The sequence below is a fragment of the Streptomyces sp. NPDC006197 genome, assembly GCF_040613865.1.
Lineage (GTDB): Bacteria > Actinomycetota > Actinomycetes > Streptomycetales > Streptomycetaceae > Streptomyces.
This window is the reverse complement of sequence record NZ_JBEXSZ010000003.1, coordinates 57,672-114,029: the sequence shown is the minus strand read 5'-3', so window position 1 is coordinate 114,029 and position 56,358 is coordinate 57,672. Positions and strand designations below refer to the sequence as shown.

The following is a 56,358-nucleotide window of genomic DNA, read 5'->3' as shown; positions in this document are numbered from 1 at the left end:
CCTCGCTGACCCGGGTCACCCGGGTGGCGAGGATCTCGGGCGTCTCGTAGTCGTGGGCGGCGAGGAGGTGCGCCTCCAGGGCCTGGTAGCGGGTCTCGGTGGTCTTGAACACCACCTCCCACTCCTCGGAGGTCTCGATCGCGCCCCGCCAGTGGAAGACGGAGGTGACGGGCCCCGAGATCTGCGCGCAGGCGGCGAGCCGGGCCTCGACGGCACCGCGCGCCAGGGCGTCGGCCTTGGCGCGCGCGTCGGTGGTGGTGCGGACGGTGACGATCACGTCTCCACCGTACGGGCGAACTGGGCGGCGTGCAGCCGGGCGTAGGCCCCGTCGGCGGCGAGGAGTTCCTCGTGGGTGCCCTGCTCGGCGATCGAGCCGCCCTCCATGACCAGGATCGTGTCGGCGTCCCGGATCGTGGAGAGCCGGTGGGCGACGACGAAGCTGGTGCGGCCCGCGCGCAGGGAGGTCATGGCCTGCTGGACGAGGAGCTCGGTGCGGGTGTCGACGGAGCTGGTGGCCTCGTCGAGGACGAGGATCACCGGATCGGAGAGGAAGGCGCGGGCGAGGGTGACCAGCTGCTTCTCGCCGGCGCTGAGGCCGCCGCCGTCCTCGTCGAGGACGGTGTCGTACCCGGCGGGCAGGGTGCGGACGAAGCGGTCGGCGTGGGCGGCGCGCGCCGCCTCCTCGACCTCGGCCCGGGTCACCGGGCGCGTGGCGCCGTACGCGATGTTGTCCGCGATGGTGCCGCCGAAGAGCCAGGTGTCCTGGAGGACCATGCCGGTGGCGGAGCGCAGCTCCTCCCTGGTCATGGCGGCGGTGTCGACGCCGTCGAGGGTGATCCGGCCGGCCGTCACCTCGTGGAAGCGCATGAGCAGGTTGACCAGGGTCGTCTTGCCGGCGCCGGTGGGGCCGACGATCGCGACCGTCCGGCCCGGCTCCACCGTGAGCGAGAGGTCCTCGATGAGCGGCCTGCCGTCCTCGTAGCGGAAGGCGACCTTCTCGAAGGAGACCCGGCCGCGCAGCTCGGCGGGCCTGCGGGGCGTGGTGGGCTCCGGGGACTCCTCCTCGGCGTCGAGGAGGTCGAAGACCCGCTCGGCGGAGGCCACTCCGGACTGGAGGAGGTTGGCCATGGCGGCGACCTGGGTGATGGGGCCGTTGAAATCGTACGAGTACTGGATGAAGGCCTGCACGTCGCCGACGGAGAGGGTGCCGCTCGCCACCCTCAGTCCGCCGACGACGGCGATGGCGACGTAGTTGAGGTTGCCGACGAAGGTCAGGGCGGGCTGGATGAAGCCGGAGACGAACTGGGCGCGGAAGCTCGCCCGGTAGAGCTCCTCGCCGAGCTCGTCGAAGCGGCGCACGGCCTCGGCGCGGCGGCCGAAGGCGACGACCTCGGTGTGGCCGGTGATCATCTCCTCGACGTGACTGCCGAGCCGGCCGGTGACGGCCCACTGCTTCACGAACTGGGGTTGGGCGCGCTTGCCGACGAAGGCGGCGACGGCGACCGAGACGGGCACGGTGGCGAGGGCGACGAGGGCGAGCACCGGGGAGATCCAGAACATCATCAGGAGGACGCCGGCCAGGGTGAGCAGGGCTCGCGTCATCTGGCTGAAGGCCTGCTGGAGGGTCTGGGTGATGTTGTCGATGTCGTTGGTGGTGCGGGAGAGGACCTCGCCGCGCGGCTGCCCGTCGAGGTAGGCGAGGGGCAGCCTGGCCAGTTTGTGCTGGGCCCGTTCGCGGAGCCGGTGCCCGGCCCGCTGGACGACGGTGGTGGCGATCCGCAGCTGGACCCAGGTGAGGGCGGACGAGCCGGTGACGACGGCGACGGACAGGGCGAGGATCCGGCCGACGGCCGCGAAGTCGATGCCTGTGGGACCGGTGGCTCCGGTGATCACGAGATCGGTGGCGCGGCCGAGGAGGAGGGGGCCGAGGACGGAGAGGGAGACGGCGGCGGCGCCGGCGGCGAGGACGGCGAGCAGCCGGGCCCGGTCGGGGGCGAGGGTGCGCAGCAGGCGGAGGCCGGAGGAGCGGAAGGAGAGGGAGCGTTCGAGGGAGGGGGTGGCGAGGCCGGGGCCGCGCTGGGGCGGGGGGCCGGTGCGGACGGGGGCCTTCGCGGGGCTCGGGGCGCGGGTCGCGGTCGCCGTGCTCATGCGGCTTCCTCCTCGGTGAGCTGGGAGAGGACGATCTCCCGGTAGGTGGGGTTGTCCCGCATGAGGGACGTGTGGGTGCCGGTGCCGACGGTCCGGCCCCGGTCGAGGACGACGATCCGGTCGGCGTGACGGATGGTGGAGACGCGCTGGGCAACGATGACGACGGTCGCGTCGGCGGTCTCCTCGCGCAGGGCGGTGCGGAGCCGGGCGTCGGTGCGGGGGTCGAGGGCGGAGAAGGAGTCGTCGAAGAGGTAGAGGCGGGGGCGGGCGACGAGCACGCGGGCGATGGCGAGGCGCTGGCGCTGGCCGCCGGAGAAGTTGGCGCCGCCCTGGGAGACGGGGGCGTCGAGACCGTGTTCCAGTTTCCGTACGAAGTCGGCGGCCTGGGCGACCTCCAGGGCGTGCCAGAGTTCCTCGTCGGTGGCGTCGGGCTTGCCGTACCGCAGGTTGGTGGCCACCGTGCCGGAGAACAGGTACGGCTTCTGGGGGACGAGTCCGACGGTCTTGGCCATCAGGGCGGGGTCGAGCTTCCGCACGTCGACGCCGTCGACGAGGACCTCGCCGCCGGTGGCGTCGAAGAGCCGGGGCACGAGGCCGAGCAGCGTCGACTTGCCACTGCCCGTGGAGCCGATGATCGCGGTGGTCTCACCGGGCCGGGCGACCAGCGCCACGTCCTTCAGCACCGACTCCTCCGCGCCCGGATACCGGAAGCCGACGCCGTCGAGGTCGAGGCGACCGGGGCCGGTCGGGATCCGGACGGGGTGGGCGGGCGGGACGACGGAGGGGCGGGTGTCGAGGACCTCGCGGACGCGCTCGGCCCCGGATTCGGCGCGGGGCATGTGCATGAGGAGGAAGAGGACCATCATCACGGACATGGAGGTCTGGAGGAGGTAGCCCAGGAAGGCGACGAGGCCGCCCGGCTGAAGGGCTCCGGCGTCGATGCGGTGGGCGCCGACGTACACCAGGGCGACGGTCGTCAGCTGCCAGACGATCAGGACCGTGGGGAACATGAGGGCCTGGAGCCGACCGGCGCGAAGGCCGACGGTGAGGAGGTCGTCGTTGGCGGCGGCGAAGCGCTCCCGCTCGTGCCGGTCGCGGACGAAGGCGCGGACGACCCGGACGCCGGTGATCTGCTCGCGCAGGACGCGGCCCGCGCGGTCGACGCGCTCCTGCATGCCGCGGAAGAGGGGCCGCATGCGCAGGACGACGGTGCCGACGGCGCCGGTCATCACGGGTACGAAGAGGAGCAGGACGAGCGCGAGCGGGACGTCCTGGCGCAGGGCCATGACGAGTCCGCCGGCGCAGAGGAGGGGGGCGGCGACCAGCATGGTGAGGACGAGGACGGTGAACGTCTGGATCTGCTGGACGTCGTTGGTGGTCCGGGTGATGAGGGAGGCGGCGCCGAAGCGGCCGCGCTCCCGGGCGGAGAAGTCCTGGACGCGGCGGAAGACCTCGGAGCGCAGGTCGCGGGTGACGCCCATGGCGATCCTGGCGCCGGTGTAGGTGGCGGCGGCGGCCGCGGCGGCCTGGAGAAGGGTGACGGCGATCATGGCGGCGCCGCCGCGGAGGACGCGGCCGGTGTCGCCGCGCAGGACGCCCTCGTCGATGACGCCGGCGTTGAGGGTGGGCAGGGCGAGGGAGGCGAGGGTCTGGACGAGCTGGAGGGCGACGAGGAGCAGGAGGAGGGGCCCGTACGGCCGGAGGCGGGGGACGAGCAGTCGGAACAGCATGCCGAGGATCGTGGTACCTCAAGTTTGGTTGAGGTCAAGCGCCGCAGGTCCCGCGCCCCGCCGAGTACCGCACGTCCGCCGAGTGCCACACGTCCCGCCAGGTGCCGCACGTCCCGCGCCCCGCGTCCCGCCAAGTACCGCGTCCTTCAAGCCGGTCGAGGTCGAACACCGTCCGTTCGCCGTACGGTGAGGGCATGACGACTCCTCCCCCGCACATCGAGGTCGACGGCACCCCGGCGGCCGATCCGCAGCTCCTCGCCGCCCTCATGAGCGGTTACGGCCACTTCACGGCGATGCAGGTGCGGGACGGGTGCGTGAAGGGCCTCGACCTGCACCTCGACCGCCTCGACCGTTCGACCCGCGAGCTCTTCGGCCGGGAGCTGGAGGGCAAACGGGTGCGCGAGCTCGTCGCCGGGGCGCTCACGAACGCCGGGCGGCGGGACGCCTCGGTCCGGGTGTACGTGTACCCCGGCGTCCGCACCGTCGTGACCGTCGCCGACCCCGCCCCGGACGGCCCCGGCGCCCCGCAGCGCCTGACCGCCGTCGACTACTGGCGGCCCGCTCCGCACATCAAGCACCTGGGCGGCTTCGGCCAGAGCTTCCACGGCGACGCGGCCCGCCGGGCCGGTTACGACGAGGCCCTGCTGACCTCTCCGTACGGCGAGATCGCCGAGGGTGCGGTCACCAACATCGCCTTCTGGGACGGCACTTCGGTGGTCTGGCCGTCGGCGCCCTGCCTCACCGGCATCACCATGGCCCTCCTGGAGCGGCACCTGGAGTCGGTCCGGCGACCGGTCGCCCTGGCCGACCTCCCGGGCTACCGGGCCGCGTTCGTGACCAACTCCCGGACGATCGCTCCCGTGACGGCGATCGACGAGGTGACGTTCGCGGTGGACGAGGAGCTGATGGGGCGGGTGTTCGACGCGTACGGCCTCGTGGAGTGGGACAGGCTGTAGAGGAACGACACCGGGGGGATACGGACATGGTCGCGAGGTACGTCGTCTCGCCGCGCGGGGGCCGCCGGGCCCACCCCGACATCGCGTCGGCGCTCCGTGCGGCGGCCGCCCGGGGGCGGCCGGCGCTGATCGAGATCGCGCCCGGGCGGTACGAGGAGGCGCTCACCGTCCGGGGCGAGGTGCGGCTGGTCGCGGCCGAGGGCCCGGGCTCCGTCGTGGTCGGCCGGCCCCGGGGCGCGGCCCTGGACACGTACGGACAGGTCCACGTCCAGGGTCTCGTCCTGACCGGCCGCGACGCCGACGTCGTCGGCTGCCACACGGGCACGCTGACCCTGGAGCACACGGAGGTCCGGGCGCCGGGCGCGGTCGCCGTGCACGCGCGTCCGCGCACCTCCGTCACCCTGCGCGAGAGCGTGGTCCTGCACGGCCGCACGGTCTTCACGGGCGCGGCCGGTCTGGTCGAGCGGTGCCGGTTCACCGACGCCGCCGACAACGCGATCGCCGTGCTGGAGGGTTCCCGCGTGGTGGTCCGGGGCAGCCGGATCGAGGGCAGCCGCATCCACGGCCTGCGCGTCTGCGAGGCGCACGCGGAGGTCATCGGCTGCGAGCTGACCGGCACCGGGAACGCGGCCCTCGTGGCGGACACCCGGGCGGAGCTCGCCGTGACGGAGTGCGCGATCACCGCCGTACACGCGGAGGGCGTCCTGTTCATCGAACAGTCCCGGGGTTCCGTGGACCGCACGCGGGTCAGCGACGCCCTGCACGGGATCGTCTCGAAGAGCGGCGCCGACCCGGTGGTGCGCGGCAGCGTGTTCACCGGGTGCCGCGACACCGGCGTCAACGTCCAGGCGCAGGGCCTGGGCCGGTTCGAGGACTGCCAGGTCCTCGACGCGCGCAACGTCGCGGTGTTCTCGACGACGGGAGGGGCGCCCGAGCTCCGTGACTGCCGCGTCACGGGAGGGAACGTCGGCATCGCCGTCACCGACGGTGCCAGGGGCCGCTTCACGCGCGTCCGGATCGAGGACCTGACGAACTCCGCGCTGCGGGTCCTGGACGGGTCCGCGGGCGTGTTCGAGGACGTCCGGGTGGACCGTTGCACGCTGGGCCTGGACACGAACGGGGACGGCGGCACGACGGCCGACCTCACCGGGGTGGTGTTCCGTGACTTCGAGACCGCCGTGACCGCCCTCGGCCGGTCCCGGGTCACGCTCAGGGACGTGACGGCCGAGCGGGGGGCCGTGGGCTTCGGCGCCGGCGAGGAGGCGCGGGTGCTCGTGCACGACAGCACGGTCACGGCGGTGAGCATCAGCGGGGCCGCCGCGTTCGGCAAGGGGCGGCTCCTCGCGCGGAACCTCACCGTGAAGGGGTCCGCGGGAACCGGCCTGACCGGGAGCGAGTCCGGCTACCTGGACGTCGCGAACAGCGAGTTCACCGACTGCGCGAGCGCGGGCGCCGCCTTCGCCGACCAGAGCGCCGGCCGCCTGGTGGACTGCTCCGTGAACGGGACGGGGGGACCCGCCGTCCTGCACAACGGCCGCGTCGAGATCGTCTCGCTGCAGTCGTCGCTGCCGGTCGTCCGCGAGACCGTCCGCACGGTCGACCAGACCTCGACGGTCATCAACTACATCGGTCCGGTGTTCCACAGGGACGTCCACGACTCCCAGTTCGCCTGGAACAACGACCACGTCACCCAGAACCAGCAGACCGAAGGAGACGATCCCTCCCGATGAGCGACCAGCAGAACACCCCGCGCGACGACGGACCGGTCTTCAACGGCGCCGTCTCGCACTCCCAGTTCGCCTGGAACAACGAGACCGTCACCCAGAACCAGCAGAGCAACGGCATCGTCGCACCGGGGTACGAGACGCTCGCCGAGCGGGTGAACGAACTCCTCCGGGAGCTCCCCCGGGCCGGCCTCGCCGAGCAGGACCGCCAGGACACCCAGCAGGCGGCCGAGGAGGTCCTGGCCGAGATCACCGGGCCGGAGCCCGTCGAGGCGGGCAGGGTGCGCCGCGCGCTCGCCACCCTGCGGGGCGCCCTCGCGCCGGTCGCGACGGGGGTCGTGGCCGGGACGACGGCGGGGGCGCAGCAGTGGGCCGTGACGGCGATCGGCGGGCTGACCGGTATCGGATAGGCCGGGGACCGGCCCGCGGAGCCTGCCCGGGGTCCTGCTCGGGGCGCTCACCCGTTCGGCACGGGCCGTCAGCTGACGACCCGTAAACCGGCCTGACCTGCGAAAACGTCCGAAATCCAGGCGACACACCGTATCGGACGGAGCAATCCTGATGCCTCATCAGGAGGCGGGGCGCGTGACATGCCCCTTATCTCGGTCTCAGAAGGTCCGGCTCCGGGATGTCCCTCCCGGCAGGACCAGCCGGCATGACCGCTCGCGCGCCCCGGAGGACCCCCATGCGCACCACTGCCCGCCTGCTCACCGGTACCGCGCTGGCGGTCGCCGCGATCGGGGCGTTCGCCGCCCCCGCGGCGTATGCGAACGACGACAGCTGGAGCTCGAACAGCGAGAGCTGGAACTCGACCGGCTCGACGGGCTCGACCGGCTCGACCGGCGAGAACTGGAACTCGGGCGGCGGCGGCCACGAGTCGCTGGAGATCTCCCCGTCGTCCGCGTCCCCGGGCGAGACCGTCACCGTGAACACGCTCGCCTGCGGCAAGCACGGGCACGGCGTGGGTGACGCGAACTCGCTCGGCGCGGGCGAGTTCCAGCTGAAGCCGAGCACGCACAAGGAGGTCGTGGTCGGACGGTTCACGGTGCCGGAGCACGTCAAGGCCGGTTCCTACGGGATCAGCGTGGCCTGCGACAACGGCAAGACCGCCCGGGGCGACCTGTGGGTCAAGCACCGGAGTCCGAGCGGCCACGTCCAGACCGGTGTCGGGGGCAGCGTCGGCCCCGACACCGCCCAGGTCACGGCGGGCGCGGCGGTGCTGGCCGCGGCTGCCGTCGGCGGTGTCTGGCTCCTGCGGCGCCGGGCGAGCGGCGCACAGGGCCACTGAGACCACCGCCTGTCCTGCCCCCGTCGCGCGCCCGCACACGGCCCGGCGGGGGCAGGGCCACACCCCACGAAGCGCGACCGAGGGAACCCAGGTGAGCAACAGGAGCAAGGGCTGGGGCATAGCCGCGGCCGCCTGCGTCGGGATCTGGCTCGTCCACAACGGCTCGGAGAACGTCACCCCGCCCGTACCGTCGGCCGCGCAGGCCTTCGCCGCCGGGCCCAGCGTGCACACCGACGCCGCCGCCGACCCGCTGCCGCCCTCGGTGCCGGTCCGGCTCCGGATCCCCGAGACCGACGTGGACGCCCCGATGACCCGGCTCGGCCTCACGGCGGACGGCGCGCTCGACGTGCCGCCGGCCTCGGACCGGAACCTGGCCGGCTGGTACGAGGACGGCACCACGCCCGGTGCCAAGGGCACCGCGATCGTCGCGGGCCACGTCGACAACGCCGACGGGCCCGCCGTCTTCTACACCCTGGGCGCGCTCAGGAAGGGCCACCGGATCGAGGTGGTCCGGCAGGACGGGCGGACCGCCGTCTTCACGGTCGACGCGATCGAGGTGTACGACAACAAGCACTTCCCGGACCGCAAGGTGTACGACGAGGCCGACCGGGCCGAGATCAGGGCCGCCGCGGCCGTTCGGACGGACATGAGGTCTCCCAAGCGTCACCAAGGGCGCGGCGGACCCATAGGGGCCTTGCCCCCTCCGAGCGTCACGGGAGAACTCTCGCGACCCGAGTCCCGGACGTAAACTGAAGGCAACCCGCGTCGTGCCCGGCAGGAGCCCGACGGAAGGGGTCGCCGTGACCACATGGCCCATATCCCGCGGGCCCGGAGCGACGGTCTGGACACCCGAGACGGTCACAGCCGAGCCGTACAACGCTCAGACACCGTCGGCCGCGCTTGCCGAGCCCGTCACACCCGTGGGTGCCCTCTTCGTGCGCGATCACTTCGGCATCCCGCGGACGACACCCCGCCGGTGGCGGCTACGGCTCCGCGGAGCCGTGGCCGAGCCGCTCGACATCGGCTACGACGAGCTGCTCACGATGGAGCACCGAGAGTTCGACGTCGTCATGGAATGCGCGGGGAACGGTCGCAGCCAGATGTCACCCCGACCGCCAGGTCTGCCATGGGGGCAGAGGGCCGTCGGATGCGCGCACTTCGCAGGGGTGCCCTTCCAGCGCCTTGCCACCCGGGCCCGGATCGACCGGGCAGCCGTGGAGATCGTCTTCGCCGGAGCCGACTCCGGCACCGTGCACGGCCGCCGGGCGGCCTTCGAACGGAGCCTCCCGCTCGCCGTGGCCCTCCATCCGGACACCCTCCTCGCCACGCACATGAACGGCGAGCCGCTCGCCCCCGAGCACGGGGCGCCGGTCCGGCTCGTGGTCCCCGGGTGGTACGCGGTCGCCGACGTGAAGTGGCTGGTCGAGGCGCGGGCCGTGAGGGAGCCCTTCAGAGGGGTCTTCCAGGTCGAGGAGTACGTCTATCGCGCGTCGCGCGGCACCCTCGGCGATCCTGTGACGACCGTACGGGTCAAGTCCTTCATCACCACCCCCGAACCGGACTCGGCGGTCCGCCGTGGCCACGAGATCCCGGTACGGGGCCGGGCCTGGTCGGGCGGCGGGGTTCCCGTGCGGCAGGTCGAGGTACGGGCCGCGTACGGGGACGTGGACGGTGTCAGCAGTGAGGACGGCACCGGGGGCGAAGGCCCTTCCGACGGCGAGGAGTGGCACGACGCCGTGCTGGAGCCGCCTTCCGGGCCGTACGCCTGGACCGACTGGTCGTACCGGTGGACGCCCCGTCGGCCCGGTCCGTACCGGCTCCTGGCCCGCGCGACCGACGAGCACGGCGACATCCAGCCGCCTCGGGCGCCCTGGAACGCCGGCGGCTACGGCTGCAACCCCGTGGCGTATGTCGAGGTGGTCGTCGTGTGAGGGGTTCGGAGACGGTATGAGCGAGATCGAGGTCATGACCACCGCGTCGCTCGGTGACACCAGTTATCTCCTCGTCAGCGGCGACGAGGCCGCGCTGGTCGACCCGCAGCGGGACAGCTGGGGGCTGATGGAGTCCTGCACCTCCAGGGGCGTGCGGATCCGGTACGTCCTGGAGACGCACGTGCACAACGACTACGTCTCCGGTGCTCTGGAGGTCCGCGCGGCGACCGGCGCCACGGTGGCGGGCCCGGCCCGCGCCGTGTACGCGTTCGATCATCTGCGGCTGGCGGACGAGGACGAGATCTCCTTCGGCGACGTGACCGTGCGGGCGATGGAGACGCCCGGGCACACCGTCGAGCACACCTCGTATCTCGTCTTCGACGACATACGGCAGGCGCCGACGGCCGTCTTCACCGGAGGCAGCCTCCTCGTCGGCTCTGCCGGCCGCACCGATCTGTCCGGCGCGGACCGCACGGAGGAGCTCGCAAGGGCGCAGTTCCGTTCGCTTCGACGACTGGCCCTGCTGCCGGACGCCACACGGGTTCTGCCGACGCACGGAGCGGGCAGCTCCTGCGCGGCCGGGCCGGCGTCGGGGGCCAGGACGACCGTCATGGGCGCCGAGCGGCGTACCAACCCCGCCCTGACCGCCCGGGACGAGGAGGAGTTCGTCAGCGGGCGGATGGCGGACCTGCCGCCGTACCCCGCCTACTACCGATACATGGCGGGGATCAACCGGTCCGGGCCGGACGTACTCGGCGGCCCGCCCGCGCTCCGGCCGCTCACGCCGGCCATGGTGGAAGGTCTGGTCGGGGGCGGCGCCCAGATCGTCGACGGTCGCGAGCGCAGAACGTTCGCCGCCGCCCATCTGCCCGGCTCGCTCTGCGACGAGCTGGACGAACGCTTCGCGAGCCTGGTCGGCGAGGTCGTACCGTTCGGTACGCGCCTGGTCCTTGTACTGCCGGAGCCCGCCGAAGAGGCGGCCGACGAGGCGGTGATCCAGCTGCTGCGGATCGGATACGAGAACGTCGCGGGGTATCTGTCGGGCGGTACGGACGCCTGGGCCGCCGCCGGCCGCCCGCTACGTGCCTTCCGTACCGCAGACGCGTCCGAACTGGCCGGGCACACTACCGAGAGGCGGGCGCTCGACGTACGCCCGGAGCGCCCCGAGGGCGGAATTCCGGGCACGCTCGCCGTTCCTCTCGCCGAACTGCCCGGCAAACTGGGCGAGATGCCCCGGGACCGGGAGATATGGACGGTCTGCGGGAGCGGCCGCCGGGCCACCATCGCGGCGAGTCTCCTCGATCGGGTGGGCATCTCCGTGACGGCGGTGGTCAGGGGTGGCGTGCGGGACCTGATGGCACATGAGTGATGGGGGAGGAAGGACAAGACCATGGGTGGCAACGGCTACGCGCATCCGGAGACACTGGTGGACACCGAGTGGCTGGCCGCACACGTCGACGACCCGGCAGTGCGCGTCATCGACGTGGACGAGGACACCACCGCGTACGAGCAGGGCCACATCCCGGGCTCCGTGGGCTGGAACTGGACCAAGGACCTGCACACCGCCGTGGGCCGGGACTACCTGGACCGCGACGCGCTCGGGCGGCTCCTTGCCGAGGCCGGCGTCGACCACGACACCACCGTGATCCTGTACGGAGGCAACAACAACTGGTTCGCCGCGTATGCCTACTGGATCCTGCGGCTGCGCGGCTTCGACAAGGTGAAGCTGCTCGACGGCGGCCGGAAGAAGTGGGAGCTGGAGAGCCGCGGGATGACGCGGCTGGTCACGGAACACGAGCGCACCGACTTCACGGTGACGGGCGAGAAGAACCCGCAGTTCCGCGCGCTGCGCGGCGAAGTGCTGGAGAGCGTGGGTTCCGCGGTGCGCATGGTCGACGTCCGGTCCCCGGAGGAGTACCGGGGCGAGAAGCTGGCGCCCCCTCACCTGCCGCAGGAGCAGGCGCAGGTGCCCGGCCACATTCCGGGCGCGGCCAATGTCCCCTGGTCGCAGGCGGCCAACGACGACGGCACGTTCAAGTCTGCCGGCGAACTGAAGGCGCTCTACGCGGGGAAGGGCATCACCTCCGACCGTGAGGTCATCGCCTACTGCCGAATCGGGGAGCGCTCCTCGCACACCTGGTTCGCGCTCCACGAACTGCTCGGCTACCCGGACGTCAGGAACTACGACGGCTCCTGGACCGAGTACGGCTCGTTGGTGCGGGCTCCTGTCGAGATGGGGTGACGTGGACGGGGCCCCGGCCGCGCGCGTGGTCCAGCGGCGCAGCAGGGGTGCCGGGCCGAACCACCGGGGCCGCGGGGCCGTGGAGTCGGCCTGCCCGAGCGGAGGCCGCCCCGCCGAGGCTCATGCCGTGCGGGGCGGGCGCCCGCCTGACCTGATCAAACGTCACTGCCACGCGTGAGTCGTCCTTCGGCCGCTGCCCTGCCCGAAGGGCGGCGCGCCTTGCGGCGGCCGTGGTGGCCGGATGCCACGCCGGCCGCGACCAGGATCGGGACCGTGCCCGGACGGGATCGGCGGCTGCTGTGCCACCACCGTTCTGCGCTCCTCGGGCTCCGTCGCCCGTCGGGGCATGCATCATCGAAGGTGGGGAGACCATCGGCACCATCGACGAGGAGTGGCGATGAGGTTGTCGTTCCTTGAGCCCCTCTACGCAGAGCCGGGCCCGTACGTCTCCGTGTACCTGGACACCTCCCGGAACATCGAGCATCCCGAGCGGGCGATCGCGCTGCGCTGGCGGCGGCTGCGCGAGAGCCTGTCCCGTCAGGGCGCGGACCGGGGGCTGCTGAACGTACTGGAGGAGGTGGTCGGCACCGACACCGAGGTGCCCGGGGTGCACGGGCAGACCCTCTTCGCCGCCCACGGCATGCTCGTCCTGAACGGGGAACTTCCCTGGCCACCCGAGCGCGACTCCGCGCGCTACAGCACCCTGCCGGACGCGATGCCCCTCGTCACCCAGCACGTTCCGGAGATCCCTTACATGGCCGTGGTCGTCCACTACGGTGGCCTGCCGACCGCCGAGACCCACGGCTGGGTGACGCTGGAGGCGGAGACCGGCACCTGGCCCGTGTCCATCGTCACCCCGGGTGAGCGGCTGCACCGCAGGGTCGCGGTGGCGACCTGGCACCGCGCCGCCCTCCGGCTCGGCCGTCGGCTGGACGAACGGGCGCGGCACGCCCATGCCGACGCCGTCGTCGTCGGCGGCGACGAATGGGCGTGCAACGTACTGGTCCGCCGCCTGCCGCACACCCTTCGGGACAAGGTCGTACGCGTGGGCGGCCGGACCCCCACCGATACCGGACGCGCCCTGCTGGAGCCGCAGCTCGACGGTCTCTTCCGAGGCCGCATGGCCGCGCACGACCGAGAACTCGTGGACGTCTTCATCGGCCGGCGTGCTCTGGACGGACCCGTGGCGGAGGGGCTGGCCGCCACAGTGGCCGCCCTCCAGCGCGGTCAAGTGGCGGCACTGCTGCTGAACCGCACCCCCTCGTCCTCGCTGCGGCTCTGGGCGGGCTCGCAGCCCACTCAGCTCGCCCTGACCGAGGCGGAGCTGACGTCCTTCGGCGTGCGGGCCCCACGTGAGGAGCCCGCCGACGAGGCCCTCGTCAGGGCCCTCGTCGGCACTGGTGCGGAACTGGTCGTCGTACCGGAGGGCGAGCTGAGACTGTACGAGGGCGTGGGCGCCCTGCTGCGGTACGCCGACCCCGGGCCCCCGTCCTGACACCGGCGCGCTGCGCTTCCCTGATCGCGGGTCGTGCCTGCGCTCGCGGACGAGGTGGACGCGCCCGTTCCGCTCCCCCACGGGCAGGTGACCACTACGACGAGCGGTGACACCACCGGCGATGGCGCGCTCAGCGCTGATAGGTCCCGACCAGAGTGCCCGACGCCAGCTCCCTGCCCTTCAGGACGCGGTGCACGTCCTCGGCGCCCGGATGGCCGTGCAGCGGCAGCGGCTCGGCCAGGGCGTACAGGCGGAAGAAGTAGCGGTGCTTCCCGTGACCCGGTGGAGGCATCGGCCCTCCCCAGCCGACGCGCCCGAAACCGTTGGGCCACGGCAGGCCGCCTTGGGGCTTCTGTCCCTCCGCCACCCCGGTGGTCCCCGGATCGATGCCGGTCACCAGCCAGTGCAGGAAGGTCGTCCCCGGCGCGTCCGGGTCCTCGCAGAGGAGCACCAGCTCCGTGGCCTCGCGGGGCACCCCCGACCAGGTCAGGGGCGGCGAGATGTTCTCTCCCTCCCCGGTGTACCGACGGGGGATCACCGCGTTGTCGTCGAACGCGGTACTGCTGAGTTCAATTCCACTCACACGCGCCGCCATACCCTCGGACGGCGGCATCGGCACCGGTCCGCGCCCCGAAACCCCCGTTCGGCCGAGCCCACCCGGCTCCTCGCCCCGGGAGGCCGGGGTGAAAATGGCGGTGTGCCGACAAGGATCCTGCTCGAGGGCCGCCCTGGCGCGGGCAAGACAACCGCCCTCCGCCGGCTGGCCGCGCTGCTGCCCACCCGCCCGGCCACCGGCTTCATCACCGAGGAGATCCGGCAATCCGGCGCCCGGGTCGGTTTCACCCTGGAGACCCTGGCGGGCCGACGTGAGGTGCTCGCCCATGTCGACCTGCCCGGTCCGCCGCGGGTAGGGAAATACGGCGTCGACCTGGGCGTCATGGAGCGACTGGCGCTGCCGACGCTGCGGCCGGCGGCGACGGCGGAGTCGGCGGGACGGCTGGTGCTCATCGACGAGCTGGGGCGGATGGAACTGGCGTGTACTGCGTTCCGGGACGCGGTCGACGCTCTCTTCGCTGCAGAGGTCGACGTCGTTGCCACGGTCCACGCACACCACGACCCGTTCACCGACGCCCTCAAGCGACGCACCGACATCGAGGTTGTCCACCTCACGCCGGCCAACCGGGACGCCCTGCCCGGGGAGCTCGCGGCCCGGCTGCAGGGGCCCGGGACTCGTCAAGGGCCTCCCGCTCACCGATGAGACGCACTGTGAGCGAGCTACGGGGTGGCCGAGTCGGTCACCGTGGCGCACGCGGGACGAGCACGGGGTCGCTCGGGAAGGAGCCGGGTGTGCGCACGACGGAGCCGGAGCAGTTGCTGAGCACGACCGTGGCCCGGGGCGCGGACGCCATGGCCGGGGCTGCCGCCGCTCCGGTGGCGGCGGCGTTCACGCCCGCACCGCCTGGCGGACGGCCCGACGAGGTCACAACCCTTCCCTCGCCCGCCGCGAACTCGGCGCCCACGGCGCGCCGGTGACACCTGCCGTTTGACCAAGATCCGGACCACACCCGGTCCAGGACCCGGGCGGCCTTGGTGATGCTGCCCGGCATCAGGTGCCGGTAGGTCCGGCACGTCTCCTCGATGGACTTATGGCCCATCCACTCCGCCATGTCAGTGATGGGGATGCCGTTGCCGAGGGAGTTCGAGGCGAAGCAGTGCCGGAAGCCGTACATTCCGAGCCGTCCTCTGGCGGGAGGTTCGTGAAGAGTTTCCTCACCCGGCGTCGCTCCCTGCCCTCGGTGAAGCAGCCGCCCGGGCCGCGCCTCACCATTGCGCAGACCGCATTCCGCCATCATCACGATCTTCAGCGCCAGGTCCTCATCGGCCACGGCCAGTGCCTTCGTCACGTAGCCGAGAGAGGGAATGGCAACCGTTCCCCGAACGTACTCCGGTTCCTGGACCCCCTTCACCGGATCATCGACCATGGCCCCCTTGCCATAGGCGTCGCGCAGGATCGTCTTGAGGGTGCGGAAGATGTTCACCTGATTTCCGCGGCCGACCCCGTCGCTCTCCATCTCGTCCAGGAAGCGCTCGACCACGATCGGGGTGACCGAGTTCAGCTTCCGCGATCCGAGGCGCGGGACGATGTGCACGTTGATCGAGCTGTCGACGTGCTCCCCCATGGAGTAGTCCGTCATCCTGCACTGCCGGGGCCGCCACTGCTTCGCGTACTCCTCCACCGTCAGCTGACCCAGTTCGCGACGGGCCGCCGCCTGGCCCGCGACTACGAAGCCTTCCCGGCCCGATCCGAAGCCATGATCCGCGTCGCGATGATCAGCCTCATGACCCGCCGCCTCACCGGAGAAAACACACCCACCTGGCGAGGCACCTGATCCACCGAACCAGGGATGAAACACCCAGTTGGCCGAGCTGGTGCTCTCACCGACTTCGGTCCGTGCCACCCGGACCGAGTCCGGGGGATCCACGGCGGATCCGGGCGAGCACGATGACGGCGTCGTCGGTGGGCGCGTCGGGCAGCAGACGTGCCAGGACGGCGTCCGTCTCCTCCTCCAACGCGCCCGTCACGCATGCGAGTTGCGAGCGCAGTGCGGCCGTCCCTTTGTCGATGTCGGCGCCGCGGGTCTCATGGGGTCGTAGCGGATGCAGAGGCAGGTCGCGTACGCGATGCCGGCCTCCTGGGCGCAGGCGTCGAGCTCCTTGAGGAGGCTGTCGGGTTCCAGGTCCTGGCGGGCCAGCGCCTTGGCCGTGATGCGCAGTCGGCCCATCGCCGCCGCCGCGGGCACGCCGTGCCCCATCACGTCGCCGACCACCAGGGCCACCCGCCCGCCCGGAAGGTCGATGACGTCGTACCAGTCACCGCCGACCTCGGTGGCGTGACTGCCCGGCAGGTAGCGGTGGGCGACGTGCACAAAGGGACTGCTCGCGAGGGCGGTCGGCAACAGCGCGCGCTGGAAGGTGAGTGCCGTGTCCTGGACCCGGCTGTAGAGGCGGGCGTTGTCCAAGCACAGCGGGCTCGCGAGGAGAGCTCGCCCGCGAGGCTCAGGTCCTCCTCGGTGAAGACCGGGCGGATGCCCGAGCGGCCGAACATGGTGATGCCCTGCACCGTGCCCCGCGCGATGAGAGGAGCAATGACCAGGGACGTCAGTCCGCTGCCGATCAGGAGCTGGGCGCGGGCCTGGTGGACGACCGTCCGGGTCATGAAGTTCTCGTCGACGGGGACACAGACGGAGCGGCCCGTCCTGAGCGTGTCGTGGATGGTGGGGCCGGGCGGGTAGGCCACGTCCGTCAGGCCGGCCACCAGCTCGGGAGCTGGTGGCGGCAGACACGTGTCGGCGGCGATCCGTCGCGTGAACAGCATCGAATGCGGATCGAACACCTCGCGGTCGACCTTCCACTCCACGACCTCCACCACGGCGCCGTCGCAGAACTCGGGAACGACCGCCGGCCTGGTTGAGGGGGAAGAAGCTCACGGAGCGTACGTGATCCAGATCGGGGCGACCCGGTGTGCGGAGGGCGACCATCGTGCTCACGACGGGCCGGCCCTCGTCGGCGGCGGTCCGCAGCATGCGCGTGAACTCGCCCCCGTCGGACGAGATCATGACCTGTTCCATGGTCCGCCCGATGTGGTCCTCGATCGGGATCCCGTCCATGTCCGCGAGGGCCTGGTTGAGATGGACGTAGCGCAGGTTTTCGTCGAGCATCACCAGGCCGATCGGGCACGTCTCGAACAGCGCGTCGAGAAAGGCGAGGTTGGTCTTCACACGGTCGAGCCCCTCACTCTCGCTCGCCAGCCCGAGGATCACGGAGCGGCCGTCGGCGCCGGTCAACGGGAAGACGCGGAATCCGCAGTCGAAGACCCTGCCGTCCCGGTGCAGCGTCGGCACGCGCGCCCGCCAGTAACCCGACGTACGGCCACGCTCCGCGAGGTGCTCCGCCGCACGGGACCTTCGAGGGGCGCGGCGGGAAAGAGGACGTCGGCGGGCCGGGCCAGGACGTCCACGGCCTCGTGGCCGAAGAGCCGCTGCGCACCGGGCCCCCAGTAGCAGACCAGCCCCTCCTCGTCGATGCCGAGCACGGCCACGGCGACGTGCTCGAGCTGTGTCCCGGGCTCCGACCAGAGGGGCCCGGGAGCCTGCTCGTCTTCAGGTCGACCCCACGGTCGAGGCGAGGACACCGGGCCCTCTTTCCGGGAACGGACGACGGGTGAACTGCGATGCTCACCGGCGGAGCGGAACCCTCACGACAATTCTGCCCGTGCGCCGTGGTTCGGACATCACGGACGCGTGGTGAAACCGGCGGGCGCCCCGGGATCGGGTGACGACGACGTCTGCCCCCCACCGCACCGGGTGCTACCAGGAGCGCACACACCCCGGGTCACCACGAACCCGCGCGGAGGTGCCGTCGCGACACCACGGCGGTGTCGTCGCCCATGGGGCGTCCGCTCCCGGAGAGTATGGGGTCATGGGCGTTGTCCTGCCGGTCCTCTTCGCGCTGTGTGCCGCGTTCAGCAACGCTCTGGCCACCGTGCTCCAGCGGCGTGCCGCGCTGACCGTCCCCCGATCGGATTCCTTCCGGCCCGGGCTGATCCTGGACCTGGTGCGGCGCCCTCTCTGGCTCGCCGGGATCCTCGCCGTGATCGTCGCGGGGGTGGGGCAGGCAGCGGCCCTGGCGACGGGTGCGCTGTCCCTCGTACAACCGCTGTTCGTGCTCGAACTGCCCCTGGCCCTGCTGATTGCTTCGGTGATGGCCCGCGAACAGTTGTCCGGACGGCTGTGGGCGGCCGTCGCCGCCGTGGTGTGCGGGCTCGGCGTGGCCCTGCTCGCCGCCTCACCCGCCGGAAACCGTACCCGGGTCGAGCTGGACCGCTGGGTGCCGGCGCTTGTCGTCTGCGCCGTCGCCGTGGTGGCGCTGGCGGCGGCGGGGCTGCGACGGCCGTCGGGCCGGGCCCGCGCGGGCTGCCTCGGCGCGGCGACGGCGATCTGCTACGCGCTGACCGCCGCCCTGATGAAGACCTCCATGCACATCCTCGGAGGGGACGGGCTTGTCGCCTTCCTGACGTCCTGGCAGACCTACGCGTTCTGCGTGGCCGGGATCGCGGCCGTGCTGCTGCTGGAGCACGCCATGCAAGGCGGCCCCCTCGTCGCCTCGCAGCCCGCCCTCACCCTCGGCGACGCCACGGTGAGCCTGACCCTCGGCGTCCTGCTCTACGAGGAGCACGTCCGGACCGGCTGGTGGCTGCTGCCCCAGCTGGCCGGCATCGCGCTGATCGTCGCCGGGGTGTTCGCCCTCGCCCGCAGCGGCGTCACCTCGGCCTGAGCCGGCCCGTCGGTCGGGCGCACGACAGCACGGCTGTGGCCCGGTCGGGCTCTGGTCGCAGCACCGCCGACCGGGGGGCGCGCCGCTGACCTTGCGGATGTCCTCGGCCGAGCGGGGCTTCGCCTTCGGCTTCCGGCCTTCCCGGTGGCCCGGATCGACCGGGTGCCGGCTCGTGGGGCGACCGTCGGCCGGATCCGTATCTTGCCCGGGACCGGGGGCGACCACCTGCTGGTGGCGGCCCGGGGCACGCCGTACTGACCGGCCCGGGTTCCTGCCCCGTCAGGCGCGTCTTCATACCGCCGTCCGGCTTGCGGGCCGTCAGACGCCGTGTCGGCCGATGCCCGCGAGGATGAGGCGCAGACCGAGGTCGAAGCCGCGGGTGTCCAGGCCCGCGAGGGCGCCGGGGGCCGCGTCGGCGGCGGTGAGGGCGTCGGCCAGGGCGGGGAAGTCCGGGCGGTAGGCGGCGGGCGGGCGGTGGAAGCCCGCGGTGAAGGTCTCCAGGGCGGAGCCGAGTACCAGGTTGTCGATCGCGGCGGCTGCCTCGGCTGCCCCGGCCGGCGTGCAGCCGGTCTTCACCAGGGCGTCGAGGAGCGCGTCGTAGCCGCGTAGTGCCTTGGCCGAGGTGACGCGGTGCCGGGCCACCAGTGGGATCATGTGCGGATAGCGCAGGTAGACGCGGCGGTAGCCGTGGGCGTACGCGGTGATACCGGTCGGGCCGCCCGGGTCGGTCAGCGGCCCGAGGGCGATCTCGTCGTTGATGAGCTCCGAGGCGGCGTCGAGTAGGTCGTCCTTCGACCGGACGTGGTGGTAGAGGGACGCGCCCTTGACCCCGAGCCGTTCGGCGAGGGTCCGCATCTTGAGCGCCTCGACCCCCTGCTCCTCGAGCAGTTCCAGGGCCGCGCGGGCGATGATCGCACGGCTCAGGAGGGTCTGACTGGGCCGGGGCATGGACGCGCTCCTTCGTTCTCGGGTCCCGAACATTACCTGTCAGGAACGCTTCACAAGCCCAGGGGGCGGCCGCTACATTCCAGCCACCCGTTTACCTAACGCGGTTAGATTTAAGTTGGAGAGATCATGAGTGAAGCCATGGACGAGGGCGCCGCCGGGCGGGCCGCCCCCGGCGCCGGGGAGGACACGGACGCCTCGCGCCTGCGGGCGCTCGGCTACCGCCAGGAGCTGCGGCGCAGCCTCGGCGTCCTCGGGAACATCTCGATGGGCTTCGCCGTGGTGTCGCCGGTCGTCGCCCTCTACGCCGTCTCGATGGTCGGCACCATGGTCGCGGGCCCCCTGTGGGTCTGGGCACTGCCCCTGGTCCTCGTCGGCCAGTGCCTGGTGGTGAGCGTGTACGGCGAGCTGACCGCGCAGTGGCCGCTGGCCGGCGGCCCGTACCAGTGGGGCCGGCGGCTGCTCGGGCCGTCCTTCGGCTGGCTGGGCGGCTGGGTCTGGCAGTTCGCGGTGATGTTCGGCAACACCACCGTGGCGTATCTCGCCGCTCCCTGGGTGTACGCCTTGTTCGGCGCGACCCCGACGCCCGGGGGCCTGGTCGCCGTGGCGGTGGGCATCCTGCTGGTCGGCCTGCTGGTGAACGCGTACGGGATCACCCTGCTGCGCCGCTTCGTCTCGCTGGGCATCGCCGCCGAGGCCGTCGCCTCGGTCCTGGTGGGGATCGCCCTGCTGCTGTTCTTCCGGGAGCACAGCTTCGCGCTGTTCACCCGGACGCTGGGCGCGGAGTCGCTGTCCGGCGGCTCCACGGTGCTCGGGTTCCTGGCGGCGGTCGCGGTGGCCGGCTGGGCGTTCATCGGCTTCGACGCGTGCGTGTCGACGGCCGAGGAGACCAAGGATGCGGGGCGCCAGGTGCCGCGTGCCATGTGGTGGGCACTGCTGAGCGTGGGCGCGGTGGTGATCCTCAACGCCATGGCCGTGGCCCTGGCGCACCCGCGGCCCGAGGACGTGGTGGCGGGCGTGGACGTGGACCCGGTGACGACCGCCGTGGTGCACGCCTTCGGCGGCTGGTCGGACAAGCCGTTCGTGGTGGTCGTCCTGGTCGGCTTCCTGGCCTGTGCGGTCGCCTCCCAGGGCGGTTCGGCCCGCGGCCTTTACTCACTGTCGAGGGACGGGGTGTTCCCGTTCTCCCGGCAGGTCCGCCGGGTCAACGGGCGGCAGGCGCCGCTCGGCGGGCTCGTCGCGTCGACCCTGATCAGTGGCGGGGCGCTCGCCCTCGGCCTCAACGCCACCGCGATCGGCGCGCTGATCACCTTCGGCACCGCGGCCACCTACCTGCCCTTCTTCCTGGTGTCGCTGGCCGCGCTGATCGCCCGGCTGCGCGGGACGTGGGTGCCGTCGGGGCACATCAGGCTGGGCCGCACGGGCACGGTGCTGAACGCGCTCGCGGTGCTGTGGACCGCGTTCGAGATGGTCAACGTCTGCTGGCCGCGCGCGGTCCTCGCGCCGCCCGGCGCGCCCTGGTACCAGGTGTGGGCCGCGCTGCTCGGGACCGCTGTGGTGCTGGGCAGCGGTGTGCTCTACCTGCTCGTCAAGCGCCCGCACGAGCGCCTGCGCGATCCGGCCGCCGTCGGTCCGGCCGCGGCCGCCGACTCCCCGGCCGAATCCCCCACCGCCTCCCCGTCCTCTTCCGCCTGAGTTCGACGAACCCCGGGCCCCGGCGGCACCGCGCCCCACCCCGTAGACCCTCGGCCCGAGTCCTCGGGTCCGAGTTCCCCGTACGCGAAAGGACACCGCCATGGACCGACCCCGTACCTCCCGACGCGCCTTCTGCACGGCCGCGCTGGCCACGGCCGCCGGCACCGCGCTCGGCACCGCCGCCGCGCGCCCGGCCGCGGCCGTCACGCCCGCGTCCGCGGCCCCGGCCGAGTGGGAGGCACACTCCCGCTGCGTCATGGCCTGGCCGTGGGACCGCAACGTCGGCTGGGGCAACCTCCTGAAGGCCGTCCAGTCGGAGGTCGCCGCCGTCGCGCGGGCCATCGCCCGCTTCGAGCCCGTCCTGATGGTCGCCGAACCCGGTACCGCCGCGGACGCCCGCCAGCAGTGCGGTCCGGCCGTCACCGTGATCGAGTACCCGATCAACGACTGCTGGGCCCGCGACACCGGCCCGGTCTTCACCCGCAACGCCGAGCGCACCCGACTCACCGGCCTGGACTTCCGGTTCAACGGCTGGGGCAACAAGTACCCCTACGACAAGGACGACTTCCTGCCGGTCGGCGTGTGCGACCACCTGTCGGTGCCGCGCCAGGCCGTGGACCTCGTCCTGGAGGGCGGCGCGGTCCTCACCGACGGGCAGGGCACGCTCATCACCACCGAGGAGTGTCTACTCAACCCGAACCGCAACCCCGGCCTGACCCGCGCCCAGATCGAGTCGGCGCTGCTCGCCGCGTACGGGGCGAGCAAGGTGATCTGGCTGCCGTACGGGCTCAACAACGACACGATCACCAACGGGCACGTCGACCTGATCGCCGCCTACCTCGGACCGGCCCGAGTCCTGCTGCACACCCAGCCGGACCCCGCCGACCCCAACCACGCCCGGATGGCCGCCAACAAGGCGGTGCTGCAGGGCGCCACGGACGCGTGCGGCCGCCCCTTCCAGATCGTGGAGCTGAACCAGCAGCCCCACTTCCGGGTCAACGGCGCGCTGGTGGAGACCTTCAGCTACACCAACTACTACCTGACGCGCGGCAGCGTGGTCGTGCCCACGGCGGACGTCGCGGCCGACGACGCGGCCGCCCTCGCGCAGTACGCGACGCTCTTCCCGGGCCGGGAGGTCACCGGCATCCCGTGCCGGACACTGGCCTGGGGCGGCGGCGGCATCCACTGCATCACCCAGCACGTGCCCGTGCTGGGCTGACCGCCCGAGCCGCCCCGCGAAGGCCGACCCCGCACCCCGGGCAAGGATTCCGTTGTTCGACGGGTCGGTCGCCATCGTTTCCCCAGTTCCCGAGGGGCCTTCCCTCGAAAGCCCGCCCGTGTGCCTGGCGCATCGGCGTGTCAGCCCGTCAAGGCTGACACGCCCCGGCCCTTCGGCCCAACGGGGTTCCGCCTCCCGTCCGGACGTCTGGACGCGCACCGGTGACCACGGGCCGCCAGTCAGTCGAACCCCGATCCGGCGCGGCTGTCCGGACATCCTCAGAGGCCCTCCCTACGGCACGGTGCCGCGCTCCCCCGCGGTACCGTCGCCTCGTTTTCCCGCTTCGTACATGATGAAGAACCCGTGCCAGCGGGCGCGCACGAGTCGGCGGCGGGCGATGCGCAGGGCGAAGAAGAAGATCCAGCCGCTCACTCTGGCGCCAGATCGAGTCGATCGAGCGGAACCTGCCCGGGCCGTGCAAGCTGCTGGTGCGGCTGATGCCCGGCTGCGGACTGCGCATCGGTGAGACGAGTGCCGCGACGCTGCAGCAGGCACGTTCCGCGCGGAGGGTCGTGCCCGACGCGCCGGAGCGGCTGAGGAACCTCATGGAACTCCCCCACCTTGCGGTGCTTCAGCTTCGCCGGCCTCAGCGTGTTGGAGTGGATCTGCCCACGCACCCGGTACACGTCCTGGGCCACGACATTGTGGACGTTCACCGCCCGCGCCTCGCCGTTGCGCAGCCCGCACCCCGCCATCATGACGATCTCCAGCGCCAGGTCCGCCTCGGCAATCGTCAGCGCTTTCGTCAGGTAGCCGAGGGACGGGATGGCGACCGTTCCCCGCACGTATTCCGGTTCCTGCGCTGCCTCGGCCGCCACAGCTTCGCGTACTCCTCCACCGTCAGCTGAGGCCCCTCAACAGCGTGGAACTCGCAAGCGACGGCTTCCCGCCCGGCGGCTACGCGAGCCGGAGGTGCGATAGGAAACCGACCCCGGCCAACGGCACACGGGCCTCTCGACGCAGGGAGCGGAAGCGTGTACGGGCCCGCTGCGGGAGCCCTACCGCAACAGCCAGACGCAGTGGCGCTGCCGCTGCACCGGGTGCGGGGCCGAAGCCATGGTGACCTTGACCAATATCAGGCGAGGCCGGACCAGGTGCGGGATGTGCCCCAGGGACGACATCAGCTGATCGACACGACCGACACGTCCCCCGACCGCGCCCCCTCCTCGCCAGGCATACGAGGCACCTGCGAGTAGAGGGCCTCCTGCCCTACCACGAAGAACCCTGGCGCGGCCTTCAAAAGGACTACGGCTCGTGACCTGACCTCCCGGGACCGGACCGCTCTCGGCCGAAAACCGGGTGGGAACCGCAAGGCGACCCCGTCGGCACCGGCCCGCTCAACTGGGGTTCTCCCCTCGGGATTCCGGCTCAGCGAACCACACGGAGACCTGACGCACGGCCATGGCAAGTGAAGCGTGGCGGCGGCCGACGACGTCCTGGTCGCGATCGGCACTCTGGCCGCCGCCCTCGCCCAGATCGGCCCGGAAGTCCGTGAGGGCCCGGCCGTGGTGACGGCCGTGTCGGTCACGGCCCGTCGGCCCCGAGGCGGATCCCGAGTCGTCGACGACCGCGCCGTCACCACGGCGACGTCCTTCGCGGCTGCCGACGACCTCGCGTCGGCGGTGCCGGAGCAGCGCCGGTGATGGCGGCTGGCGGGATGAGTGCCGTGCCTTGTCGCGGCCGGCTTCGTTGAGCACGGCATGACGATCTTCAACCGCCGTGTCCTCGCCTCCGCCGCTGTCGCCGCCACCGCCGTCCTCGCCTCGGCCGGGGCGGCGTCGGCCGACAGCGTCGGTAACAACCTTCCCGGGCTCGGACTCCTGTCCCAGAGCTTTGGAAACGGCGACCAGCAGGACAACGCCGCCGACACCCTGCCCACCCACAACGCCCTCAACAACGTCACCCTCCCCTGACCTAAGCCGTCCCTGCGCCCCTTTCCAGCCCTCGTGGGTTACGTGCACGCGGAGGGTCATGTGCACTTCCGGCACGCGTGGCGGTGGTCTCGGATGGAGAGGGGGAGGAGGGGGACGGCGGCGTCGGCGTGCGTGTCGAGGGACCAGCCACAGGGGCAGACAGCTCGGTAGCGCCAGTGCCGGATGCCCCGGTAGCCGTAGATGTGGATCTTCAACGCGCTCCTTTCTCCAGTCAGCCGTGGGCGACGGCGAGGGTGACGAGGAACGCCCGGTCGGCGTCCCAGCGTGCGTACCGCCAGCCGCACGGGCAGGTGGCCATGTACTGCCACCTGCCCTGGAACTCGACGCCGACGACACGGGCCTTCATACGGATCCCCCTACGAGATGGATTCGACGCCGCAGGCCACGAGGTCGCGCGCCACGTCTGCAGGGCATCGTGTGGCCCGCCGTCCGCACCCGGCCGCGCTTCGACCCGCGTCACCGACAGGTGTCCGGGAACTCCCTTGCGGCGGCGTTGCCGTTCTTCCACGTCTGCCGGGGGTCGACCGGCCCGCAGCCCGTGCAGACGGCCCGTGGTGACCTCCACCGCTCGATGTCGGGACAGCGGGTGCCCTTCGGGTGGAACAGGCAGAACCAGCGGTCGCGCCACTGGCCGGCCGCCGGTCCGGCCTGCCCGGCGAACACGGCGTTCAGGAACACCTCGTGGGCGACGACCTGGCGGCCGACGGCCCCGGAGGCGCCGGTGCCCAGGATCGTCCGGACATCGGTACGCCTGTCTGTGTCTGCGGCGTGCCCGGACCGTAGGAGCCCTTGCGGACGGCTACGATCCGCAAGGGCCGTGACCTCAGGACGCGGGCAGGGTCGACACGACCTTGCCGGAGGCGTCGGCGGCGAGATAGCCGCTGGCCTGGTAGTCGTTGCTGAGGTAGAAGCGCAGGGTCGGACGGTCGTCGTTGAAGGTCCAGCGCTCGACGACGACGTAGCGCATCGTGGGGTCGTCCACCTTGAGGTCGCGTTCGCCGCGCTTCATCAGCGCGGGGAGGCTGTCCCAGGGCATCGTGGACACGTCGAAGGGCTGCTCGTCGGCGTCGTCGGCGCTGATGGTGCCGCCGGGGCCGGTCTTCCTGGCCACGCCGGCCCGGTACTCGTACGCGTCGTAGGTCTTCGCGCCGGGCCGGGTCGGGATGTTCGCCAGGGCGTACTCCTCGTAGACCGTCAGGTCCTTGATCGTCGTGGTGCCGCTCACCCGGCGGAACTCCGCGATGACGGCACGGACGTTGGCAGTGGTGAGGAGGCTGCCGCGGACCGCGGAGGCGGAGGTGGAGGCGGAGGTGGAGGTGGAGGTGGACGGGACCGTGCCCGAGCGCTGGCCGGGGGTGCGTACGGCGCCGGTCGGCGAGACGCCGCCCTTCGCCCCGGAGGTCCCGCCGCTGCCGTCGCCGCCGTCAGGGAACAGGTTCACGACGCCGATGACCGCGGCGGCCGCCAGCACGAGGCCGACGGCGACGCCTGCGGCGCGCTTGCGCGGGCTGGAGGGCGCGGGGGTGGGCAGCGTCGGCGGGCCGAAGCCCGCGCCCGGCGCGGCGGGCGGGCCGTATGCGGGGTGCGGGTACGACGCGGGCGTCGGCGCGTACGGGCCGGGGGCGGCAGGGGTGGCGACGGGCGCAGAAGGAGCGGCGGCAGGAACAGCAGCGGGAGCAGGAGCCGTGACCGCGCCGCCCTCCGCCTCCGCCAGCAGCCGGTCCAGGAGCGCCCCGTCCGGCCGCTGCGCCGGATCGCGGACGAGGAGCCGGGTCAGTACGGGACCCAGCGCGCCGGACCGCACCGGCGCGGGGATCGGGTCGTCGAGCACCGCGACCACGGTCGCGAGGCCGGTGGCGCGGCGCAGCGGGTGGTGGCCCTCGGCCGCCACGTACAGGAGCATGCCGAGCGACCACAAATCGGAGGCCGGGTTGCCCTCCTCGCCACGGACCCGCTCGGGGGCGATGAACTCCGGCGAGCCGATCAGGTCGCCGGTGGAAGTGAGCCGGGAGGTGGCGCCGTCGAACGCGGCGATGCCGAAGTCGGTGAGCACGGCCCCGCCTCCGTGGCGGAGCAGGACGTTGGCGGGTTTGACGTCGCGGTGCTGGATGCCGGCGGCGTGCGCGGCGCGCAGTGCGGAGAGGACCTGGCGGCCGAGGGCGAGGACCTCGGGGACGGGCATCGGGCCCGCGGCGAGCCGGTCGTACACGGAGCTGCCCTCGACGAGCTCCATCACGATCCACGGGTGCGAGCCGTCCTGCGGCTCGACGATGTGGTGGATCGTCACGACGTGCGGGTTCGACAGCCGGGCGAGGGCGCGGGCTTCGCGGACGGCGCGTTCGCGCAGCTGCGCGGCGAATCCGGGGTTCGCGTCCTCGACGGCGGGGTCGGGCGGGCGGACCTCCTTCAGGGCGACGTCGCGGTCGAGGGCGATGTCGCGGGCGCGCCAGACGGTGCCCATGCCGCCGCTGCCGAGTCGGGAGATCAGTCGGAAGCGTCCGTCGACCAGGGGTCTTCGGTCGTCATTCGTGCTCATGGACGGTCATCGTAGGCGGTTTCGGATGACAGACCGGAGCGGGCCCGGCCTGCCATCCGGCGCGGGGTGCGGCGAGGCGGCGACCGGGCTTTCTCGTACGCGCCGGACAGCACCTCGACGCGCGGCGAGCGCTCCGTGTCGACGACCGGGCAGCGGACCGCGCCGAGCGCCCACTGCTGCTGCGCCTCGGTCCCGGATTCCTTTCCGTGGAGCTCGACGGCGTGCGCGGATCAGTCGCGGACGGGGGCGGCGAACAGCTCGTCGAGCCCGTCCGCGTCGAGGCCGGTCAGGACCGTCTGCTCCGGGACCAGCTGGGCGTGGACAACCGGCTCGAAGAGCCGGCCGACCGCGAACAGCAGGCCCGGGTCGCGGCTCTGCTCGCCGCCGCCACGGACCATCGGTCAGGGGCCCGCTCCGTGCCGACCAAGATCCGGGCCATACGCGGACCAGCCGGCTACAGCTTGGCCGCATCGTGGTCGTTCCTGTTGGTCAGCAGCCACATGAGACGTGTACCACCAGCACTCGAAGAACCTACTGCTCCCTCAAATCCGGAAATCAGGTTGCTTCCCAGAGGCCGGCGTCCAGGACCTGGGCGGCCTTGGTGATGCTGCCCGGCATCAGGTGCCGGTAGGTCCGGTACGTCTCCTCGATGGACTGGTGCCCATCCACTCCGCCACGTCGGTGAGGGGATGCCGTTTCCGAGGGCGTTCGAGGCGAAATAGTGCCGGAAGCCGTACATCCCGACACCCTCCTCCGGCGGGAGGTCCGCGAAGAGCTTCTTCACCCGGCGCCGCTCCATGCCTTCGGCGAAACAGCCGCCCGGACCGTGCGCGGCCTCGACGTGAGCCGGGCCCTGGGCTGGTCGTGGCAGGAGGGGGCGGCCCCACAGTCCGTCCACAGCGCCGACGGCCGTCTCGTCGCCGTCGTCCGCGCTGGCCGTATCTCCCTCCTCGACGGTCGTACGGGCTGGTGCCTGGCCACCGTCCCGGTGGCACCGCCGGGCGGGACCTCGGTGGACTCCCCCGTGCTGATGTCGCTGAGCGCCGACGGGCGACGCCTCGCCTTCGGCCGGGGCTCGGTCGACGTCCTCGGCGAACCGACCCGGATCACCGTGTGGGACACCACCCGCAACCGGAGCCTCGTGGACATCGCCGTCCCGTCCGAGGACATGGCGTTCACCGGTCTCGCGCTCAGCCCGGATGGCACGACCCTGATGACCCCGGACGACTCGGGCGGCGCGATCACGGTCCGGGACGCCGCCGACGGCACGAAGCTGCGGGTCCTGAACCGGGGGAAGAACGACGGGGTGGGCGGGGACGACGGAGCCCTGGCCACCGTCTCCTCCGTTGGCGGCACGGTCCTGACGGCGCCGGGCGAGTCGCGCGGCGTCGGTCTGCTCGGTCCGGACGGAGGTCGGGGGCGGGACGATGCCTTCGATCTAGCCGAACGAATGTTCGTTTCCGGCGGTGCGGGGTGGCCCCGCTGGGATCCGCCGCGTTCTCCGCCGATGAGATGCGGACGCCGTCCCCTCCGGGCAGAGTGGGGAAGGACCTGTTCGTACCGAGGTGGTCCCCTGTGGTCCCGCGTGCTGGAGACGGGACGGACTGATGCGAGGATTGTCGTGACGTCGGAGTGATCGATGTTCCGCAGACGGCCGACCGACAACAGCGAGGACCTTCTGGTCCGGCTCGGGTCGCTGACCGCCAGGGCGCGGGAGTTGGCCGAGACGCAGCGTTCCCGTGTCGAGCTCGCCGTGGCCCTGCAGCGCGGCATGCTGCCCTCGGACCTGCCCAGTTTTCCGGGCGCCCGGCTGGCCGTCCGCTATGAGCCCGCCAACCACGGGCTCAACGTCGGCGGTGACTGGTACGACGCCTTCGCCCTGCCCGGCGGGCGGATCGGCATGTCCATCGGTGACGTGCAGGGGCACAACATCGAGGCCGCCGCCTTCATGGGACAGGTCCGCGTGGCACTGCGCGCGCTGGCCTCCGTCACCGCAGACCCGGGAGAGCTGCTCGGTCGCACCAACGACCTGCTGATCTCTCTGGGCGCCGACCTCTTCGCCACCTGCACCTTCCTGCGGCTCGACCCCGCTGCCGGCACCCTGGAGTGCGCCCGGGCCGGTCACATCCCCTACATCTGGGCCACCACCGACGGCCGCTCCGGCATCGACGACAGCGAGGGCGGGCCTCCGCTCGGTGTGCTCCGCGGCGTCGACTACCCGACCACGCTCCACCGGCTCACCGCCGACGGTGTCTTCGTCCTCCTGACCGACGGGGTGGTGGAGGGGCCCTCGCTCCACGTCGACGAGGGCCTGGACCGGGTGACGAGGCTCGCCGGGATCACCGCCGTCGCCGGGCTGGACGTCGACGCGCTCGCCACCGCCGTCATGAAGCTGGCGGCCACGGTGGGGCACGAGGACGACGCTGCCGTCCTGGTCGTCGGCCATGACGGCGGTCCGGCCCGGTCGGCGGCCGAGGAGTGAGGGGAGGGGGCTCGCCCCGGGCCGGGTCGGCCCTCGGACCGGGTCGGGCCCGTGCCGTAAGGCGGCGTCCGACACGCAGGGGTCCTTGCCCGGTCGTGGCGGCCCGGCCGGTGTCTGATGGCTGACGTGTTGGATACTCGGCAGTTCCGGCCCTCTACGGAGGCGGCTCTGATGTCGCTGGCCGTGACGGTTTGCTACTACGCGGCCGGACGACTCGGCCTGATGGGCCGCCTCGTCGTCGAAGACGCGGTGGTCACCCCCATCTGGCCGCCCACCGGCGTCGCCGTCGCCGCCCTGCTGCTGCTCGGCGCGCGGGTCTGGCCTGGGATCGCCCTCGGCTCCTTCCTGGTCATCGCCTCCCTCACCACTCCGGGGCCCACCACAGTGGTCACCGTGGTGAGCAACACCGCCGCGCCGCTCTGCGCCTTCCTGCTGCTGAGACAGGCCGGCTTCCGGCGCGACATGGCGCGGCTGCGGGACGGACTCTCCCTGGTCTTCCTCGGCGGGTTCGGCGCCATGCTGATCAGCGCGACCGCGGGGGCCGGACTGCAGGTGGTGAAGGGCTCCCTGGACAAGAGCGAGTTCTGGCCCGTCTGGCTGGCCTGGTGGGTGGGCGACACGATGGGGGTGCTGCTCGTCGCCCCGCTCCTGCTCGTCCTCGCGGGGCCGGCCGGACGGTTCCGGTTACGGCGCTGGAAAGAGGCGGCCTTTCTGGGGCTGACGACCCTGGTCCTCATGCCCATGGCCGTGCTCAGCCCGATGAGCATGCTGTTCCTCGTCTTCCCCCTGCTGATCTGGGCAGCGCTCCGCTTCCAGCTCGCCGGAAGCATGCTGTGCGCGCTCTTCGCCTCCGTGCTCACCACCTTCGAGGCGACCTCCGGGCGGGGCGCGTTCCTCCACCTGACGGACGTCGAGATCATGGCCAAGCTCCAGGCGTTCAACGGTTCCGCCGCCCTGACCGCCCTGCTTCTCGCCTCCGTCATCACCGAGCAGCGTGCGACCCGCCGGTCGGTGCGCCGCGCCTGCCAGGAACTGGCGGAGGTCCTGGAGCACCTCGCGGCGGGCGAGCCCTCGCCGGGTCCACCCGGCACCGCCGAGAGCCGGGCAGCCCCACCCGGCGGGGACCGGGATCCGTGACACCCGCGCCGGAGCAGGGATCAGGAGCCGTACAACGACTGCAAGGCGTGGGAACTGTCCGGCGCTGACAGGCTGGTGCGTGTTTGTGTTGGAGATGCACGGTCCTGAGCTGGTGGTTTTGTCAGGTGGTGGTGTTGCGGTCGGAGACGAGACCGGCGATGGCCCGGTAGGTGTCGGGCAGGACCTCGCGCCGGTGGGTCCAGCGGGTCAGCTGCTTCCAGCGTTTGTGGCCGGCGAGCGCGTGCTCGACGGTGATGCGTTTCGATGAGTGGTTGCGCCAGGCCTCTTCTCTGGCTGCGTGCACGTGCAGCAAAGCGATCTTGTTCGGTTTTCTGGGTGGTGTGATGGCCTGTCCGGGGTGGTCGCGTCTGAGACCGAGGCAGCCGTCGTCCAGAAGCACTTCCACCTCCGGGAAGCGCTGGAAGCAGACGGCGACGCCTTCGTTGCGTGCGGCGGCCGTATCGTGCATCCGACCAGGTCGCAGGGCATCGGCCCACAGCGTGCGGCCCCGGGCATCGGCAACGACGGTGGCCTTCATCGTGTTCTGCTTCTTCTTGCCCGAGACGAACGCCCGGCGTCCGCCGTGGCCGGCTGCGGGTCGTCGGACCTGGACCTCGGTGGCGCCCAGCCGCAGTCCGACGCCTCGCTCTGGGCATGGACGAACACATCCGCCAGGGTCCGCAGCCGCAGGCCAGGACGGTCGGGGACCGCGCATTCCCACTCGGCCAGGAGCCCGCGTATCCCACCGATCGCGCGGGTGATCGTGGAGCGGTCGACCCCGAACAGCAGCCCCAGCACCGCGTGCGGGAGATCGTGCCGCAGATGGATCAGCGCGGCTGTCAGCCGGTCGATGAAGACCAACTGGTGCCGGGCACCGGCTCCTGCGGCCCGCTTCCTGGCTCCGCCTCGTACTTCGTGACGACGTCCCTCGACCACGACCTGCCACGGACCGGCCAATTCCTGGAGCAGAGAGACGAGATGGCGTCGGGATATTCCCGTGAACACCTGATGCGCGAGAACCGTCCGGTTGACCATGATCGCCGCATCCGGCTCCTGCCACCCGGCAATGGCCACGCCATCAGCCGCTGTCACGCACCAGTTCGTAAGAACTCGGTCGGCAGCACCACCGTGATTGCAGACGGTGGCTACCGCGGCACCGGCCTGATCATCCCGCATCGCCGAGAACGCGGTCAGGCAGAGCTGTTGGCCTGGAAGGAAGAACACAACGCCTCCCACCGCAGAGTCCGCGCTCGCGTCGAGCACACCTTCGCCCGCATGAAGGCTTGGAAGGGTCCTCCGCGACCGCCGCCTGACTCCAACTCGCCCGGGAAGCGCTCGACGACGATCGGCGCGACCGAGTTCAGCCCAGATCATCGAGGCGTGCAGGTGGAGCCGACGTGAGCCGACCGGTGCGCTGATGGCCGGGCGGGGACTCATAGGGGCACGGCCCGGCACCCGGCTCAGGTTCCGGGGAGGATGCGGCGTGTTTCGTAGGCCCACATCGCGATCTCGACCCGGTTGCGGGCGCCGAGTTTGGCCATCAGGCTGGCCAGATGCGTCTTCACCGTGCTGAGGCTGATGTGCAGTGCATCGGCGATCTCGGTGTTGGTCAGCCCGCGAGCGACGGCGAGGAGCACCTGCTCCTCGCGGGCGGTGACGGGGGAGACCGGCTGGGCCACGGGCCGGCCGGCGGGCAGGTCCGCGAATGCCTGGAGCAGACGGACGGTGACGCTGGGAGCGATGAGCGCCTCACCGTCGGACGCCGACCGTACGGCCTGCGCCAGAAGGTCTGGTCCCGTGTCCTTGAGGAGGAATCCGCGTGCGCCGGCACGCAGTGAGCCGTAGACGTACTCGTCGAGGTCGAACGTGGTGATGACGACCACGGCCAGCGGGTCGGCGACGCCCGGGCCGGCGACCAGCCGGGTGGCCCCGAGCCCGTCGAGTACGGGCATGCGGATGTCGAACAGGCAGACGTCCGGACGTAGTTCGCGGGCCAGACGTACCGCTTCCCGCCCGTCGGCGGCCTCGCCGACCACCTCGATGCCGGGCTGGGCGTTCAGGATGATCCGCAACCCGGTGCGGATGATCGTCTGGTCGTCAGCGACGAGGACCCGAATGGACACCGCTCTCGCTCCTCGCTCCCGGCAGTTCGGCTTCGACGTGCCAGCCCCGGTCGGTACCCGGGCCGGCTCGTAGTGTGCCGCCGAGCAGGGTCGCGCGCTCGCGCAGTCCGGTAAGTCCGTATCCGTCGCGACCCCGGCCGGTGCGCCGGCCGTTGTCGCGCACGCTCACCCGTACCGTGTGCCGTTCCGCGGCGACCCGAACGACGAGCTCGGTCGCGTCGACCGCATGGCGCAGCGCGTTGGTCACCGACTCCTGCACGATCCGGTAGACGGCCGCGTCCACGGCCGGGGGCAGCGCGTCCAGTTCGCCGTCGAGCCCCAGGTCGACCCTGAGGCGACCACCCGGGGTGCGCACCAGGCGCTCCAGATCCGCGACTCCGGCAGGGGGCGCCAGCTCGGCGCCGACCCCGCGGTCGCGCAGCGCGGCGACCATGGCGCGCATTTCCTCCAGCGTGCGCGCCCCCTCCTCCTCGACCCCCTCCAGCGCTTCGACGGCGGCGGACGGGTCGGCGCCCGCGAGCACCCGGCCCGCCTGGGCGATGATCACCATGGCCGACACGTGGTGGGCCACCGTGTCGTGCAGTTCCCGGGCGAGCTGCTCGCGCTCGCGGGAGCGCACCTGCTCCAACTGCCGCTCGCGAGCGGTCACTCGGAACCGCACGGCAGCCCCGACCACGCCGGGCACCAGCAGGAAGACGAAGCCCACGACCTTTTCGACGACCGGGGTCCCGTCCGTGACGACACACAGCGCGCCGGCCGCGAGGATCACCGCGCCGCCCAGCACGATCTCGCGTCCCGATCCCCACCGGGGCAGCGCGTACACCAGCACGAGCACGACCGCACCGGTGTACAGGCCGACAGGCTCGCGCGATTCGGTGACGAGCGAGGCCACCGGAAGCAGGATCACCGAGCCGAACGCCAGCGTCACCATCGCCAGCGGGCGGGTCCGGCGCCACAGGGGCAGCGGGCACAGCCATACGGCGAGCACCACCGCCACCGGTCGCCATACGACGTTCTCGCGCAGGGTGGCCTCCAGCGCCACATCGGCAAGGCCCGTGGCGAGCAGCGCCCAGTCCCGCCACACCCGGGCGGGCGCGTCGGGCGGCCGGGGTTCGGTCCACAGGGTTCGCAGGTCGTCTCGGAGCACGGTTCTCAGCCTAGGGGCCGCGGCGTGCCGCGCATCGGCCGAAAGTACGGGTCGTCACTCCGCCTCGGGGCCGACGGATCCGCGGCCCGCGGGCCGATGCCGCCAAGCGCCGTGGCGAGGAGCCTCGGCATCGTCGGCCGTACAAGGACGGCCGACGAGGTGGTTGGAGGAACCGATGCTCTCGAAAGCCCTGTTGCGCCTGGGCGCAGGCGCCGCCCGCCGTCCCTGGCGGGTGATCTCGGCATGGCTGGTCGCCGCCACGCTCGCCGTCCTCGCCGCGATCGCCTTCGGCGGGCGTACCGCGGATTCGATGACCGCTCCGGGACTGGACTCCCAGCGGGCCGCGGAACTGATCGGGCGGGCAGGCACCGGCCAGGAGGGGATGACCGCCCAAGTGGTCGTCACCCCCCTCGACGGCGCTACGACGTTCTTCGACGACGACGGCGCGCGCACCGCTCTCACGCGGCTGCGGGCCGAGGTGAAGCGGCTGCCGCACGTGCTCGCCGCGAGCGACCCGGCGGGGGCGCTCGACGCGGGCGGGGACACCGCCGTGCGCGGCGGCCTCGTTTCGGCCGACGGGCGGATCGCGGTCGTCCGGGTGCAGTACCCCGACCAGAGCCGGCTGTCGGCCGAAGACCTCGACGCCCTCGTCGATCTCGGCGACCGACTGCGCGCCGAGTTGCCGCTGCGCATCGAGATGGGCGGGAACCTCTTCTACGCCTTCTCCGACCCCGACGGCGGCGCGAGCGAGCTGATCGGCCTCCTCGCCGCGGCCGCGATCCTGTTCCTGGCGTTCGGTTCGCTCGTCGCCGCCGCGCTGCCGATCGGCATGGCGGTCTTCGGGCTGACCGTCGGGGTCGCCACGATGACGGTACTGGCGGGGGCGACGGAGGTCCCCACCTTCGCGCCGGTCCTGGGCAGCATGGTCGGGCTCGGAGTGGGCATCGACTACGCGCTGTTCGTGCTCGCCAGGCACCGGGAGTACCTCGCGCGCGGGCTCGATCCGCAGGCGGCGGCCGGACGAGCGGTGGCAACGGCGGGGCGGCCGGTGGTCTTCGCCGGCGGCACCGTCGTCGTGTCGATCCTCGGCCTGGCGGTCGCGAACGTGCCGTTCATGACGGTGGGCGGGGTTGCCGTCTCGATCGTCGTCCTGACGATGGTGCTCGCGTCGGTGACGCTGCTGCCGGCCTTCCTCGGCGCGGCGGGCCCGCGCCTGGCCCGGGCCGGCCGGATCGGCCGGGCTCTGCAGGCCAGGAAGCCGGGCCGACTCGCACGGCGGCGGGACCCGGCGGCAGGCGCCGCCCACGCCGCCGGGTGGCGTCGCTGGATCGGGCACGTCAGCCGGCACCCGGTGCCGTACGCGGTCGGCGCGGCGGGGCTGCTGCTGACCGCGACGCTGCCCGTGCTCGGCCTGCGCGTCGGCCTGCCCGACGACGGCTCACTGCCCCACAGCCGTACCGAGCGCCGGGCCTACGACCTCGTCGCCGAGGGGTTCGGCCCGGGCACCAACGGTCCCCTCGTCATCGCCGCGGACCCCACCGGTGATCCGGGAGTGCTGGACCGACTCGTCGGGGCGGTCGCGGCGGATCCGGGCATCGCATCCGTCGCGCCGACGCACATCGATCGGGCCACCGGCATCGCGACCCTCGTGGTGTTCCCGACCACCAGCCCTCAGGACAAGGCCACGGCCGACACCATCGCCCGGCTGCGCACCGACGTGCTGCCCACGGCGATCGGGCACGGCCCGGCCAGGGCCCACGTCGGCGGCGCCGCCGCGAGCCTGTCCGATGTGGGCCAGCGCACCAGCCAGCGCCTGCCGGCGTTCGTCGCCGCCGTGCTGGCGATGTCGTTCCTGCTGCTGATGCTGATCTTCCGCTCGATACTCGTACCGCTCAAGGCGGTACTGCTGAACCTGCTGAGCATCGGCGCGGCCTACGGCATCATGGTCGCGGTCTTCCAGTGGGGCTGGGGAGGCGCACTCATCGGGCTGGAAGCGACGGTTCCGATCGTGTCGTTCATCCCGATGTTCCTCTTCGCCATCCTGTTCGGCCTGTCGATGGACTACGAGGTGTTCCTCCTCTCCCGCATACGCGAGGAGTACCTGCGCACCGGCGACAACGGCACGGCGATCGTCGAGGGCGTCTCGCGCACCGCCCGGATCATCACCTCGGCCGCCCTCATCATGGTGGCGGTCTTCCTGTCCTTCGCCGTCGCCGAGGACCCCTCCACCAAAATGTTCGGGCTCGGCCTGGCCACCGCGATCTTCATCGACGCCACGGTCGTACGCATGGTGCTGGTACCGGCGACCATGACACTCCTCGGCCGGACCAACTGGTGGCTGCCGAAGTGGCTGGACCGGATGCTTCCCCGCGGCCCGGTCGGCACCGACGGCACCGACGCGGAACCCACGGGTGAAGCCCCGCGTCCACGGCTGGTTGACCGTTGACTCGACTCCTGCCAGCCCTTGGCGTCCGGCACCTCAGCGCGTCGCCCAGGGGCATATCGAGTCGTGATCATCGGGTGGTCCTGGTGAGGTCCTTGATCCAGATCATCGAGGCGCCCAGGTGGAGACCGGCGAGGTAGCTGTCGGATCGGCCACCTCTGAAGCCCTTCTTCTTCCGGTTGGCGGCCTGGTCCGTCTTCTCTGGGACGACCGCCTTGATACGACGTTTGCGCAGGTGGGCACGGTTGCCGCGAGACGAGTAAGTCTTGTCTCCGGCGACCGCGTCCGGCCGGGCGCGGGGACGGCCGACAGCCCCGCGCACCCGCACCTTCTTCAGGACGGGGATGAACTGTGGGCTGTCCGCTGTCTGGCCCGCGGTCAGGACGAACGCCAGCGGGCGGCACTTGCGGTCGGCAGGGAGGTGGACCTTGATGGTCTGCCCGCCCCTGGAGCGTCCGAGGAGGGCGGCCTTCAGCCGGAGTTTCCGCCGGTCAGCGATACCGCGAGCGGGATGCCCTGCCCGTCGACGAAAACGTGGTGCTTGCTGCCCGGACGTGCTCGGTCGACCAGGCTGGGACCGCTTTGGGGCCGCGCCGGGCGGCCCGGACGTGGCTGGAGTCGATCACCGCCCTCGACCGGTCCAGCGCGTCTCCCCTCCGAAATACCGGGCCGCCTCGCGGAGGATGTCGCGCTCCTTCCAGCTCGCGGATCCTCTTCCGCGCTGCGGCCAGCTCAGTCTGAACGTCGTCACCGGCGCTCCGGGTCGCGGCCCGCGGCGCAAAGCGGGCGCCAGGGCACCGTCCGCCGGCGGCCCCGATACAGTTCCGGAGTGTCTCGGTGTGCACTCCCAGATCGGTGGCGACGGACCTGATCGTGGCTCCCGGCCTCGCCCGGTACAACGCGACTGCGTCCGCCTTGAACTCGGCGGGGTAGTGCTTCGTCCCTACGGGGACTCCGTTCTCCTGGGCCATCAAGATCCAAGCCTCTACGGTGTCCAAGACCGGGGGTCAAGGCCCGCCGCAGGCTGCTCCAGCAAGCGCTACCGACATCCACCGCTGGCCGTCCTCCGAGGCCAGCAACGGCGGGTCATGATGGGCACCGACGTTGACCACTTGGCGTCGTTCGCCCGACCGGGTCCCACCACGACGACGCCACACGCGTACGCAGCGCTCCCCCGCGGGCATCCGTGATCACCGCCACCCCGACGAGCCGGCAGCCGGCCCGCGACTCCCGGAGGTCGGTCCGGAGGCGGGGGGCGGAAGTGGGCGGATCCCGGGCGTTGACAGTGCCGCCGATGCCTCTCGATACTGACTGACGGTTCAGTTAGCGACCCCGTTGCCACACCTGGAGGCACCATGTCCGACCTCCCCACCGAGCTGGTTCCGTTCACCCCCGAGCAGCGTGGCATCGTCGAACTCACCCGGGCCTTCGCCCGTGACGAGATCCGCCCGCGGGCGCGCGCCGTGGACGAGGCCGACGTCGAGACGCCGTGGGACCTGTGGCACAAGGCCGCCAAGGTCGGCATCACCGGCTTCATGCTTCCCGAGGAGTACGGAGGCGGCGGCTTCACCGACGTCTTCACCCAGTGCCTCGTGCAGGAGGAGCTGTGCGTCGGCGACCTCGGCATCGGAAACCTGCTCTGCTCCAACGGCTTCTTCGCCGACCCGGTGCTCGAACTCGGCACCGAGGAACAGAAGCGGACCTGGCTCACCCCGCTGACCGGTCCCGACACCCCGATGACCGCCCTGGCCACCACGGAACCCGGCGCCGGCTCCGACGCCGCCTCCATCGTGACGACGGCCACCCGCACCGCCGGTGGCTACCTGCTGAGCGGCCAGAAGGCCTGGATCTCCAACGCGGGGGAGGCCGAGCAGTACGTCGTCTTCGCCAAGACCGACCCCACTCAACGTTCCAGGGGCGTGACCGCCTTCCTGCTGCGCAAGGACACTCCCGGCGTCACCTTCGGCGAGCCCATGCGCAAGATGGGCCAACGCGCCATCGTGTGCCGGGAGATCTTCCTCGCCGACGCCTTCGTGCCCGAGGAGAACCGCCTCGGAGAGGAGGGGCAGGGCTTCCGGGGGCTCATGCGGACCTTCGACATCTCGCGGGTCGTGCTGGGGGCGGCGGCGACCGGCGTGGCGCGGGCCGCGTACGAGTACGCACGCGACTACGCGCGCACCCGGCAGCAGTTCGGCAAGCCGATCATCGAGCACCAGGCGGTGGCGTTCCGGCTGGCCGACATGCGGACCCGGATCGAGCAGGCCCGCCTGATGACCTGGCGCGCGGCCAAGCGCCTGGACGCCGGCCTGTCCGCGACGACCGAGGCCGCCATGGCCAAACTGACCGCCTCGGAGACGGCCGCGTACTGCACCTGGGCCGCCGTGCAGACCCTCGGCGGCTGGGGCTACTCGCGCGAGTACCCGGTGGAGCAGTGGATGCGGGACGCCAAGCTGGAGGAGATCGAGGAGGGCACCTCGGACATCATGCGGCTCGTGATCTCGCGGGGCCTGTGATGACGACTCCGCCCGAGGAAGGCGAGGCCGTCACCGGCGGCGAGGCCGTCGTCCGCGCCCTCGCCTCGCACGGTGTCACCGACGCCTTCGGGATCCCCGGCACGCACAACCTGGAGATCTACCGCCACCTCCGGGACTACGGCATACGCCATGTGACGCCCCGTCACGAACAGGGTGCGGGATACGCCGCCGACGCGTACGCCCGGGTGTCCGGCCGACCCGGTGTCGCGATCACCACCACCGGCCCCGCGCTGCTGAACATCGCCGCCGCCGTCGGCCAGGCCTACTCCGACAGCGTGCCGCTGCTCGTCGTCTCCCCCGGCATGCCGCTGCGGCACCCCCGGCAGTCCACCGGGCTCCTCCACGAGATGCGCAGCCAGACCGAGGCTCTGCGCGGCGTCGCGGCCTTCAGCCACCGGGTGTCGTCGGTGGAGGAGATCGGCTCGGCGGTGGCACGGGCCTTCACTCTCTTCCGTACGGGCCGGCCCCGTCCGGTGCACATCGAGGTGCCGCTGGACCTGCTTGAGACCGTGGAGCCGGCAGGGCCCGTACGGCGTGCGCCGCTCACCGGACCCCCCGCACCCGACCCGGCGGCGGTGGGGAAGGCGGCCGAAGCCCTGCGCGCGGCCCGACGGCCCGCGCTGGTCCTGGGCGGAGGGGCCCGGGCGGCGGCCGCGGAATGCGCGGCGCTCGCCGAGGAGCTGGGCGCGCCCGCCGTGACCACCGCCAACGGCAAGGGCGTGATGGACGAGCGCCATCCGCTCTCGCTGGGCGTGTCGCTGCACAGCCCGGCCGTGCAGAAGTGGCTGGTGGACCGCGACGTGATCCTCGCCGTCGGCACGGAGCTGGCCGAGTCCGACATCTGGGGTCCGCCGCCGGCCCTGACGGGCACCTTGATCCGGGTCGACGTGGACCCCGCCCAGATGTACGCGGGACTCCCGGCGGACGTGCCCCTGGTGGGCGACGCACGCGCCCTGCTCAAGGCACTGCTCGCCGAGTGCCGAGGAGGAACCGACGACGTCCCCGCGGACCCCGCCGGCGTCCGTGCCCTCCGTGCGGCCCGGGACGACGAGACCCGTACCCGCGACGCGCGCTGGCTGCCGTACCTCCACGCCGTGCGCCGCGTCCTCGCCGAGGACGCCGTCCTCACCTCCGACAGCGCCCAGTGCTGCTACTACGGCGCACTGCCCCATCTGCCCCTCGGCCCCGAAGGCCGCTATCTGCACCCCACCGGTTTCGGCACCCTCGGCTACGCCCTGCCCGCCGCGATCGGCGCGAAGACCGCGTGCCCCGAGCGGCAGGTCGTCGCCCTCAGCGGCGACGGCGGCCTGCAGTTCTCCGTGCAGGAGCTCGCCACCGCCGCGCAGCTTCGGCTCCCGCTTCCCGTCGTGGTCTTCGACAACGGCGGCTACGGCGAGATCCGCGAGGAGATGGCGGCCCGCGGGGACACTCCCCTGGCGGTGGACCTGCCCGCCGTCGACCTCCCCGCGCTCGCCCGCGCCTACGGCGGCCGGGGCGCGGTGGTCCGTTCGCCGGAGGAGCTCGCCGCCGCCCTGGCCCGCGCGCTGACCGCTCCCGGACCCACCGTCCTCACCGTTCCCGAAGTTCCCGATGTTCCCGAAGTCTCCGACGTTCCCGACGTTCCCGAGGAGTCCCCCCGATGACGCCCGAGACCGCGACCGCCCTCACGCCCACCCCTCTCATCTCCCTCACCTGGACGGACCACGTGACCGGCCGCCAGGGCCACCTGGTGATCGACCGGCTCGTACGCGGCGTCTCCAGCGGCGGGCTGCGGATGCGGGAGGGCTGCACCCTCGACGAGGTCGCCGGCCTGGCCCGCGGCATGACGATGAAGGAGGCCCTGCACTACGACCCCGAGGGCCGCTACATCCCACTCGGCGGCGCCAAGGGCGGCATCGACTGCGACCCGCGCGACCCCGAGGCATATGGGGTGCTGGTCCGCTACCTCCGCGCGATGCGGCCGCACATCGAGCACTTCTGGACCACCGGCGAGGACCTCGGCCTCACCCAGGACCTCGTCGACCGCGCGGCCGCCGAGGCCGGTCTGGTCTCCTCGATCCAGGCCGTGTACCCGCTGCTCGACGACGAGCCCGCGGCCCGGCGCCGGCTCGCGGACGCGTTCGCCGTGGACGTGGACGGCATCGGGCTCGACGAGCTGGCGGGCGGCTGCGGGGTCGCCGAATCGGTCCTGACGGCGCTGGACAGGGCCGGTGTCCCCCATGCGGGGACGCGGGTGTCGGTGCAGGGCTTCGGGACGATGGGCGGGGCGACCGCCCGCTTCCTGGCCCGGGCCGGGCTGAAGATCGTCGCCGTGGCCGACGTCAAGGGGACGATCGTCCATCCGGACGGCCTGGACGTGGAGGCGCTGCTGGCCGCCCGGGACGCGTACGGGACCGTGGACCGCGCCGCCCTGCGCGCGGACGACCGCGAACTGCCCGGCGACGCCTGGCTGTCCGCCGACGCCGACGTACTCGTCCCGGCCGCCGTCTCGTACGCGGTCGACGCCGGCAACCAGGCCGGCATCACGGCCCGCTGGATCGCCGAGGCGGCCAATATGCCGGTCCTGCCGGAGGCCGAGGACCTGCTGGCGGCGCGCGGCATCACCGTCCTGCCGGACGTGGTCGTCAACTCGGCCACCAACGCCTGGTGGTGGTGGACCCTCTTCGGCGACATCGGCGCGGACCCGGACGAGGCGTTCGCCCACATCCGGCGCTCCATGCGCGCGCTGGTCGAGCAGGTCCTGACCCGGGCCGAGCGCGACGGGACCACCCCGCGCGCGGCGGCGCACGGCGTCGTCGCGGACCGGCTGCCGGTGATCGCCGCGCGCTTCGGCTGGTACGCATGAGCCTGGACGCCCTCTTCGACCCGCGTTCCGTCGCTGTCGTCGGGGCCTCCGCCGACCCCGCCAAGTGGGGTTACTGGCTGGCCGCCGGCGCCCTCGCCGGACGCTCCCGGCGCACCGTCCACCTCGTCAACCAGCGGGGCGGCAACCTCGACGGCGTACCCTTCCTGCCGGACCTCGGGTCCCTGGCGACCGTCCCCGAGCAGGTCGTCGTCGCGGTGCCGCCATCGCAGGTGCGGCCCGTGGTCGTCCAGGGACTCGCGGCGGGCGCGCGGTGCTTCACCGTGATCACGTCCGGCGGGTCCGGTCCGCAGGAGGAACGGGAACTGGCCGCGCTCGTCACCTCGCACGGCGGGCGGCTGCTCGGCCCCAACTGCATGGGCGTCGTCGACACCACCACCGAACTACGCCTGAGCTGGGGCGACTTCCCGGCAGGCGGGGTCGGGCTCGTGTCGCAGAGCGGCAACCTCGCACTCGAGATCGGCAGACTCCTCTCCCGGGCCGGACAGGGGTTCTCCCGGTTCGTCTCGCTCGGCAACCAGCGCGACATCGACGCGGCGGACGCCCTCGACGCGCTGATCGCCCACGAAGCGACGCGCGTCGTCGCCGCGTACGTGGAGGACTTCCGGGACGGGCGGCGCCTGGCCCGTACCCTGGCCGCCGCCCACGCGGCCGGCAAGCCCGTCCTGCTGCTGACCCTCGGCCGCAGCGAGGCCTCCGGCCGCGCGGCGGCCTCCCACACGGGCGCGCTGGTGAGCGCCCGGGCGGTGGTGGACGCCGTCTGCCGCGACACGGGCGCGATCCTGCTGGAGTCGGCGGGCGAACTGGTCGACACGGCCGTGCTGTTGACGGCGGCACGGCACGGTCTGGGGCAGAGGCGGGCGCGGGGGCAAGGGCAGCGGCAGGGACAAGGACAGGGACAAGGGCCGTGCCCCGGGCTGAGCCGGGCCGTACCCGCGGACGCCGCCGGCGGAGCCCCCGCGTCCCCCGAAGCGGCGCGCATCGCCGTCGTCGGCGACAGCGGAGGCCAGGGCGCGCTCGCCGCCGACGCGCTGGCCGCCCGCGGGCTCGACGTCCCCGTTCTCGACGAGGCCACCCGGGCCGCCGTCACCGCACACCTCCCCGGCCGGGGCGGCTGCGGCAACCCCGTCGACCTCGCGGGCGCCGGGGAGGCGGACCTCCGCAACTACGCCCGGATCACCCGGGCCCTGCTCGACGGCGGGGACACCGATGCCACGGTCCTCACCGGCTACTTCGGCGACTACGCCACGGCCAACCCCGACCAGACCCGCGAGGAGTGCGAGGTCGCCGAGGAGCTGGCGGAGGCCGCGGGAAAGGCCGGCCGGCTGCTCGTCGTCCACACCATGGCCCGCGACACCCCGGCCCTGACCGTGCTGCGCGAACACGGCGTACCCGTCTACGAGCGCATCGAGCAGGCCGCGACCGCCCTGGCCCATGCGGCCCGGCAGGCACGCGCGACGCCGTACGCGCCGCCCGAGCGGGTGCCGTCCCCGTCCCGCCCCGTCGCGGACGGGGGGTACGAGAGCGTCCGGACCCTGCTCCGGTCCCATGGACTCGACTTCCCCACCGCCGAGTTCGTCGGCACGGCCGACGAGGCGGCCGACGCCGCCCACCGCACCGGATACCCGCTCGTCCTCAAGGCGATGGGCCTGGCCCACAAGACCGAGGCGGGCGGGGTGGCCCTCGGCATCGCCGACGAGACCGCGCTGCGCGCCGCCTTCGCCCGGATGCGTGCCGCCACCGGCGTCACCCGGTACGCGGTCGAGGAGATGGCCGTCCACCCCCACTCCGTCGAGCTCATCGCCGGAGTGCGATACGACCCGGCGTTCGGGCCCGTCGCCATGGTCGGCCTCGGCGGGGTCACCGCCGAACTGCTCGCCGACACCGCGCTCGCCCTCGCCCCGCTCACCCCGGGACGGGCGCGCGAGCTGCTGCTCTCCCTGCGGCACGCACCGCTGCTCACCGGCTGGCGAGGCGCGCCCGCCGTCGACCTGGATGCCGCCGCGGACGCCCTGTGCGCGCTGGCGCGGGCCGCGTCCGAGCATCCCGAGCTCATCGAACTCGAAGTCAATCCGCTGCTCGTCCACCCGGGCGGCGCGGTCGCCCTCGACGCCCATGGAGTGCTGACATGACATCGGAACCCGGCCGGTTCGCCGGCCGTACGTACCTCGTGACCGGCGGCGGCAGCGGCATCGGCCGCGCGATCGCGCTGGCGCTGGCGGCGGCGGGTGCGCGCGTCACCGTGGCGGGCCGCACCCCTCAGCGGCTCGACGAGACGGTCGCTCTGATCGAGAAGGCCGGCGGGGAGGCCCTCGCGGTGCCGACGGACGTACGCGACCCGGAGGCGGTGGACGCGCTGGTGGCCGCGGCGGTCGAGCGGTTCGGCAGGCTGGACGGGCTGGTCAACAACGCCGCCGGAAACTTCGTCGTCCCCGGCATCGACCTGTCCCCGGGCGGCTGGCGCGCCGTCGTCGACATCGTCCTCAACGGCTCGTACTACTGCACCCGTGCCGTCGCCCGCAAGCTGCGCGAACAGGGCACCGGCGGCTCGATCCTCTCCGTGATCGCCACGTACGCCTGGCACGGCCACCCGGGCACCGTCCACTCGGCCGCCGCGAAGGCCGGCGTCCTGGCCATGACGCGGACCCTGGCGGTCGAGCTCGCCCCGCTGGGCATCCGCCTGAACTGCATCGCCCCCGGCCCGACGGAGACGGAGGGCGCCGGCGCGGCCCTGTGGGCCACCGACGAGGCCCGCGAGGAGGTTCTGGCCACGGTCCCGGCAGGCCGCTTCGCCGACCCCGCCGAGATCGCGGAGGCGTCGCTGTTCCTCCTGGGCGACGGGGCGTCGTACCTGACCGGCGAGTGCCTCACGGTGGACGGCGGCCAGTGGCTGGGGAAGCAGGTGTACGGGCGGTCGGCCGGGTAGCGGAGCAGACCGTACGCAGCGAGGGGCGGCCCGTGCGCCGCCCCTCAGGCGTGGGAGGGCCGGCACCGGTCTTCCGGACGCGCGCACGGCTGCGGCCGAGGAGGACCGGGCTTCCCCGGCGCTCCTCGGCCGCATCGGTTTCCGTCACGTGCGGGCCGTCCGCGAGGACGACAGCACGGTCACCCGTGTGCCGGCCCCCGGTCGCCCGGCGTGAGCCTCAGCTCTTCGTACGACGGGTCTTCGCGCCCGCCGCGTAGAAGACGAGGCCGATGACCGCGATGATCAGCAGCGGCACGACCTGGCTCAGCGTGTACGCGAGGCGCTGGCCGGCGAAGGCCTCGGGCAGGGAGTCCGCGGGGGAACCCTCCGTGCCGAACCAGCCGACGCCGAAGCCCGGCCAGATCAGTACGACCACCGTGAAGGCGACCAGGCCGGTCGCGAGCGCGGTGACCGTCCAGGTGCCGAGGCGGCCGCCCGGGACGGCGTACGGGCGTGGTGTGTCGGGGTACTTGCGGCGCAGCACCAGCAGGCTCGGGAAGGTGACGACGTACGAGATGAAGGTCGTGCAGATCGTCAGGCCCAGGCCCGCCGCGAAGTACTTCTCGCCGTCGCCCTCGGTGAGGTTGAGGGCGGCCACGAGGAGGATCGACGCGAGGACCGCCGAGAGCAGGTTCACCCGCACCGGGGTGCCGTGCTTCTCGGAGATCGCGCCGAGCCAGGCCGGCCCGGCGCCGTCGGCGCAGGCGACGGCCTGGGCACGGTGTGCGCCCATCGCCCAGGTGACGCCGGAGGTCAGCAGGCCGATGATGAGCCCCGCGGCGGCGATGCCGCCGAAGACGGTGCCCGCGCCGGTGAGGGTGACCGTGCCGTCCGCGGCGATGGAGCCGCCGTAGACCGTGAAGACGGCCTTGCAGGCGTCGATGAAACCGCCGAGGCTGCCGATCTTCTCACTGGGCAGGACGAACATGATGCCGAGGATGGGCCCGCCGTAGAGCAGGAGCGAGGCGACGCCGGAGCGGAGGATGGAGAGCGGGATGTCGCGGCGCGGGTTGCGCATCTCCTCGGCCGCGGAGCTGGGCAGTTCGAAGCCGACGTAGTTGAAGATCAGGACGGGGACGAGCGCCACGAAACCGGCGTAGGTCGGTGAGAACTCGCTCGCGGGCAGGGCGTGCACGCCGTTCTGCACGGCGAAGACGACCACCGAGACGAGGAAGAACCCCAGCAGCACGATCCGTGCGACGGCGCCCGCGATCGGCACCCACTTGCCGACCCGGACGGACTGGACGACGGCGAGCGCGCCGCCCCAGATGAAGACGAGACCGGCGGCGTACTTCCACAGACCGGGCAGCGGCGTGAAGAACTCCTCCCAGGTGGTGAGGGCGATGATGCACAGACTGCCGCCCACCCACACCGGGTTGGAGATCCAGTAGAGGATCTGGTTGAGGCCCGCCGTGAGCCGGCCGAAGGCGAGCCGGGTCCAGACGTACGGGCCGCCCTGGACGGGGAAGGCCGAGCCGAGTTCGGCGACGAGGAGTCCGTAGGGGAGGAAGAAGAGCAGCGCGAGGATGGCCATCCAGGTCAGCCCCTGCGGGCCCTGCGCCGCGACCGACCCGATCGTGTCGAGTCCGACGAGGGTGCATATGAGGAACAGCAGGACGTCGAAACGGCGCAGTTCCTTGCGGAGCCGGCCGCGCTGTTCGCCCCAGCCCTCGGAGAGGTCGGGGGTCTCGGGTGTGGGCTCTTCGGCCCTGCTGGCGGTGACGGGTACTTGGGTCACGGGGCGGACTCCTACGGCAGCACGGGGAGGTCACGTACGGAGCGGCACATCATCTGACTGAACGGCCAGTCAGTAGCCAGCACTGTGAGCCCGGCCACACGGCACTGTCAAGAGCTGTGTAGGGTAAAGCCGTGGCCAGAGTCCGGTTGAGCGTGGAAGAGCGACGCGCGGAGATCCTGCGCGTCGCCGTCGAGCAGATCGAAGCCCGCGGCGTCAGCGGCGTGCGCATCGCGGACGTCGCCTCGGCGCTCGGAGTCAGCAGCTCCCTGGTGCTCTACCACTTCTCCACCAAGGAACTGCTCGTCGCCGAGGCCTTCGCCCACGCCGCCGAGGGAGACCTCGCCCACCTGCGCAGACTGCTGGACAAGCCCCGTACCAGCGCCGCGCTCCGGCTGCGCTCGGCCGTGCGCTGGTACGCGCCGACCGGGCAGGCGAAGGGCTGGCGGCTCTGGATCGAGGGCTGGGCGGCCGCGCTGCGCGAACCCGCCCTCAGGAAGGTCGCCCACGACCTCGACCAGCAGTGGAAGGCCACGATCGCCGACGTCGTCGCGCAGGGCGTGGCAGCCGGCGAGTTCGTCTGCGACCACCCCGAGAACGTGGCCTGGCGTCTGACCGCGCTGCTCGACGGACTGGCCGTGCAGATGACCTCGTACAAGGGAACGCTCAGCCGCGCCACGATGCTGGAGTGGGTGGACGACGCCCTCGTGACCGAACTGGGCATCGATCACGAGACGCTGACGGCCGGTCGATAGGGCCGCGCCTCCCTCACCGGCCGTGCGGCGCGATCCTCCTGCCGCAACCATTGACGCACTCGTCAGTGTTGCCGCATCCTCTCGGGCCATGGAGAGACAGAGCGGAACGCATCTGATCGAATCCGATGTCGTCGTCGTGGGCGGAGGGTACGCCGGGCTGGCCGCGGCACTCCGACTCCACGACAACGCCGTCGACTTCACCCTGGTCGAAGCCTCCGACCGGGTCGGCGGACGGGTCCTGACCGAGATCCGACCGGGCGGCGGACCCATCGACCACGGCGGCCAATGGGTCGGCCCCACACAGACCCGCCTCGTCGAACTCGCCGCACGCTTCGGCTGCCCCACCTTCCCGACCTGGGAGAAGGGCAGCCACATCGAGGTCTGGCACGACGGCGCGAGGGTCCCCTACACCGGCGCCGCACCCGCCGACGGGCCCGGCACAGCCGAGTACGTCCGGGTCACCGAGCTCCTCGACGAGTTCGCCCGCACCGTGGACACCGTCCGGCCGTGGCGCACGGCCCGCTTCGAGGAATGGGACGCGCGGACGGCACAGTCCTTCTTCCGGTCCGAAACCGACGACGCGGACGCCCTGCGCCGCCTGGCCCTCGCCGTCCAAGGGCTGTGGTGCGCGGAGCCCGACGAGATCTCGCTCTTCCACGTGCTCTTCTACATCGCCGCGGCCGGCGGCTTCGAGCAGCTGATGGAGACCCGCGGCTGCGCCCAGGACAGCCGGTTCGCCACGGGCGCCGCCGGCCCGGCCCGCGCGGTCGCGGCCCTGCTCGGCGACCGCGTCCGCCTCGGCGAGCAGGCGCTCGCGATCGCGTACGACGCCGACGGCGTCCGCGTCCGCACCTCGACCACCCTGCTCCGGGCGCGCCGGGCGATCGTGGCCCTGCCCCCGCACGCCGTACGGGCCGTGGACTTCGTGCCGCCCCTGCCCGCCGCCCGGGACGGCTGGCTGTCGCACAGTCCGATGGGACGCGTCGCCAAGGTCCACGCGGTCTACGACACCCCGTTCTGGCGCGAGGAGGGGCTGTCCGGGGTGGCGACCCTGTACGACGACGGGCCGATCGGCGTCGTGTTCGACAACTCCCCCGAGGACGGCTCGCACGGCGTTCTCGTCGGATTCGTGTACGGCGACCGCCTGGACGGCTTCGCCGCCCTGGACGAGGCCGGCCGCAGGGCGGCCGTACTGGACAGCCTCGTCTCCGTGGCCGGCCCCCGGGCCGGACGGCCGCGCGACTACACGGAGAAGATCTGGTCCCAGGACCCCTTCGCCCAGGGCGGGTACGAGGCCTACACGACGCCCGGCGGATGGAGCGGGCACGGCGAACACGGCTGGCGGGAGCCGACCGGCCCCCTGCACTGGGCGGGGACGGAGACCGCGTCGGAGTGGAACGGCTACATCGACGGCGCGGTGTCGTCGGGATACCGGGCCGCCGACGAAGTCCTCGCCGGCCTGGACGAGGCGGACGGGTCGGGCGGGGCGGACGCGGCGGACTGGGCGGACGCGGCGGACGGGGCGGACGGGGCGGTGCGATGACAGCGATCCGGCGGGTGCAGGACGACGACGCCCGGGCCGTGGCGGATCGGGCGCGCCTGGTGGTGCGGTCGGCGGCGGTCAGCCAGCGTGAGTTCGCCGCCCGCGTCGGCATGGAGCCCACCGCGCTGTCCAAGGCCCTCAACGGCAGCCGCCGCCTCGCGGACCGCGAACTCGCCGCCATCGCGCGGATCGGGAAGGTGTCCCTGCGGTACCTGCGGACCGGGGAGGGCCGGCCGCCCATCGCCCCGGACGACCCGGTGGTGTCCGAGGCCCGACGCCGCGCCGACGCCGTCGACGCGGAGGTCCGCCGGGCCCAGATCCTCGAGGAGACCGCGCGGCTCATCGCCCGCCGCGGCTTCCACCAGGTCCGGGTCGCGGACATCGCCCGCGCCTGCGGAACCAGCACGGGCACGATCCACTACCACTTCCCCACGAAGGGCGACGCGCTGCGCGCCGCCCTGCACCACTACGCCGAGCGGCTCCACCAGCGGCTCGAAGCCGAGTTCCGGGACGCGGACGGGCCGGTCGAGAAGCTGCGGCGGCTGATCGACGTCCAGCTGATCAGCGGCGAGGACGACAACGACGAATGGTCGGTGTGGGTGCAGTCGTGGAACGAGGCGATCCTCGACCCCGCCCTGCGGGAAGGCCAGCGCGAGATCTACGCCCGCTGGCGGCGGACCGTGCTCGACCTGGTGCACGCCTGCCAGTACGAGGGGATGGCCGGGGACGCCGATCCGGAGGCGCTGACCAGCCGGTTCACCGCTCTCGCGGACGGCCTGGCCATCCAGGTGCTGGCGGGGAACGGGGAGATGTCCCCGGCCCGGATGCGGGACCTGCTCCTCGACGCGTTCGAACCGCACATCACGCTCCGCTGACGGGCCGCGGCGGCCCTCTTCCGGCCGCCGCCCGCCCGGGCCCGAGAAAGGACGTCCCATGACGACGCGGTTCCCCCACCTGTTCAGCCCGCTGAGGATAGGCGGCGTCACCGTACCCAACCGGATCCTGTCCTCCGGCCACGACACGGTCCTGGCCGAGGACGGCGCGGTGACCGACGACCTGATCGCCTATCACGAGGCCCGCGCCGCGGGCGGCGTCGGCCTGATCGTGCTCCAGGTCTCCGGCGTGCACGAGTCCGCCCGCTACACCACGCACGTGCTGATGGCCACGGACGACGCGTGCGTCCCCGGCTACGCCCGGCTCGCGGCGGCGGTGCACCGGCACGGTACGAAGGTCTTCGGCCAGCTGTTCCACCCCGGCCGGGAGATCCTGGAGTCCGAGGACGGCACCGCGCCGGTGGCGTGGGCGCCCTCGGCCACGCCGAGCGAGCGCTTCCACGTCATGCCGCGCGCCATGACCGAGGCGGAGATCCACGAGGTCGTCGACGGTTACGGACAGGCGGCGCGCCGACTGCGCGAGGCCGGGCTCGACGGCGTGGAGGTCGTCGCCAGCCACGGCTACCTGCCGGCGCAGTTCCTCAGCCCCCACGTCAACGTCCGGACCGACGGTTGGGGCGGCGACCGCGAGGGGCGGCTGCGGTTCCTGCGCGAGGCGCTGCGCAGCGCCCGGGCAGAGGCCCGGCCGGGCTTCGCCGTCGGCCTGCGCATCTCGGGCGACGAACTCAGCCACGACGGCCTGGACACGGAGCTGGTCCTGGAGACCGTCGCCCGGCTCGACGCCGAAGGTCTCCTCGACTACGTCTCGGTGTGCGCGGGCAGCTCGTCCAGCCTGTCCGGGGCCGAGCACATCGCTCCGCCCATGTTCCGGCCCGCCGGTTACACCGCCCCGCTCGCCGCGAAGGTACGCGCGGTGGTCGGCGTCCCGGTGATGGTGGCCGGCCGGATCAACCAGCCGCAGGAGGCCGAGCAGATCCTCGCGGACGGGCAGGCCGACGCCTGCGCGATGACCAGGGCGCTGATCTGCGACCCGGACCTGCCGGCCAAGACCGCCGAAGGCCGTACCGAGGAGATCCGTGCGTGCGTCGGCTGCAACCAGGCCTGCATCGGCCACTTCCAGCTCGGCCACCCCATCTCTTGCATCCAGCACCCGGAGACGGGGCGGGAGCGTCGCTTCGGGGTTCTGCCGCTCGTGACACGGCGCAAGAAGGTGCTGGTGGTCGGCGGCGGCCCGGCCGGCCTGAAGGCCGCGGCCGTGGCGGCCGCACGCGGCCACGACGTGGAACTGCACGAGGCGGACCGACGTGTGGGCGGCCAGGTGCTCCTTGCCGAACGGCTTCCGGGGCGGGCCGAGTTCGGAGGTGTGATCACCAACCTGGAGGGCGAGGCGCACCGCGCCGGAGTCCGCGTCGTGACGGGCTCGCGGATCGACGCCCCGGGCCTCGCCGCCGCGGCCCCGGACGCCGTGGTCCTCGCGACCGGGGCCCGGCCCCGCCGACCGCGCATGGAGCTGATGGACGACCCGGTGGTGCTGGACGCCTGGTCGGTGATCCGCGGCGACGCCGAGATCCCACGCGGCCGCCGGGGGCGGATCGTGGTGGCGGACTGGCGCGGCGACTGGATCGGCCTCGGCACCGCCCTCCTCCTGGCCGACCGGGGCCGGAAGGTGACCCTCTGCGTGACCGGCTTCGCGGCCGGCGAGCACCTGCAGCAGTACGTACGCGCCGCCATGCTGGCCCAGGCCGTACGCGCCCGGATCGAGATCGTTCCCCATGTCCGGCTCCACGGCGCGGACGACGACACCGTCTACCTCCAGCACACCCTGACCGAGGACCCGGTGGTGCTGGAGGGCACGGTCGGAGTCGTACTGGCCCAGGGCCACCTCCCGGTCACCGACCTCGACCCGCTCGCCCTGGGCGTCGCGCCCGACCGTGTCTTCACGGTGGGCGACTGCGTCAGCCCGCGCACGGTGGAGGAGGCGGTACTGGAGGGCCTGACGGTGGCGTCCGGGCTGTAGACGGGGCGATTCTGCCGCACGCGTCGCGACGGCAGCCGCTCGGCCGGCCCGGAGGAAGGCAGGTTGGGCGGCGGCCGGCGGGACCTGGTGCGGGTCCCGGACAAGGGGGAAGGCCCCGACCACGTGTGTGGTCGGGGCCTTCCCGGTGGTGCTGGACGGGGCCTTCCCGGTGGGTGGTGCTAGCCGCCCCAGCCGAGGTTGCCGAAGTAGCCGTTGACGGTGTTGACGTTGCCTTGCCCGCGCAACTTGTACTCCTGGGCCATCCCCATCGCGTGCAGGGCGGCGTACGGACCGAAGTCCACGTTCCCCACGGTCGGAATCTTGATCTCCTCGTCGTAGTCGAAGTTCCAGTCCTTGAAGACCTGTACCTGGTACGAGACCTTGCCCTTCTCGACCGAACCGGTCACCCGGTACTGCAGACCGCGCACCGCCAGGTACCAGTCGGGAGAGGCCGGACCCGCCGCGGCGTTCCTCCAACCGGAGTCGAAGTCGGTCCGCTCCGGCGCCGTGGCGTCGTTCTCCCAGGCCTTGAACTCCTGGTACAGGTAGCTGTCCAGGCTCTCCGCGACGCCCGCCGAGTCCATCAGGGAGTCCACCTCGTCCGGGTTGAGCCAGAAGTCCTCACCCGTGTTCCCGAGGTAGTGTTCCAGCGTCTTGGCGAACATCGGCAGGTTCGTCCCCTTGGCCAAGACGATGAACTGCCGCAACTGGATCACCGCGTCGCGGTCCGCCTGCGACTGCTGGCGCCAGCGCGTACCGGCGCCCCAGGCACCGTTCCCGCTGCGCCATGGCACGAAGTTGCTCTTCGCCGGCTGGCGCCTGACGGTGCTGTACATCGCCACGCCGTCCTCGTCGTAGCAGGTGTCGACGGTGCAGCCCGGACCGTGCTCGGGAGCCCATGCGGAGTTGTCGGCGTTGGCGCTGCAGCCGTCGCAGAACATGCCGCTGTCGTCCTTCGCGTTCACCGGGTTACTGCCGCTGTACGCGTAGCCGTTCCACTGCTGCGGGTCGTCCGGGTCGATGACCGGGTCCGGGTTGAGGAACCGGCCCGCGACCGGGTCGTACTGACGGGCGCCGAGGTACGTCAGGCCGGTGTTGTCGTCCTTCGTGCCGCCGACGAAGCCCTTCTGCCCGCCCCAGACGCCCGCGGCCGGCTGGGTGCCGCGCGGGTTGCCGAAGGGGTCCATCGCCCGGCGGCTGACCGCGAGGGTGCCCGCGTCGATGGTCAGGACGCCCGAGCCGTGGTGGTCGGCCTGCTGGATGGTCAGGCCGCCCGCGCCCACGCGGACCATGGTGAGCCCGCCCGGGATCGAGTAGGAACGCGTACCGGTCAGAGTCTTGGCGACCGTGTCGTACGTCAGCTCGTCATCGCCGAGGGTGACCGTGGTCTTCCCCGGGCTGCGGCGGACGATCGGATCCCCGTTCGCGTCGTACACGTACGAGGTCGTACGGTCCGTGGCCGTCCACTTCTGGCCGGCCGGGACCGGGGTCCCGCAGTCCGCGAGGAGCACGTCCACGCTGTTGGTGGCGACGTCACCGGGTACCCCGATGCAGCGCCCGGACGCCGGGTTGTGGAGGGTGCCGTCGGCGCGCCGGTTCCAGGTCTGCGCGGCGGAGCCGTCACAGGGCTGGTTCTGGATCGCGGAGCCGGCCGTGGTGCCCATCGCGGTCACGCACTTGTTGAACACCTTGAGCACGTCGCCGGTGAGCGAGTAGCGCTGGCCGCCGCCCGAGTTGCAGGTGTAGATCTGGATCGGCTGCCCGTTCGCGGAGCTCCCGCCCTGGACGTCGAGGCACTTGCCGCCGACGCCGGTGATGGCGATCGCCTGCGTGAGGGTGTCCATCCGGTTGTCCGGGGTCCACGTGATGCCGGTGGTGCCGGTCTTCGACGTGTACTGGTCCACCGGGTTGCCGGAGCCGTCGTAGCGGTTGCTGCCCGACTTGTTGACCGTGCTGCCGGTCTTGGTGGTGCTGGAGGTCAGCGCGTGCGGACCGCCGTTGCCCGCACCGCTGTTGACGGTGCCGGAGGCCGGGTAGCCCTGGGTCGTGGTGACGTCCTTGGTGATGTCCCCCGTCAGGTCCTTGCTGACGAACGCCGTGCGGTTGCCCGTCACGTCGTACGAGAACTCGTGCCAGTACGGGTTGCCGCCGCCGACCGTGGCCGCCGACGGAGTGGTGTTGGCGCAGGACCCCTGGTCGGAGGTCTGGCCCGCACCGGGAGCGGTCAGGCCGCCCTTGTCCGTCCAGGCCGCCGTCATCCGGCCGAGGTGGTCCAGCGTGAAGCACTCCCGGTCCTGGGCGGCCGGGTTGTTGTCGGGCGTGTTGGTGACGGAGCTGATCCGGCCGGACTTGTCGTACGTGTACGAGGTCTGCTGGACCGCGCCGGTGACCGAGGTCTGCTTGTCCAGCAGCTGGCCCTTCAGGCGTCCGGTGCCCTGGTCGTAGTCCAGGGTGGTGACGACCTGCTTCTCGAACGGGTTGACCGTCGAGCGGACCACCCGGCCGAAGGCGTCGTACTCCGTCTGCACGTCGTACGTGGTCGCGCCGGCGTACTTGTAGAGCTGGCCGTGGTCGTTGTACCAGTAGTTCATGTCGTCGACCGGCAGACCGCCGACGGCCGGCAGCAGCGCGGTCTTGCGTTCACCGGTGAGCTTGTCGAACGTGCTGGTCGCCGTGTACGTGAACGTACCGGTCTGGCCGACCTCGCTGCCGGGGATGCTGATGCGCATGCCGGTCGCGCGGTAGCCGTTGTCGTACCCGGTGACGGCGTTGGTGTAGGCCTGGCCGGCCGTGCCCCCGACGTAGCGGGTGGACGAGGCCGGCTTGCCCTTGCCGTTGGCGACCGAGTCGTACGTCCAGCCGACGAGCTGCTTGGCGCCGCTCACCGTGCCGTCGTACAGGCCGGTCTGCCGGTCTGCCAGGTCGTACGTGCGGACCAGGATCCTGCCACGGCCGTCCTTGGAGGTGGCCAGGCGCCCCGCGGTGTCGTACGTCTGCGTGGTGATGCCCGTGTCCGGCTCGGTCGCGGTGACCTGCCGGCCCTGGAGGTCGTACCCGTAGGACCAGGTGTTGCCCGCGGCGTCCTTGCGCGTGGCGGGCTTGCCGTCCGCCGTGTACGTGTACGTCGACACGGTGGCGTCGGCGGCGTTGCCCGTCACGGTCGGGGTGCGGTACTGCCAGCGGGCCGTGGTGCGACCGCGGGCGTCGAGCAGCACGCTGCTCGGCCAGGACCCGGCCGGCGGCACGGTGTCCGTCCGGTCGACGCCGGGGTAGGCGGTGGTGGTGCGGCTCTGCTCGGTGCCCTTGGACCAGGCGGCCACCACGGTCGCACGTCCCAGGCCGTCATAGGTCGTGCGGGACTGGGCGGGGACCGATGACTCCGCCGCGCTCACGAGCGTGCCCGACGGGCCCGAGTCGTTGTTGTACCAGGGGGAGTTCGTCACCCGGACCCGGCCCTGGGAGTCGTACAGGTTGTCGCTGATCAGGCGGCCCGAGTAGGCGGGGTTCGCCGGGGACTCCTGGGTCTGCCGGTCCCGGCCGAAGCCGTCGATGATGTTGACGCTCTTCAGGTAGACCGGGGTGGTGCCGTCCTTCTTCAAGGAGGAGGTGGTCACCGCCGACGGGGTGCCGGCCGTCTGGGAGATCGCGTAGCCGAACGTCATGTCGGCGTTCGGCTCGGTGGCCGGGGCACGGCCGGGACGCCAGACGGCGGTCATCCGGCCGAGCGCATCGTAACGCAGCGTAGTGACCTTGCCGTTGGGGTCGGTCACCGTCAGCGGGAGGCCGCGGCGCGGGTCCAGGGTGCTGACGGTGTCCCACGAGACCGTCGTCGGCTGGCCGGGGGCGGAGGCCGACGAGGTCGACGAGGACGGCAGCTCGCCGGTGGCGGGGCTGAAGGTGGTGCGGGTCACCGATCCGCCGGGGTGCTGGGCGTCCGTACGCGTCGGGTCGGTGACCGTCAGGACGCGGCCGTACCCGTCGTAGGTGCTGACCTTGCCTGTGGTGAACTGGGCCGAGCCGTCACCCGCGTACTGGGCCACCTCCTCGGTCGAGGTCGGGTTGCCCGCGGCGCCGGCCTGCCCGAAGGGCTTGCCGTCGAAGAGCACGCGCTTGCGCTCGACGGTGTTCGCGGCCGCGGCGGCGGCGGTGCACGCGTTCGCCCCGGACACCCTCAGGGTCTCGGAGACGAGGTTCATGCGCTGCGGGTCGGTGCCGGCCGCGTACGTCGTGCGGGTGCAGACGTCCTCGGTGCCGTCGGCCTGGTCGAGCTCGGTGACCGGGCGGTTGCCGTTCGCGGCGTCCGTGACCGTGGTCTTCGTGGCCGTGGACCAGGTGCCGTCGGTCTTCTTGGAGCTGGTCGTGTCGGTCTTGGTGGTGAACGGGACCCGGGCGACCAGGTCGGGCAGGCCCGTGCGGGTCTGCGTGGCCGTGGCGACCTCGCCGCTGACGCCGGTGACGGTGTGGGTGGCGACGGAGCCGCCGGC

At 72.3% G+C, this 56,358-nt stretch carries 45 protein-coding genes and 11 pseudogenes (2 of these 56 running past the window's edge); 31 read left to right on the top strand and 25 right to left on the bottom strand.

What is annotated here, in order from left to right; genetic code table 11:
- The 3 genes in view from cutA to ABZ318_RS01650 are tightly spaced (each overlapping or abutting the next) and all read right to left on the bottom strand, a layout consistent with a single transcriptional unit that may run on beyond the window.
- Positions 1-277 carry the beginning of a divalent cation tolerance protein CutA gene (cutA, locus tag ABZ318_RS01660; protein WP_356900473.1) on the bottom strand. It extends 476 nt beyond the left edge of the window, so 277 of the gene's 753 nt are visible here — the first part of the coding sequence; the start codon lies at positions 275-277; its stop codon lies beyond the left edge, outside the window.
- The gene (locus ABZ318_RS01655; protein ID WP_356900472.1) at positions 274-2,148 is read right to left on the bottom strand and encodes an ABC transporter ATP-binding protein; all 1,875 of its coding nucleotides are present in this window, start codon (positions 2,146-2,148) and stop codon (positions 274-276) included. Before ABZ318_RS01655 ends, cutA begins: the two co-directional genes overlap by 4 nt.
- Positions 2,145-3,878: an ABC transporter ATP-binding protein gene (locus tag ABZ318_RS01650; protein ID WP_356900471.1), complete on the bottom strand. Its 1,734-nt coding sequence runs from the start codon at positions 3,876-3,878 to the stop codon at positions 2,145-2,147. Before ABZ318_RS01650 ends, ABZ318_RS01655 begins: the two co-directional genes overlap by 4 nt.
- 194 nt (positions 3,879-4,072) lie before the next feature.
- Here ABZ318_RS01650 and ABZ318_RS01645 point away from each other — a divergent pair, with 194 nt between their 5' ends.
- From ABZ318_RS01645 to ABZ318_RS01605, 9 genes are all read left to right on the top strand, one after another.
- Positions 4,073-4,834, top strand: a complete 762-nt coding sequence (locus ABZ318_RS01645) for an aminotransferase class IV (RefSeq protein ID WP_356900470.1) — start codon at positions 4,073-4,075, stop codon at positions 4,832-4,834.
- Positions 4,835-4,860: 26 nt separating this feature from the next.
- Positions 4,861-6,564: a right-handed parallel beta-helix repeat-containing protein gene (locus tag ABZ318_RS01640; protein WP_356900469.1), complete on the top strand. Its 1,704-nt coding sequence runs from the start codon at positions 4,861-4,863 to the stop codon at positions 6,562-6,564.
- Positions 6,561-6,968: a hypothetical protein gene (locus ABZ318_RS01635; RefSeq protein ID WP_356900468.1), complete on the top strand. Its 408-nt coding sequence runs from the start codon at positions 6,561-6,563 to the stop codon at positions 6,966-6,968. Before ABZ318_RS01640 ends, ABZ318_RS01635 begins: the two co-directional genes overlap by 4 nt.
- Positions 6,969-7,243: 275 nt before the next feature.
- Positions 7,244-7,846 (top strand): hypothetical protein, encoded by a 603-nt coding sequence (locus ABZ318_RS01630; RefSeq protein ID WP_356900467.1) that lies wholly within the window; start codon positions 7,244-7,246, stop codon positions 7,844-7,846.
- Between the two features lie 91 nt (positions 7,847-7,937).
- Positions 7,938-8,594 carry a class F sortase gene (locus ABZ318_RS01625; RefSeq protein ID WP_356900466.1) on the top strand — a complete coding sequence of 219 codons (657 nt, stop codon included), beginning with the start codon at positions 7,938-7,940 and terminating at the stop codon, positions 8,592-8,594.
- 19 nt (positions 8,595-8,613) lie between these two features.
- Complete coding sequence (locus ABZ318_RS01620) at positions 8,614-9,777, top strand: molybdopterin-dependent oxidoreductase (RefSeq protein WP_356900465.1); 1,164 nt, start codon at positions 8,614-8,616, stop codon at positions 9,775-9,777.
- A gap of 16 nt (positions 9,778-9,793) precedes the next feature.
- On the top strand, positions 9,794-11,146 hold the full coding sequence (locus ABZ318_RS01615; protein ID WP_356900464.1) for a rhodanese-like domain-containing protein: 1,353 nt from the start codon (positions 9,794-9,796) through the stop codon (positions 11,144-11,146).
- 21 nt (positions 11,147-11,167) lie between these two features.
- A complete protein-coding gene (locus tag ABZ318_RS01610) occupies positions 11,168-12,019 on the top strand; it encodes a sulfurtransferase (RefSeq protein ID WP_356900463.1) in 852 nt (283 codons plus the stop codon).
- Between the two features lie 397 nt (positions 12,020-12,416).
- Positions 12,417-13,514, top strand: coding sequence for a hypothetical protein (locus tag ABZ318_RS01605; RefSeq protein ID WP_356900462.1), 1,098 nt, complete (start codon positions 12,417-12,419; stop codon positions 13,512-13,514).
- A gap of 130 nt (positions 13,515-13,644) precedes the next feature.
- Here the strand turns inward: ABZ318_RS01605 and ABZ318_RS01600 are convergent, their stop codons facing one another.
- Positions 13,645-14,097: a YbhB/YbcL family Raf kinase inhibitor-like protein gene (locus ABZ318_RS01600; protein ID WP_356900461.1), complete on the bottom strand. Its 453-nt coding sequence runs from the start codon at positions 14,095-14,097 to the stop codon at positions 13,645-13,647.
- A gap of 114 nt (positions 14,098-14,211) precedes the next feature.
- Here ABZ318_RS01600 and ABZ318_RS01595 point away from each other — a divergent pair, with 114 nt between their 5' ends.
- The gene (locus tag ABZ318_RS01595; RefSeq protein ID WP_356900460.1) at positions 14,212-14,772 is read left to right on the top strand and encodes a nucleoside-triphosphatase; all 561 of its coding nucleotides are present in this window, start codon (positions 14,212-14,214) and stop codon (positions 14,770-14,772) included.
- Between the two features lie 55 nt (positions 14,773-14,827).
- On the opposite strand, the pseudogene ABZ318_RS01590 reads toward ABZ318_RS01595, so the two are convergent.
- Positions 14,828-14,998: pseudogene (locus ABZ318_RS01590) on the bottom strand (serine protease); the annotation flags it as partial.
- Positions 14,999-15,778: 780 nt separating this feature from the next.
- Here ABZ318_RS01590 and ABZ318_RS01585 point away from each other — a divergent pair.
- Positions 15,779-15,904: pseudogene (locus tag ABZ318_RS01585) on the top strand (IS5/IS1182 family transposase); the annotation flags it as partial.
- 46 nt (positions 15,905-15,950) lie between these two features.
- Here the strand turns inward: ABZ318_RS01585 and ABZ318_RS01580 are convergent.
- The 4 genes and pseudogenes from ABZ318_RS01580 to ABZ318_RS01565 form a co-directional block, all read right to left on the bottom strand.
- Positions 15,951-16,097: a hypothetical protein gene (locus ABZ318_RS01580; RefSeq protein ID WP_356900459.1), complete on the bottom strand. Its 147-nt coding sequence runs from the start codon at positions 16,095-16,097 to the stop codon at positions 15,951-15,953.
- Positions 16,094-16,534, bottom strand: coding sequence for a PP2C family serine/threonine-protein phosphatase (locus ABZ318_RS01575; RefSeq protein ID WP_356900487.1), 441 nt, complete (start codon positions 16,532-16,534; stop codon positions 16,094-16,096). Before ABZ318_RS01575 ends, ABZ318_RS01580 begins: the two co-directional genes overlap by 4 nt.
- A gap of 68 nt (positions 16,535-16,602) precedes the next feature.
- Positions 16,603-16,890 (bottom strand): annotated as a pseudogene (locus ABZ318_RS01570) (GAF domain-containing protein); the annotation flags it as partial.
- 136 nt (positions 16,891-17,026) lie between these two features.
- Positions 17,027-17,233 (bottom strand): annotated as a pseudogene (locus ABZ318_RS01565) (PAS domain-containing protein); the annotation flags it as partial.
- A gap of 760 nt (positions 17,234-17,993) precedes the next feature.
- Here ABZ318_RS01565 and ABZ318_RS01560 point away from each other — a divergent pair.
- Entirely contained in the window at positions 17,994-18,848 is an 855-nt protein-coding gene (locus ABZ318_RS01560) for a DMT family transporter (RefSeq protein ID WP_356900458.1), read from the top strand.
- 82 nt (positions 18,849-18,930) lie between these two features.
- A pseudogene (locus ABZ318_RS01555) lies at positions 18,931-19,106 on the top strand (endonuclease/exonuclease/phosphatase family protein); the annotation flags it as partial.
- A gap of 60 nt (positions 19,107-19,166) precedes the next feature.
- On the opposite strand, the gene ABZ318_RS01550 reads toward ABZ318_RS01555, so the two are convergent.
- Positions 19,167-19,796, bottom strand: coding sequence for a TetR/AcrR family transcriptional regulator (locus ABZ318_RS01550; protein ID WP_356900457.1), 630 nt, complete (start codon positions 19,794-19,796; stop codon positions 19,167-19,169).
- A gap of 126 nt (positions 19,797-19,922) precedes the next feature.
- Between ABZ318_RS01550 and ABZ318_RS01545 the strand changes: the two genes are divergently transcribed.
- Positions 19,923-21,488, top strand: coding sequence for an APC family permease (locus tag ABZ318_RS01545; RefSeq protein ID WP_356900456.1), 1,566 nt, complete (start codon positions 19,923-19,925; stop codon positions 21,486-21,488).
- Between the two features lie 100 nt (positions 21,489-21,588).
- On the top strand, positions 21,589-22,707 hold the full coding sequence (locus ABZ318_RS01540; RefSeq protein ID WP_356900455.1) for an agmatine deiminase family protein: 1,119 nt from the start codon (positions 21,589-21,591) through the stop codon (positions 22,705-22,707).
- Positions 22,708-22,998: 291 nt separating this feature from the next.
- Here the strand turns inward: ABZ318_RS01540 and ABZ318_RS01535 are convergent, their stop codons facing one another.
- On the bottom strand, positions 22,999-23,139 hold the full coding sequence (locus ABZ318_RS01535; protein WP_356900454.1) for a hypothetical protein: 141 nt from the start codon (positions 23,137-23,139) through the stop codon (positions 22,999-23,001).
- On the bottom strand, positions 23,136-23,585 hold the full coding sequence (locus ABZ318_RS01530; RefSeq protein WP_356900453.1) for a hypothetical protein: 450 nt from the start codon (positions 23,583-23,585) through the stop codon (positions 23,136-23,138). The genes ABZ318_RS01535 and ABZ318_RS01530 overlap by 4 nt, the downstream gene beginning before the upstream one ends.
- 597 nt (positions 23,586-24,182) lie before the next feature.
- Between ABZ318_RS01530 and ABZ318_RS01525 the strand changes: the two genes are divergently transcribed.
- On the top strand, positions 24,183-24,410 hold the full coding sequence (locus ABZ318_RS01525) for a hypothetical protein (protein ID WP_356900452.1): 228 nt from the start codon (positions 24,183-24,185) through the stop codon (positions 24,408-24,410).
- A gap of 57 nt (positions 24,411-24,467) precedes the next feature.
- Positions 24,468-24,680: a hypothetical protein gene (locus ABZ318_RS01520; protein WP_356900451.1), complete on the top strand. Its 213-nt coding sequence runs from the start codon at positions 24,468-24,470 to the stop codon at positions 24,678-24,680.
- A 56-nt stretch (positions 24,681-24,736) separates the two neighbouring features.
- Here the strand turns inward: ABZ318_RS01520 and ABZ318_RS01515 are convergent, their stop codons facing one another.
- The 5 genes and pseudogenes from ABZ318_RS01515 to ABZ318_RS01495 form a co-directional block, all read right to left on the bottom strand.
- Positions 24,737-24,895, bottom strand: coding sequence for a hypothetical protein (locus ABZ318_RS01515; RefSeq protein WP_356900450.1), 159 nt, complete (start codon positions 24,893-24,895; stop codon positions 24,737-24,739).
- Between the two features lie 17 nt (positions 24,896-24,912).
- A complete protein-coding gene (locus ABZ318_RS01510) occupies positions 24,913-25,047 on the bottom strand; it encodes a hypothetical protein (protein ID WP_356900449.1) in 135 nt (44 codons plus the stop codon).
- 110 nt (positions 25,048-25,157) lie between these two features.
- Positions 25,158-25,379 carry a hypothetical protein gene (locus ABZ318_RS01505; RefSeq protein WP_356900448.1) on the bottom strand — a complete coding sequence of 74 codons (222 nt, stop codon included), beginning with the start codon at positions 25,377-25,379 and terminating at the stop codon, positions 25,158-25,160.
- Positions 25,380-25,524: 145 nt separating this feature from the next.
- On the bottom strand, positions 25,525-27,237 hold the full coding sequence (locus ABZ318_RS01500; RefSeq protein ID WP_356900447.1) for a serine/threonine-protein kinase: 1,713 nt from the start codon (positions 27,235-27,237) through the stop codon (positions 25,525-25,527).
- Between the two features lie 86 nt (positions 27,238-27,323).
- Positions 27,324-27,617, bottom strand: a pseudogene (locus tag ABZ318_RS01495) (acyl-CoA dehydrogenase); the annotation flags it as partial.
- A 341-nt stretch (positions 27,618-27,958) separates the two neighbouring features.
- On the opposite strand from ABZ318_RS01495, the gene ABZ318_RS01490 reads away from it, so the two are divergent.
- From ABZ318_RS01490 to ABZ318_RS01480, 3 genes are all read left to right on the top strand, one after another.
- Positions 27,959-28,873 (top strand): hypothetical protein, encoded by a 915-nt coding sequence (locus ABZ318_RS01490; protein ID WP_356900446.1) that lies wholly within the window; start codon positions 27,959-27,961, stop codon positions 28,871-28,873.
- A 3-nt stretch (positions 28,874-28,876) separates the two neighbouring features.
- Positions 28,877-29,719, top strand: a complete 843-nt coding sequence (locus tag ABZ318_RS01485) for a PP2C family protein-serine/threonine phosphatase (protein WP_356900445.1) — start codon at positions 28,877-28,879, stop codon at positions 29,717-29,719.
- Between the two features lie 171 nt (positions 29,720-29,890).
- Complete coding sequence (locus ABZ318_RS01480; protein WP_356900444.1) at positions 29,891-30,856, top strand: MASE1 domain-containing protein; 966 nt, start codon at positions 29,891-29,893, stop codon at positions 30,854-30,856.
- 121 nt (positions 30,857-30,977) lie between these two features.
- On the opposite strand, the pseudogene ABZ318_RS01475 reads toward ABZ318_RS01480, so the two are convergent.
- Positions 30,978-31,891 (bottom strand): annotated as a pseudogene (locus ABZ318_RS01475) (transposase family protein).
- A gap of 69 nt (positions 31,892-31,960) precedes the next feature.
- Here ABZ318_RS01475 and ABZ318_RS01470 point away from each other — a divergent pair.
- A pseudogene (locus ABZ318_RS01470) lies at positions 31,961-32,168 on the top strand (transposase); the annotation flags it as partial.
- A 148-nt stretch (positions 32,169-32,316) separates the two neighbouring features.
- Here ABZ318_RS01470 and ABZ318_RS01465 read toward each other — a convergent pair.
- Both ABZ318_RS01465 and ABZ318_RS01460 read right to left on the bottom strand, forming a co-directional pair.
- Positions 32,317-32,979: a response regulator transcription factor gene (locus ABZ318_RS01465; RefSeq protein ID WP_356900443.1), complete on the bottom strand. Its 663-nt coding sequence runs from the start codon at positions 32,977-32,979 to the stop codon at positions 32,317-32,319.
- Positions 32,954-34,126: a histidine kinase gene (locus tag ABZ318_RS01460; protein ID WP_356900442.1), complete on the bottom strand. Its 1,173-nt coding sequence runs from the start codon at positions 34,124-34,126 to the stop codon at positions 32,954-32,956. Before ABZ318_RS01460 ends, ABZ318_RS01465 begins: the two co-directional genes overlap by 26 nt.
- A gap of 175 nt (positions 34,127-34,301) precedes the next feature.
- On the opposite strand from ABZ318_RS01460, the gene ABZ318_RS01455 reads away from it, so the two are divergent.
- On the top strand, positions 34,302-36,572 hold the full coding sequence (locus tag ABZ318_RS01455; protein WP_356900441.1) for an MMPL family transporter: 2,271 nt from the start codon (positions 34,302-34,304) through the stop codon (positions 36,570-36,572).
- A 67-nt stretch (positions 36,573-36,639) separates the two neighbouring features.
- Here the strand turns inward: ABZ318_RS01455 and ABZ318_RS01450 are convergent.
- The 3 pseudogenes from ABZ318_RS01450 to ABZ318_RS01440 all read right to left on the bottom strand — a co-directional run.
- Positions 36,640-37,059: pseudogene (locus ABZ318_RS01450) on the bottom strand (transposase); the annotation flags it as partial.
- Positions 37,050-37,213, bottom strand: a pseudogene (locus tag ABZ318_RS01445) (transposase); the annotation flags it as partial. The pseudogenes ABZ318_RS01445 and ABZ318_RS01450, both read right to left, overlap by 10 nt.
- 66 nt (positions 37,214-37,279) lie before the next feature.
- Positions 37,280-37,540: pseudogene (locus ABZ318_RS01440) on the bottom strand (transposase); the annotation flags it as partial.
- Positions 37,541-37,924: 384 nt separating this feature from the next.
- On the opposite strand from ABZ318_RS01440, the gene ABZ318_RS01435 reads away from it, so the two are divergent.
- From ABZ318_RS01435 to ABZ318_RS01415, 5 genes are read left to right on the top strand one after another with little or no spacing between them, the layout of a single operon-like run.
- On the top strand, positions 37,925-39,082 hold the full coding sequence (locus tag ABZ318_RS01435) for an acyl-CoA dehydrogenase family protein (RefSeq protein ID WP_356900440.1): 1,158 nt from the start codon (positions 37,925-37,927) through the stop codon (positions 39,080-39,082).
- Positions 39,082-40,746: a 5-guanidino-2-oxopentanoate decarboxylase gene (locus ABZ318_RS01430; RefSeq protein WP_356900439.1), complete on the top strand. Its 1,665-nt coding sequence runs from the start codon at positions 39,082-39,084 to the stop codon at positions 40,744-40,746. The genes ABZ318_RS01435 and ABZ318_RS01430 overlap by 1 nt, the downstream gene beginning before the upstream one ends.
- Complete coding sequence (locus ABZ318_RS01425; RefSeq protein WP_356900438.1) at positions 40,743-41,948, top strand: Glu/Leu/Phe/Val dehydrogenase dimerization domain-containing protein; 1,206 nt, start codon at positions 40,743-40,745, stop codon at positions 41,946-41,948. Before ABZ318_RS01430 ends, ABZ318_RS01425 begins: the two co-directional genes overlap by 4 nt.
- Complete coding sequence (locus ABZ318_RS01420; RefSeq protein ID WP_356900437.1) at positions 41,945-44,098, top strand: acetate--CoA ligase family protein; 2,154 nt, start codon at positions 41,945-41,947, stop codon at positions 44,096-44,098. Before ABZ318_RS01425 ends, ABZ318_RS01420 begins: the two co-directional genes overlap by 4 nt.
- A complete protein-coding gene (locus ABZ318_RS01415; RefSeq protein ID WP_356900436.1) occupies positions 44,095-44,892 on the top strand; it encodes an SDR family oxidoreductase in 798 nt (265 codons plus the stop codon). The genes ABZ318_RS01420 and ABZ318_RS01415 overlap by 4 nt, the downstream gene beginning before the upstream one ends.
- Before the next feature lie 217 nt (positions 44,893-45,109).
- Here the strand turns inward: ABZ318_RS01415 and ABZ318_RS01410 are convergent, their stop codons facing one another.
- Entirely contained in the window at positions 45,110-46,669 is a 1,560-nt protein-coding gene (locus tag ABZ318_RS01410) for an APC family permease (RefSeq protein WP_356900435.1), read from the bottom strand.
- Positions 46,670-46,821: 152 nt separating this feature from the next.
- On the opposite strand from ABZ318_RS01410, the gene ABZ318_RS01405 reads away from it, so the two are divergent.
- From ABZ318_RS01405 to ABZ318_RS01390, 4 genes are all read left to right on the top strand, one after another.
- On the top strand, positions 46,822-47,421 hold the full coding sequence (locus tag ABZ318_RS01405; protein ID WP_356900434.1) for a TetR/AcrR family transcriptional regulator: 600 nt from the start codon (positions 46,822-46,824) through the stop codon (positions 47,419-47,421).
- Between the two features lie 88 nt (positions 47,422-47,509).
- Entirely contained in the window at positions 47,510-48,964 is a 1,455-nt protein-coding gene (locus tag ABZ318_RS01400) for an FAD-dependent oxidoreductase (RefSeq protein WP_356900433.1), read from the top strand.
- Positions 48,961-49,839, top strand: coding sequence for a TetR family transcriptional regulator C-terminal domain-containing protein (locus tag ABZ318_RS01395; protein WP_356900432.1), 879 nt, complete (start codon positions 48,961-48,963; stop codon positions 49,837-49,839). Before ABZ318_RS01400 ends, ABZ318_RS01395 begins: the two co-directional genes overlap by 4 nt.
- A gap of 58 nt (positions 49,840-49,897) precedes the next feature.
- Positions 49,898-51,874 (top strand): FAD-dependent oxidoreductase, encoded by a 1,977-nt coding sequence (locus tag ABZ318_RS01390; RefSeq protein WP_356900431.1) that lies wholly within the window; start codon positions 49,898-49,900, stop codon positions 51,872-51,874.
- A 179-nt stretch (positions 51,875-52,053) separates the two neighbouring features.
- Here ABZ318_RS01390 and ABZ318_RS01385 read toward each other — a convergent pair whose 3' ends face one another.
- Positions 52,054-56,358, bottom strand: partial view of a ricin-type beta-trefoil lectin domain protein gene (locus ABZ318_RS01385; protein ID WP_356900430.1) — the 3' portion only. 2,544 nt of this gene lie beyond the right edge of the window; 4,305 of the gene's 6,849 nt are visible here — the last part of the coding sequence; its start codon lies beyond the right edge, outside the window — the gene reads right to left on this strand; the stop codon is at positions 52,054-52,056.

What these genes read in the sequence shown, in the direction of transcription:
- ABZ318_RS01655 (WP_356900472.1), bottom strand. Translation starts at nt 2,148, where the DNA reads ATGAGCACGGCGACCGCGACCCGCGCCCCGAGCCCCGCGAAGGCCCCC.
- ABZ318_RS01650 (WP_356900471.1), bottom strand. Translation starts at nt 3,878, where the DNA reads ATGCTGTTCCGACTGCTCGTCCCCCGCCTCCGGCCGTACGGGCCCCTC.
- ABZ318_RS01645 (WP_356900470.1), top strand. Translation starts at nt 4,073, where the DNA reads ATGACGACTCCTCCCCCGCACATCGAGGTCGACGGCACCCCGGCGGCC.
- ABZ318_RS01640 (WP_356900469.1), top strand. Translation starts at nt 4,861, where the DNA reads ATGGTCGCGAGGTACGTCGTCTCGCCGCGCGGGGGCCGCCGGGCCCAC.
- ABZ318_RS01635 (WP_356900468.1), top strand. Translation starts at nt 6,561, where the DNA reads ATGAGCGACCAGCAGAACACCCCGCGCGACGACGGACCGGTCTTCAAC.
- ABZ318_RS01630 (WP_356900467.1), top strand. Translation starts at nt 7,244, where the DNA reads ATGCGCACCACTGCCCGCCTGCTCACCGGTACCGCGCTGGCGGTCGCC.
- ABZ318_RS01615 (WP_356900464.1), top strand. Translation starts at nt 9,794, where the DNA reads ATGAGCGAGATCGAGGTCATGACCACCGCGTCGCTCGGTGACACCAGT.
- ABZ318_RS01610 (WP_356900463.1), top strand. Translation starts at nt 11,168, where the DNA reads ATGGGTGGCAACGGCTACGCGCATCCGGAGACACTGGTGGACACCGAG.
- ABZ318_RS01605 (WP_356900462.1), top strand. Translation starts at nt 12,417, where the DNA reads ATGAGGTTGTCGTTCCTTGAGCCCCTCTACGCAGAGCCGGGCCCGTAC.
- ABZ318_RS01560 (WP_356900458.1), top strand. Translation starts at nt 17,994, where the DNA reads ATGGGCGTTGTCCTGCCGGTCCTCTTCGCGCTGTGTGCCGCGTTCAGC.
- ABZ318_RS01550 (WP_356900457.1), bottom strand. Translation starts at nt 19,796, where the DNA reads ATGCCCCGGCCCAGTCAGACCCTCCTGAGCCGTGCGATCATCGCCCGC.
- ABZ318_RS01545 (WP_356900456.1), top strand. Translation starts at nt 19,923, where the DNA reads ATGAGTGAAGCCATGGACGAGGGCGCCGCCGGGCGGGCCGCCCCCGGC.
- ABZ318_RS01540 (WP_356900455.1), top strand. Translation starts at nt 21,589, where the DNA reads ATGGACCGACCCCGTACCTCCCGACGCGCCTTCTGCACGGCCGCGCTG.
- ABZ318_RS01520 (WP_356900451.1), top strand. Translation starts at nt 24,468, where the DNA reads ATGACGATCTTCAACCGCCGTGTCCTCGCCTCCGCCGCTGTCGCCGCC.
- ABZ318_RS01510 (WP_356900449.1), bottom strand. Translation starts at nt 25,047, where the DNA reads ATGAAGGCCCGTGTCGTCGGCGTCGAGTTCCAGGGCAGGTGGCAGTAC.
- ABZ318_RS01500 (WP_356900447.1), bottom strand. Translation starts at nt 27,237, where the DNA reads ATGAGCACGAATGACGACCGAAGACCCCTGGTCGACGGACGCTTCCGA.
- ABZ318_RS01485 (WP_356900445.1), top strand. Translation starts at nt 28,877, where the DNA reads ATGTTCCGCAGACGGCCGACCGACAACAGCGAGGACCTTCTGGTCCGG.
- ABZ318_RS01480 (WP_356900444.1), top strand. Translation starts at nt 29,891, where the DNA reads ATGTCGCTGGCCGTGACGGTTTGCTACTACGCGGCCGGACGACTCGGC.
- ABZ318_RS01455 (WP_356900441.1), top strand. Translation starts at nt 34,302, where the DNA reads ATGCTCTCGAAAGCCCTGTTGCGCCTGGGCGCAGGCGCCGCCCGCCGT.
- ABZ318_RS01435 (WP_356900440.1), top strand. Translation starts at nt 37,925, where the DNA reads ATGTCCGACCTCCCCACCGAGCTGGTTCCGTTCACCCCCGAGCAGCGT.
- ABZ318_RS01430 (WP_356900439.1), top strand. Translation starts at nt 39,082, where the DNA reads ATGACGACTCCGCCCGAGGAAGGCGAGGCCGTCACCGGCGGCGAGGCC.
- ABZ318_RS01425 (WP_356900438.1), top strand. Translation starts at nt 40,743, where the DNA reads ATGACGCCCGAGACCGCGACCGCCCTCACGCCCACCCCTCTCATCTCC.
- ABZ318_RS01420 (WP_356900437.1), top strand. Translation starts at nt 41,945, where the DNA reads ATGAGCCTGGACGCCCTCTTCGACCCGCGTTCCGTCGCTGTCGTCGGG.
- ABZ318_RS01415 (WP_356900436.1), top strand. Translation starts at nt 44,095, where the DNA reads ATGACATCGGAACCCGGCCGGTTCGCCGGCCGTACGTACCTCGTGACC.
- ABZ318_RS01400 (WP_356900433.1), top strand. Translation starts at nt 47,510, where the DNA reads ATGGAGAGACAGAGCGGAACGCATCTGATCGAATCCGATGTCGTCGTC.
- ABZ318_RS01395 (WP_356900432.1), top strand. Translation starts at nt 48,961, where the DNA reads ATGACAGCGATCCGGCGGGTGCAGGACGACGACGCCCGGGCCGTGGCG.
- ABZ318_RS01390 (WP_356900431.1), top strand. Translation starts at nt 49,898, where the DNA reads ATGACGACGCGGTTCCCCCACCTGTTCAGCCCGCTGAGGATAGGCGGC.